The organism is Methanobrevibacter sp., from assembly GCF_045539575.1.
GTDB lineage: Archaea > Methanobacteriota > Methanobacteria > Methanobacteriales > Methanobacteriaceae > Methanocatella.
In genome coordinates, this window is the sequence record NZ_JAZQFM010000055.1 from 1 (window position 1) to 57671 (window position 57671).

General features: G+C 36.5%; 61 protein-coding genes and 1 pseudogene (1 of these 62 running past the window's edge). 15 read left to right on the top strand and 47 right to left on the bottom strand.

Going from position 1 to position 57671, the window contains the following annotated elements; all coding sequences use genetic code 11:
• The coding region (locus ACKI30_RS06830; RefSeq protein ID WP_407411039.1) for a hypothetical protein at positions 1 to 1437 on the top strand (1437 nt) is incomplete at its 5' end.
• A gap of 64 nt (positions 1438 to 1501) precedes the next feature.
• Here the strand turns inward: ACKI30_RS06830 and ACKI30_RS06835 are convergent.
• From ACKI30_RS06835 to ACKI30_RS06845, 3 genes and pseudogenes are all read right to left on the bottom strand, one after another.
• Positions 1502 to 2101: a hypothetical protein gene (locus ACKI30_RS06835; RefSeq protein ID WP_407411193.1), complete on the bottom strand. Its 600-nt coding sequence runs from the start codon at positions 2099 to 2101 to the stop codon at positions 1502 to 1504.
• 6 nt (positions 2102 to 2107) lie between these two features.
• Positions 2108 to 2176: pseudogene (locus ACKI30_RS06840) on the bottom strand (zinc-ribbon domain-containing protein); the annotation flags it as partial.
• Between the two features lie 40 nt (positions 2177 to 2216).
• On the bottom strand, positions 2217 to 2618 hold the full coding sequence (locus ACKI30_RS06845) for a hypothetical protein (RefSeq protein ID WP_407411041.1): 402 nt from the start codon (positions 2616 to 2618) through the stop codon (positions 2217 to 2219).
• A gap of 459 nt (positions 2619 to 3077) precedes the next feature.
• On the opposite strand from ACKI30_RS06845, the gene ACKI30_RS06850 reads away from it, so the two are divergent.
• Complete coding sequence (locus tag ACKI30_RS06850) at positions 3078 to 3530, top strand: hypothetical protein (protein WP_407411043.1); 453 nt, start codon at positions 3078 to 3080, stop codon at positions 3528 to 3530.
• A 383-nt stretch (positions 3531 to 3913) separates the two neighbouring features.
• On the opposite strand, the gene ACKI30_RS06855 is transcribed toward ACKI30_RS06850, so the two are convergent.
• The gene (locus ACKI30_RS06855; RefSeq protein ID WP_407411045.1) at positions 3914 to 4621 is read right to left on the bottom strand and encodes an ion channel; all 708 of its coding nucleotides are present in this window, start codon (positions 4619 to 4621) and stop codon (positions 3914 to 3916) included.
• Positions 4622 to 4879: 258 nt separating this feature from the next.
• Here ACKI30_RS06855 and ACKI30_RS06860 point away from each other — a divergent pair, with 258 nt between their 5' ends.
• From ACKI30_RS06860 to ACKI30_RS06870, 3 genes are read left to right on the top strand one after another with little or no spacing between them, the layout of a single operon-like run.
• Positions 4880 to 5314 (top strand): hypothetical protein, encoded by a 435-nt coding sequence (locus tag ACKI30_RS06860; RefSeq protein ID WP_407411047.1) that lies wholly within the window; start codon positions 4880 to 4882, stop codon positions 5312 to 5314.
• A 36-nt stretch (positions 5315 to 5350) separates the two neighbouring features.
• The gene (locus ACKI30_RS06865; RefSeq protein WP_407411049.1) at positions 5351 to 5779 is read left to right on the top strand and encodes a hypothetical protein; all 429 of its coding nucleotides are present in this window, start codon (positions 5351 to 5353) and stop codon (positions 5777 to 5779) included.
• Positions 5780 to 5782: 3 nt separating this feature from the next.
• The gene (locus tag ACKI30_RS06870) at positions 5783 to 6079 is read left to right on the top strand and encodes a zinc-ribbon domain-containing protein (RefSeq protein WP_407411052.1); all 297 of its coding nucleotides are present in this window, start codon (positions 5783 to 5785) and stop codon (positions 6077 to 6079) included.
• A gap of 478 nt (positions 6080 to 6557) precedes the next feature.
• Here ACKI30_RS06870 and ACKI30_RS06875 read toward each other — a convergent pair whose 3' ends face one another.
• Positions 6558 to 7991, bottom strand: coding sequence for a gamma-glutamylcyclotransferase (locus ACKI30_RS06875; RefSeq protein WP_407411054.1), 1434 nt, complete (start codon positions 7989 to 7991; stop codon positions 6558 to 6560).
• Positions 7992 to 8364: 373 nt separating this feature from the next.
• Here ACKI30_RS06875 and ACKI30_RS06880 point away from each other — a divergent pair, with 373 nt between their 5' ends.
• The 4 genes from ACKI30_RS06880 to ACKI30_RS06895 all read left to right on the top strand — a co-directional run bounded on the left by ACKI30_RS06880 (position 8365) and on the right by ACKI30_RS06895 (position 11743).
• Positions 8365 to 8880 (top strand): MarR family winged helix-turn-helix transcriptional regulator, encoded by a 516-nt coding sequence (locus ACKI30_RS06880; RefSeq protein ID WP_407411056.1) that lies wholly within the window; start codon positions 8365 to 8367, stop codon positions 8878 to 8880.
• Between the two features lie 610 nt (positions 8881 to 9490).
• Entirely contained in the window at positions 9491 to 10237 is a 747-nt protein-coding gene (locus ACKI30_RS06885; RefSeq protein ID WP_407411057.1) for an SDR family NAD(P)-dependent oxidoreductase, read from the top strand.
• A 64-nt stretch (positions 10238 to 10301) separates the two neighbouring features.
• Positions 10302 to 10988, top strand: a complete 687-nt coding sequence (gene npdG, locus ACKI30_RS06890; RefSeq protein WP_407411058.1) for an NADPH-dependent F420 reductase — start codon at positions 10302 to 10304, stop codon at positions 10986 to 10988.
• Positions 10989 to 11458: 470 nt separating this feature from the next.
• The gene (locus ACKI30_RS06895) at positions 11459 to 11743 is read left to right on the top strand and encodes a hypothetical protein (RefSeq protein ID WP_407411060.1); all 285 of its coding nucleotides are present in this window, start codon (positions 11459 to 11461) and stop codon (positions 11741 to 11743) included.
• Between the two features lie 2 nt (positions 11744 to 11745).
• Here ACKI30_RS06895 and ACKI30_RS06900 read toward each other — a convergent pair whose 3' ends face one another.
• From ACKI30_RS06900 to ACKI30_RS06935, 8 genes are all read right to left on the bottom strand, one after another.
• Entirely contained in the window at positions 11746 to 12408 is a 663-nt protein-coding gene (locus tag ACKI30_RS06900) for a hypothetical protein (RefSeq protein ID WP_407411062.1), read from the bottom strand.
• Between the two features lie 209 nt (positions 12409 to 12617).
• The gene (locus ACKI30_RS06905; RefSeq protein WP_407411064.1) at positions 12618 to 13040 is read right to left on the bottom strand and encodes a hypothetical protein; all 423 of its coding nucleotides are present in this window, start codon (positions 13038 to 13040) and stop codon (positions 12618 to 12620) included.
• A gap of 824 nt (positions 13041 to 13864) precedes the next feature.
• Entirely contained in the window at positions 13865 to 14824 is a 960-nt protein-coding gene (locus ACKI30_RS06910; protein ID WP_407411066.1) for a hypothetical protein, read from the bottom strand.
• A gap of 2 nt (positions 14825 to 14826) precedes the next feature.
• Positions 14827 to 15288 carry a dCMP deaminase family protein gene (locus ACKI30_RS06915; protein WP_292742079.1) on the bottom strand — a complete coding sequence of 154 codons (462 nt, stop codon included), beginning with the start codon at positions 15286 to 15288 and terminating at the stop codon, positions 14827 to 14829.
• A 398-nt stretch (positions 15289 to 15686) separates the two neighbouring features.
• Positions 15687 to 17183 carry a DUF2779 domain-containing protein gene (locus ACKI30_RS06920; protein ID WP_407411068.1) on the bottom strand — a complete coding sequence of 499 codons (1497 nt, stop codon included), beginning with the start codon at positions 17181 to 17183 and terminating at the stop codon, positions 15687 to 15689.
• Between the two features lie 2 nt (positions 17184 to 17185).
• Positions 17186 to 17935 (bottom strand): SseB family protein, encoded by a 750-nt coding sequence (locus ACKI30_RS06925; RefSeq protein ID WP_407411070.1) that lies wholly within the window; start codon positions 17933 to 17935, stop codon positions 17186 to 17188.
• A gap of 460 nt (positions 17936 to 18395) precedes the next feature.
• Positions 18396 to 19166, bottom strand: coding sequence for an SseB family protein (locus ACKI30_RS06930; protein WP_407411072.1), 771 nt, complete (start codon positions 19164 to 19166; stop codon positions 18396 to 18398).
• A gap of 271 nt (positions 19167 to 19437) precedes the next feature.
• Entirely contained in the window at positions 19438 to 20082 is a 645-nt protein-coding gene (locus tag ACKI30_RS06935; protein WP_407411074.1) for a zinc-ribbon domain-containing protein, read from the bottom strand.
• 253 nt (positions 20083 to 20335) lie between these two features.
• Between ACKI30_RS06935 and ACKI30_RS06940 the strand changes: the two genes are divergently transcribed.
• Positions 20336 to 20749, top strand: coding sequence for a hypothetical protein (locus tag ACKI30_RS06940; protein WP_407411076.1), 414 nt, complete (start codon positions 20336 to 20338; stop codon positions 20747 to 20749).
• Positions 20750 to 21017: 268 nt separating this feature from the next.
• On the opposite strand, the gene ACKI30_RS06945 is transcribed toward ACKI30_RS06940, so the two are convergent.
• From ACKI30_RS06945 to ACKI30_RS06955, 3 genes are all read right to left on the bottom strand, one after another.
• Positions 21018 to 21440, bottom strand: coding sequence for an acyl-CoA thioesterase (locus ACKI30_RS06945; protein ID WP_407411078.1), 423 nt, complete (start codon positions 21438 to 21440; stop codon positions 21018 to 21020).
• A 581-nt stretch (positions 21441 to 22021) separates the two neighbouring features.
• The gene (locus ACKI30_RS06950; RefSeq protein ID WP_407411080.1) at positions 22022 to 22300 is read right to left on the bottom strand and encodes a transcriptional regulator; all 279 of its coding nucleotides are present in this window, start codon (positions 22298 to 22300) and stop codon (positions 22022 to 22024) included.
• A gap of 138 nt (positions 22301 to 22438) precedes the next feature.
• Positions 22439 to 23038: a hypothetical protein gene (locus ACKI30_RS06955; RefSeq protein ID WP_330008995.1), complete on the bottom strand. Its 600-nt coding sequence runs from the start codon at positions 23036 to 23038 to the stop codon at positions 22439 to 22441.
• A 128-nt stretch (positions 23039 to 23166) separates the two neighbouring features.
• On the opposite strand from ACKI30_RS06955, the gene ACKI30_RS06960 reads away from it, so the two are divergent.
• Complete coding sequence (locus tag ACKI30_RS06960) at positions 23167 to 23718, top strand: macro domain-containing protein (RefSeq protein WP_407411082.1); 552 nt, start codon at positions 23167 to 23169, stop codon at positions 23716 to 23718.
• Positions 23719 to 23754: 36 nt separating this feature from the next.
• Here the strand turns inward: ACKI30_RS06960 and ACKI30_RS06965 are convergent, their stop codons facing one another.
• Genes ACKI30_RS06965 through ACKI30_RS06975 form a run of 3 tightly spaced genes read right to left on the bottom strand, consistent with a single transcriptional unit; the run spans position 23755 to position 25856 of the window.
• Positions 23755 to 24681 carry an AIM24 family protein gene (locus ACKI30_RS06965; protein ID WP_407411084.1) on the bottom strand — a complete coding sequence of 309 codons (927 nt, stop codon included), beginning with the start codon at positions 24679 to 24681 and terminating at the stop codon, positions 23755 to 23757.
• A gap of 2 nt (positions 24682 to 24683) precedes the next feature.
• Positions 24684 to 25520: an SseB family protein gene (locus ACKI30_RS06970; RefSeq protein WP_407411086.1), complete on the bottom strand. Its 837-nt coding sequence runs from the start codon at positions 25518 to 25520 to the stop codon at positions 24684 to 24686.
• Entirely contained in the window at positions 25521 to 25856 is a 336-nt protein-coding gene (locus ACKI30_RS06975; RefSeq protein WP_407411088.1) for a hypothetical protein, read from the bottom strand. It lies immediately after the preceding gene.
• 202 nt (positions 25857 to 26058) lie between these two features.
• On the opposite strand from ACKI30_RS06975, the gene ACKI30_RS06980 reads away from it, so the two are divergent.
• Entirely contained in the window at positions 26059 to 26982 is a 924-nt protein-coding gene (locus ACKI30_RS06980) for a hypothetical protein (RefSeq protein ID WP_407411090.1), read from the top strand.
• Between the two features lie 106 nt (positions 26983 to 27088).
• Here ACKI30_RS06980 and ACKI30_RS06985 read toward each other — a convergent pair whose 3' ends face one another.
• The 23 genes from ACKI30_RS06985 to ACKI30_RS07095 all read right to left on the bottom strand — a co-directional run bounded on the left by ACKI30_RS06985 (position 27089) and on the right by ACKI30_RS07095 (position 51256).
• Complete coding sequence (locus ACKI30_RS06985; protein WP_407411092.1) at positions 27089 to 27490, bottom strand: hypothetical protein; 402 nt, start codon at positions 27488 to 27490, stop codon at positions 27089 to 27091.
• Positions 27491 to 27815: 325 nt separating this feature from the next.
• Positions 27816 to 28100: a nucleotide pyrophosphohydrolase gene (locus ACKI30_RS06990; RefSeq protein WP_407411094.1), complete on the bottom strand. Its 285-nt coding sequence runs from the start codon at positions 28098 to 28100 to the stop codon at positions 27816 to 27818.
• A 4-nt stretch (positions 28101 to 28104) separates the two neighbouring features.
• Positions 28105 to 28479 carry a hypothetical protein gene (locus ACKI30_RS06995; RefSeq protein ID WP_407411096.1) on the bottom strand — a complete coding sequence of 125 codons (375 nt, stop codon included), beginning with the start codon at positions 28477 to 28479 and terminating at the stop codon, positions 28105 to 28107.
• 219 nt (positions 28480 to 28698) lie between these two features.
• Entirely contained in the window at positions 28699 to 29679 is a 981-nt protein-coding gene (locus ACKI30_RS07000) for a tetratricopeptide repeat protein (protein ID WP_407411098.1), read from the bottom strand.
• Positions 29680 to 29920: 241 nt separating this feature from the next.
• The gene (locus ACKI30_RS07005; protein WP_407411100.1) at positions 29921 to 30556 is read right to left on the bottom strand and encodes a hypothetical protein; all 636 of its coding nucleotides are present in this window, start codon (positions 30554 to 30556) and stop codon (positions 29921 to 29923) included.
• An 11-nt stretch (positions 30557 to 30567) separates the two neighbouring features.
• Complete coding sequence (locus tag ACKI30_RS07010) at positions 30568 to 30888, bottom strand: zinc ribbon domain-containing protein (protein WP_407411102.1); 321 nt, start codon at positions 30886 to 30888, stop codon at positions 30568 to 30570.
• Between the two features lie 101 nt (positions 30889 to 30989).
• Positions 30990 to 31325, bottom strand: coding sequence for a hypothetical protein (locus ACKI30_RS07015; protein WP_407411104.1), 336 nt, complete (start codon positions 31323 to 31325; stop codon positions 30990 to 30992).
• A gap of 94 nt (positions 31326 to 31419) precedes the next feature.
• A complete protein-coding gene (locus tag ACKI30_RS07020) occupies positions 31420 to 31947 on the bottom strand; it encodes a hypothetical protein (protein WP_407411106.1) in 528 nt (175 codons plus the stop codon).
• Between the two features lie 466 nt (positions 31948 to 32413).
• A complete protein-coding gene (locus tag ACKI30_RS07025; RefSeq protein WP_407411108.1) occupies positions 32414 to 32806 on the bottom strand; it encodes a hypothetical protein in 393 nt (130 codons plus the stop codon).
• Positions 32799 to 33158: a hypothetical protein gene (locus ACKI30_RS07030; protein WP_407411109.1), complete on the bottom strand. Its 360-nt coding sequence runs from the start codon at positions 33156 to 33158 to the stop codon at positions 32799 to 32801. Before ACKI30_RS07030 ends, ACKI30_RS07025 begins: the two co-directional genes overlap by 8 nt.
• Positions 33159 to 33411: 253 nt before the next feature.
• Positions 33412 to 33807: a hypothetical protein gene (locus tag ACKI30_RS07035; RefSeq protein ID WP_407411111.1), complete on the bottom strand. Its 396-nt coding sequence runs from the start codon at positions 33805 to 33807 to the stop codon at positions 33412 to 33414.
• Positions 33800 to 34159: a hypothetical protein gene (locus ACKI30_RS07040; protein WP_407411113.1), complete on the bottom strand. Its 360-nt coding sequence runs from the start codon at positions 34157 to 34159 to the stop codon at positions 33800 to 33802. The genes ACKI30_RS07035 and ACKI30_RS07040 overlap by 8 nt, the downstream gene beginning before the upstream one ends.
• A 236-nt stretch (positions 34160 to 34395) precedes the next feature.
• On the bottom strand, positions 34396 to 36060 hold the full coding sequence (locus tag ACKI30_RS07045) for an AMP-binding protein (protein ID WP_407411115.1): 1665 nt from the start codon (positions 36058 to 36060) through the stop codon (positions 34396 to 34398).
• Positions 36061 to 36216: 156 nt separating this feature from the next.
• Positions 36217 to 36789: a helix-turn-helix domain-containing protein gene (locus ACKI30_RS07050; protein WP_407411117.1), complete on the bottom strand. Its 573-nt coding sequence runs from the start codon at positions 36787 to 36789 to the stop codon at positions 36217 to 36219.
• 607 nt (positions 36790 to 37396) lie between these two features.
• Positions 37397 to 38188 carry a tetratricopeptide repeat protein gene (locus ACKI30_RS07055; protein WP_407411119.1) on the bottom strand — a complete coding sequence of 264 codons (792 nt, stop codon included), beginning with the start codon at positions 38186 to 38188 and terminating at the stop codon, positions 37397 to 37399.
• A gap of 384 nt (positions 38189 to 38572) precedes the next feature.
• The gene (locus ACKI30_RS07060; protein WP_407411121.1) at positions 38573 to 41113 is read right to left on the bottom strand and encodes a DUF3344 domain-containing protein; all 2541 of its coding nucleotides are present in this window, start codon (positions 41111 to 41113) and stop codon (positions 38573 to 38575) included.
• A gap of 277 nt (positions 41114 to 41390) precedes the next feature.
• Positions 41391 to 41726 (bottom strand): DUF2149 domain-containing protein, encoded by a 336-nt coding sequence (locus tag ACKI30_RS07065; protein WP_407411123.1) that lies wholly within the window; start codon positions 41724 to 41726, stop codon positions 41391 to 41393.
• Positions 41727 to 41741: 15 nt separating this feature from the next.
• Positions 41742 to 42383: a MotA/TolQ/ExbB proton channel family protein gene (locus tag ACKI30_RS07070; protein WP_407411191.1), complete on the bottom strand. Its 642-nt coding sequence runs from the start codon at positions 42381 to 42383 to the stop codon at positions 41742 to 41744.
• A 15-nt stretch (positions 42384 to 42398) separates the two neighbouring features.
• Entirely contained in the window at positions 42399 to 43106 is a 708-nt protein-coding gene (locus tag ACKI30_RS07075; RefSeq protein WP_407411125.1) for a DUF2162 domain-containing protein, read from the bottom strand.
• A gap of 37 nt (positions 43107 to 43143) precedes the next feature.
• On the bottom strand, positions 43144 to 48195 hold the full coding sequence (locus ACKI30_RS07080; protein WP_407411127.1) for a cobaltochelatase subunit CobN: 5052 nt from the start codon (positions 48193 to 48195) through the stop codon (positions 43144 to 43146).
• A 240-nt stretch (positions 48196 to 48435) separates the two neighbouring features.
• Positions 48436 to 49800, bottom strand: coding sequence for an MATE family efflux transporter (locus ACKI30_RS07085; RefSeq protein ID WP_407411129.1), 1365 nt, complete (start codon positions 49798 to 49800; stop codon positions 48436 to 48438).
• 38 nt (positions 49801 to 49838) lie between these two features.
• Positions 49839 to 50831, bottom strand: coding sequence for a tRNA-dihydrouridine synthase (locus ACKI30_RS07090; protein WP_407411131.1), 993 nt, complete (start codon positions 50829 to 50831; stop codon positions 49839 to 49841).
• 50 nt (positions 50832 to 50881) lie between these two features.
• A complete protein-coding gene (locus ACKI30_RS07095) occupies positions 50882 to 51256 on the bottom strand; it encodes a winged helix-turn-helix transcriptional regulator (protein WP_407411133.1) in 375 nt (124 codons plus the stop codon).
• Positions 51257 to 51333: 77 nt separating this feature from the next.
• Here ACKI30_RS07095 and ACKI30_RS07100 point away from each other — a divergent pair, with 77 nt between their 5' ends.
• Genes ACKI30_RS07100 through ACKI30_RS07110 form a run of 3 tightly spaced genes read left to right on the top strand, consistent with a single transcriptional unit; the run spans position 51334 to position 53162 of the window.
• On the top strand, positions 51334 to 52020 hold the full coding sequence (locus tag ACKI30_RS07100) for a DsbA family oxidoreductase (protein WP_407411135.1): 687 nt from the start codon (positions 51334 to 51336) through the stop codon (positions 52018 to 52020).
• Complete coding sequence (locus ACKI30_RS07105; RefSeq protein ID WP_407411137.1) at positions 52017 to 52706, top strand: metal-dependent hydrolase; 690 nt, start codon at positions 52017 to 52019, stop codon at positions 52704 to 52706. Before ACKI30_RS07100 ends, ACKI30_RS07105 begins: the two co-directional genes overlap by 4 nt.
• A 48-nt stretch (positions 52707 to 52754) precedes the next feature.
• Positions 52755 to 53162 (top strand): flavodoxin family protein, encoded by a 408-nt coding sequence (locus ACKI30_RS07110; protein WP_407411139.1) that lies wholly within the window; start codon positions 52755 to 52757, stop codon positions 53160 to 53162.
• Here ACKI30_RS07110 and ACKI30_RS07115 read toward each other — a convergent pair.
• From ACKI30_RS07115 to ACKI30_RS07135, 5 genes are all read right to left on the bottom strand, one after another.
• Entirely contained in the window at positions 53159 to 53959 is an 801-nt protein-coding gene (locus ACKI30_RS07115; protein WP_407411141.1) for a hypothetical protein, read from the bottom strand. The genes ACKI30_RS07110 and ACKI30_RS07115 overlap by 4 nt on opposite strands.
• A complete protein-coding gene (locus tag ACKI30_RS07120; protein WP_407411144.1) occupies positions 53956 to 54741 on the bottom strand; it encodes a hypothetical protein in 786 nt (261 codons plus the stop codon). Before ACKI30_RS07120 ends, ACKI30_RS07115 begins: the two co-directional genes overlap by 4 nt.
• Before the next feature lie 13 nt (positions 54742 to 54754).
• Positions 54755 to 55330 carry a TMEM175 family protein gene (locus ACKI30_RS07125; RefSeq protein WP_407411146.1) on the bottom strand — a complete coding sequence of 192 codons (576 nt, stop codon included), beginning with the start codon at positions 55328 to 55330 and terminating at the stop codon, positions 54755 to 54757.
• 91 nt (positions 55331 to 55421) lie between these two features.
• Positions 55422 to 56222, bottom strand: a complete 801-nt coding sequence (locus ACKI30_RS07130; protein ID WP_407411148.1) for an SIS domain-containing protein — start codon at positions 56220 to 56222, stop codon at positions 55422 to 55424.
• Between the two features lie 147 nt (positions 56223 to 56369).
• On the bottom strand, positions 56370 to 57671 hold the 3' portion of the coding sequence (locus ACKI30_RS07135) for a BspA family leucine-rich repeat surface protein (RefSeq protein WP_407411150.1). Its footprint extends 1143 nt past the window's final position; only the last 1302 of its 2445 coding nucleotides appear in the window; its start codon lies off the right edge, out of view — the gene reads right to left on this strand; its stop codon occupies positions 56370 to 56372.

The window sequence follows — 57671 nt, forward strand, 5'->3', positions numbered from 1 at the left end:
AAACAAATTTTTTCGGAAATTAAAAAATTTAACCATAATGACTTAAAGATATTTTTAATACCTGTTGTAATATTTTCAATTTATCTAACAGTTTTTTACCCAGGAATAGCTACGATCGATTCATTTAACCAGTTGCATCAAATTGCATCTGGTCAATTTACCAATTGGCATCCATTTTTCCACACATTTATTGAAATGTTATGTCTGAAAGTATACCCAAATACTATTTCAATAGGAATTTTTCAGATTTTAGTATTTTCCTCAATGTGGACGATAATTTGTAAATATAATCGTGACGACACTGTAGAAAATAACAAAACATTTAAGATGCAGGCTATTTTTTCTGCAATAATATGCATAATTCCTATTAATGGAATGTATTCCGTGACATTGTGGAAGGATGTACTTTTCAGTTACTTTCTGATGTTTTTATGCTTTTTGGCTATGGTTATGATAAACAAAAAGGGCAATGTGGACTGGAGATTCATCGTGGCCATTTCATTGGTAATGGCAATCATATCCCAACTAAGAGGAAACGGAATGTACGTTGCCCTGATTACAATGGCAATATATGCAATCTATCTTTTCATTAAAAAAAACAGGAAAATGTGTCTAGGCATAGTAATTTTGACCATGGCATTCATTTTGCTTATTTCATCACTGGACGTTGCCTATGATGTTGAGGACAATGCAAAAGATGCAGTCATGGCAAAGGTCATCCACATGCTTGCAGACTATGATCTTAATCTGGAAATGGAAGACACAGACAGGGCGAAGATTAATGAACTCCTTGAATCTGATAAGGTCAAGGACTACTATATGCCTACGGGAACGGATCCGATACTTGTCATAGCCGATTTGCACCATTATCAAGACAATAAAGAAACATATATCGGACTGGCAATAAAATACTCCCTTAAAAACCCTCTGCACTGTCTTGAATACCTCTTCGGCTCATCCCCAATGGTGTGGAATATCGTAAGAGACCACTGGATCGGACGTCCTTATTATATGGACGGAAATCATGATAGACTACAATCAGATTTCAATTCATATTACAACAAACACAACTATACTCCTACAACACCATATGAAAATCTTTCATATGCAAATTGGGGAACTCCATGGTTTGACTGCCTTAATCTTGCGGCATTGGGTATTGAAGGCAGCATACTGGATACAGTGTTCAACAGCCCCGCATTGTATATGTATCTGTCAATCATCTTACTGATAATGATACATGCAATAACAAGGACTCGGGAAATCTATCTGATGTATATTCCGAACATGCTGAACATCATAATGATTTTTGTTTCGACACCAATTCAGGATTATAGATATTTATATGCAAATCTATTAGTTTGTTATCTGTTAATAATAATTTTAATAGGATTGAGGCAACGTTACAACGATAAATCTCAAGACTTATCAAATTAACCTAATACCTATTAAAATTTTTAATTTTTTAAATTTTTTATATATTATTTTTAAAATACAGTAGTTATTCAATGATTATACTTTCCAATTGTTGTTCATCAGCTCCAGTAATGACAACCAATTTATCGCCAGTAACATATGAAAATATGCCTGAGGACTTCATTACTCCATCATGACCATTGATGGTTTTTTCAACATCATCATACTCACGATTCTGACTCAAATCCCAATAAAAACTACCTTGAGTTGTAGAAATAGATATCTCTATTATATTTCCATCAGGACCCAAATAAGACCGATCATATGTTACCATAGTTCCCTTATTTTTATTATCAGTGCCACTAAATGTTTCATAACCTTCAGGAATCTGAAAATTTATGCCGTAAATAGTGTCTGTGAAAGACGGGGAAAGAGTTTCTGAAGAAGAATCGCTAATGCCAGCATCATCTGCAGAATTCATCATTGAAAATCCAATAGCTACAATCCCTATTACAAACAATATTATGCAAGCTGTTGCAACTCCCAAAAATATCTTTGTAGTGGTAGAAAACTTGGTTGTGCCGGATTTTTTAGACTTATCCTCAGTTTTAACCAAATCCCCACTTTGGACTGAATTATTTTCTGTTGTTTCTTCAATATCCGAATCAATAGAGTCTTCATTCATAGATGTGCCACAATTAGAACAAAAATTCATTGAATCATCTAACTCTGTACCGCAGTTTGGGCAATACACCTTCATGAGTCACCTCCTAATTTTTAACTATTTAAATTACATGAATTTATCTTTCTACAGGAATAGGTTCCAAATTATTCAGTTCATTGAATTCCAGTAAATTTTCATATAAACTATCTGGAATATCAGAACCAACAGAACTTGTCCTAAGAAATGAAACAATCAAATATGTTTTACCATCATGTTCTACAAGTTCTTCATATCCACAAAAACCTGCATCAGTATAAGCATAAATATTATTGTCATAATGCCAGCAGCTATGAGAATCATAGTTTCCAAACCAGATATTTGTTAACCCATCCCAATCATAAATATCTAAATTCTGATTGTCCGCATTTCTGAATTCATAACCATTATATGAAGCTGTTCCAATTTTTTCATATCCATCAGGACATTTAAAATCATCAGGATTTACTGCTGAGGCAACACCAACAGCCAGTATCAACAAAATTAAACCAAATGCTATTTTTTTTAAATTATTCATAAAAAATCCCTCAAATACAATTATTTGACTATCCACAGTATGTATAATCAAATTTATTAATATATATGAAAAGTATCTTATATGAATATTGTTATAATAATGTAAACAAAACTAACTAAGTCATATTAAATTAATAGCATATTCACACAGAAAAAAGAAAATAACATTGCCCAATGCTAAAATTGCCGTACTTATCAAGTGCAAAAAATAAGTGAAAATTAAATAGTTCTTTTAATTCATGAAAAACCATTCATATACTTTTTGTCCTGATTTAAATAAAAATTTACAATCTGCAACATGAATTGGCAATTAAATGTTACATAATTAATGTAAAATTTGATTATAATCATAATATAATCCATATCAATATATATGAAAAAGCGCCCATAAATAAAAGTATCGAAACATAAGGAGATATGAAAAATGAAAAAATATGTATTGATTTTAGGATTGATTCTTGCAATCATGACCCTTTCTGCCGTCAGTGCGGAAACCGTTCATGTGTCCAGTGATGATTTGGTCACATATTTCGGACCGGAAACTCCTGCAGGGGAATCAGGATACACATTTGCAATTGAAGTTGACAGTGGGGTATACTATGTGGACTACTATGATGAAACTGATTTTGCAGATATCAGCGATAACGTCAAAACCGTCTTGGACTGGGACTTGAAAACCAATTACGGAAACGGCAATGACATTAACATAAGAGACACATTAGGTATGAAAATTGGATCTCTCGACATTCAGGATGAAGGCAACGGCACAACAATGTTTTCATTCCCTGTAGGTGAAGATTTCTCATTTACATATACTGATGGTCATACTGTCGGATTCAACAAGAATGCAAAGGTCATTGATGAATTCAAAAATTAATTTTTTGGGATTATTTTATAATCCCTCATTTATAAACAATGATTAAACTTTTTATCAAATTAATAAAGTTTATAATTTTAAATTAATATCCTCAAATTTTTTTACGAAAGCTATTATTTCTTCACCACATTAATTTGTTCATTTAAAAACCCTATGAAGCACAACAAATAATTTTATCCTGAACGTATAATTTTATTCATTAAATCATCAACTCTATATTAAAAATAGAAAATAATTATTTTAATTTTCAATAAATTATTTATTCTTAATTAATTCCTTTAATTCTTCAATTTCCTCTTGTAATCTCATATTTTCCTCATGCAGTTTTTCATTTTCCTCATGAACAGCATTCATTTCATTCATAATCATTTCAGACTGTTCATCTATACGCTTATGAACATCTTCCATGAGAGATCATCTTCATCATTATCAAGTATGCGGTCGGTTAAAAATGAGGACATTGCCGCCGTAATTGCAGAAAATACAAATATTCCTATCAGAATTAAAATTATGACCAGTACCTTTTCATTATATGTTTTAGGAGTTACATCCCCATATCCTACAGTTGCCAGAGTAACTATGACAAAATAAAAATCATCAAACCATCCGTAACTCGGACTGAAGAGGAAAAATAACAGCCAGAAAATAAATATTGTGGCAGCTATTCCAAGTAAAATCTTATCCAATCCTGTCTTTCTGAATAAATCCTTAATGACATCAAATTTCGCCAAATTAAATACTCTGACTAATTTGAAAATCCTGAGATACCTTAAAAAGAAAACCGGTATTGCAATAGGTGAAACCAAAAGCAAAATAAAATCAAAAGGTATTGAAGCAATCAGTCCTATGATATTCTGTTTGTCAAATATGTAATCTCTCTTTGGAGATGAAAGGTACAAACCCAAAAAGTATTCCGCCAAAAGAATTAAACACACGACCAAATCAAATCCATAGATAAAACTCTTTACATTTAATGGCAGTTCAAAAATCAGTACGATACTGATTAAAAAAAGATCCGCAATAATCAATGCCGGCAAACCTTTTGTATACAAAAAGAATCTTAAATTAAATTCCTTACCAAAAATTTCCATTACTTAATAACTCCCTCAAACTCGTAAATAAATATCATTAATTAATTTTATTAATAATATTATATTAAAGTTGTTAATAAATCAATTATACTAAATTCAGACTGAAATTGAAAATATAAAAAAAAATTTTTGAAAATACATTATAACTTATTTTAACAAATTGGGATATTAAATAAAAAACAAAAATTCAATAGTTAAATCTATTAAATTCAAAATATACACATAATATTATCATGAAAAATATAGGTGGATAAAAGTATGAAAAAATTAGTTATATTATTGATTTTACTTGGAGTTTTCCTAACTGCAAACGTAGTATGTGCTGTTGATTATACTTCTTTGAAGAACCCTGCCAATTTCAAAGCATTTGATAATACAGGATTATCCACAAAAGAAACAGATGGCAGGGTTGAATTAACTGTTGTTCCAGTTAATGAAAATTCAATCAAGTACATAACCGGAAATGGCGAAAAAATAGAAGATAATATCTATAAATACACAGATTTTGGTTATAGCGAAAAACATGCTAAATTTGGTTACGAAGGATACACTGAAATTGTTGACATTAATGGGGAACAATATGTTGTTAGTGTATTGTTTGATTCAAAAATGTCTCCATCCGAAGAAAAAGAGTTTCTTAATGTGATCACTGAGTTTAATAAGTTAAATAATCTTAAACCCATATCAGTTTAACTAAAATAATTTCAAAAAACTATTGGAGGGAAAATTATGAAGAATATTACAAAAATTATAATTGGAATAGGAATAATATTCCTATGCATTAGTGTTGTAAGCGCAGCACAGTTAAATCAAATGTTTAAAGCACCTTCCGGATTGGAAGCTGTTGGAAATAATGATTTTGTTGACAAACAAGGACATAATCTCATGATTAGTGAGTATAACGATGAGAATAAACAGACTTGGTTTGAGAATGATACTGAAACAATGTATATGGTACAACCTTATGAAAACAACCCAAATATTTATATCGGAATAACAGATGAAGATAATTATTTCTTGGAAGTCATTGAAAAAGATGGAACAAAATATATTGTTGGTTCCTGGACTCCTAATGACTCACAAGAAGATTTTAGCATGATTGCAGAAAATTTATTAGAATTTAATAAATTGAATAAAGTTACTCCTGTTGAGGTGTAGAAAGTGGTTGTATTGAGATGTCCTTACTGTGGTGAAAAGATACGGCAAGGTGAAACATACTGCCCACATTGCGGTAAAAAGATTGATAAACCTCATATCGATGATGTTGACTCTGCATTCCAAGATATTGGCAGTATCATGGCCACTATCATTGGTTTTATCATATTGTGGTTTATTTTAGGTTTGATTGTGGGTTTCATTACTCACAGTTTGAATTTATTGCCCCCTTATTCTCCATGGTTGCTTATAATAACTACTATTTTAGCAATAATCATTATGGGCATATATAAATTGAAATAAATGAAGTGTTACTTAATGTAACACTTAATCTTTTTTTATGAATGATAATATCGCTCAAAAAATAAAACTAATCTTAATTAAAAAAATTAACCATATTCAATCAAAACAGAAGATCAACAATAAATACCGCAATAATTCACTGCAATCGTATCAAATCACCCACATCTCAAGAATGAAAAGTCGGAATTTAGGCAAAGAATAAAAATATTTCATAAAAATCTTAAAAGTATTTAAACACAGAAAAACAAAGTATATTTATCTATTTTTACATAGGTGTGTGTCAGAGCGGTCAAATGAGATAGGTTCAGGGCCTATTGCTTAGTGCTTCGTGGGTTCGAATCCCATCACACCTACTTAACATCAAGCTTTTTTTAATTAAACCATAAAAAAATAAGATTGATTGGAAAAACTAATTTTCCAACCTAAATTTAATTGTCAAAACTGTATAATTATTCATAAATTTCCCAAAAGATAAAATCTATCTTATGCAGCTTTCAAGATAATCCCTGATTTCATCCTCAGACATTTCAGGCCAGTTCTGAGCAATTCCGTCAGACAGAGTATCAAGATAATCTGGTGAAGGCTCATTGTAGTCGCGCAATTGCCTGTTGGTGATTGTTTTGACCTTAAAGCCGTCCATCTCACCCAAATCTATGATGTCCTCATACCAGCCGTATCCAGGCTCAGGCTCGCGCCCGTCGTTTTCCCTGCGGCAGACATGCTCAAACTGTTTTTCAGTTATGAGATATGCCACCCCAAGGGCTTTTCCGGGTTCTGTGACATCCAGAAATGACACGCCGCTTCCGTGCCATGATCCGGAAAAGTTTCCGAAATACATTGAGTAAGGCAAATCTACAGCTTTCACTGCCACCGGAGAGGTCGTATCCTCACACGGAGGGTGATATCTGCTGCCGTGATATGATCCTCCCTTGATGTAGCACATGAAGCGTTCATAGAGCATGTTGCTTCCGTATGATACATACCAGAGGTATTCCTCGCCCCATGCCGGAATCCTTTCAAGGCCTGAGACATCTCCAAGGTAAACGTAGACTGACGCAAGGCTTTTGCTTCCGTCAAACCCAGTTACAATTTCACACCTCTTGGCGTATAGGCTTCCCTCACCTTCAAGCATGTCGATGGAGGCAATGTCTTCAAGGGGAACTGAGTAAAGCTCGCCGACAATCAGGCTGTCTCCGGGTACGATTGCAGGATACCATCCCACATCATACATGTCATAGCCCTCTACCGTTGCCTTTCCGAGACATGTGCTGTTTTCAAGGAATCTGTGATTGGACTCGCCCTCCATGAGCGTTCCGTAGACGAAAACATTTCTGTGGGAGAAGTAGTCGTTGACCTCCTCAATCTCGCTTTCATAGCTTTCGCCCCACATGCCCTTGAATCTCCTGTCGCTTTTTCTTTCGCTGAATGTGGAGATAATGCCTTCAATCATTTTTGTAAACTCAGGACACAATTCAGAGTATTGATCAAGAAACTCATTGAGTCCCGCTTTCATGAAAAGCTTCAGCGCCTCAATCTGGCCCTTGAATGCTTCATAGCCGTGTCCCCTGAGGTTCTTGACACAGGACATCTTAAGTCCGGCAGTAAGTGCGGATTTTGCCTTCTCAGTGAATGCATCAGGATTTAACAAAAATGCCTTCATGAGTGCAGCTGTACAGATGTATGTCGGAACGTAGCAGAAATCCACCCTTGCATCGCTTGGAATGTCATATGTCTCAAAAAGCTTGAAGCTTCCGTCATCATCCTGAAAATCTATGATCACGTCAAGGTTATCTCTCCACGCCTTATCTGCAAAGTCAGGTACAGCATCAAGGAAATCCTCCAAACCGGAAGTCATTCTTGAAAGTTCGCCAAAGTCAGGTCTGCTCTGTTTATTTAATTTTAACATATTCATGGTAATGGCTCCTATAATTTGATTTAAAAAAATATTTCACTAAAAACAATTGGTGTTTTGTTCTTAGTTATACATAATTATGTAGACCATCATATATAAATCTTTTGATTTATTGGAAAATTTCCCATAAAAGAAAATAATTTTAAAAAAATGTTCAATAAATAAAAATTATTTTTTTCATATTTGCCCGAATTTCCATAAAATATCATATTATATTCACATCACCCATATTTTAAAGGAAATTTTTGAACAAAATTATTTTAAATCAATAAATATCATAAAAGGATTGCCTTAAAATAAGCGAGTTCATCCAGGCCATCTCGCAAAAATCATATTTATAAAAAAATTCATAAATATCATCAAGGTGAAAATCATGACAGGCCTACATCTGGAAGAAGAAAGAATTAACTTTACCCCAATCATCCTCTACATTTATCATATACACATCCTTCAAAACGAATACATGAGGAAAAAGTATGACAACCTCACTCCGAGAGACATCACTTACCTGATTTACATTTTCTACAATCAGAACTGCTCCCAAAGGGATTTATCTGAACTGATGTTCGTTTCCGAATCAGGAGTGGCTCAGACCATTCAGAAGCTTGAAAAGAATGGTTATATTGAAAGAACCGTTGATGAAACTAAAAAGACCCGTAAAATCATCAACCTGACAAATGAAGGCAAACTCATCATATTTTCCCTCATCAAATCCATTTATGAAATGGAATCCCGCCTCTTTGCAGACATTGATGATGATGAGGTTCGCGATTTCAAGAGGATGCTATACCGATATGCCCAGGAAACCGTCAGCATGACAGAAAAGCTTGACGGGGCCGATGACAAAAACATTGGAGTGCCTGAAAACATGAACCCCGAGAATTTTTAAAACAACCGCCAACGCCATCACCCACGAACATTCCATCACCAGAACACACATTGAACTACCTCAACTTGTAGAAGTTGAGGATTCTTACTTCACGGGCTTTATACTCTAATGAGTATAGGATTACCGTGCTATCCCCCTCGTCCCGAAGGTTCAGGCAATTTTATACAGATTGAAGTTTTCTTTTTTTTAACTTGGTCATCGTTGAAAAAAAAATTTTTACAAACTTTTGTCATTGCCATTTATTCTTTTTATATTGAGACTATTTAAAATTCATCAGAGAGCATTTGAAAACTAATCACGATTTGTACAATTCATCCATGACTTATAGAAGTCAAGGTATTCTTGCTTGATTTAGGTAAAATAATCAGTCAATGATATTTTTTTAAAAAAAAAAATTTTACTTAAGAAACTTACTTAAGAAACTTAAGTATATTAATGAGTTTATATAAATTATGAATTAGGTTACCACAAAAACTTAGAAAATGCATTTTTGTTTTCGTAACCTCACTCGAAGAGACTGTTTAAATCCTCTGATTTATCCAATCACATAATTGACACCCCAAAACTGTTATTGAATAAATTCAGGGGATGAAGTGAAAAAGGTGAAAATATGGATCGTTTAAAAGGAAAAACCGCAATCGTAATAGGTGCAACTTCCGGTATGGGACGTGCAATGGCTAAGCTCTTTGCTGCAGAAGGCGCAGAAGTTGTATTCACAGGAAGACGTGAAGAAAAAGGAAAAGCAATTGAAAAAGAAATAGCTGACGAAGGAGGATGTGGCCTCTTTGTACAAGCGGATTCCACTATATCAGAAGACCTTCACAAAATCTTTGACGTCACCATGGAAAAATTCGGAAAAATCGACGTGCTCGTCAACAACGCAGGAAGATCCGTCACAGCACCTGTGGAAGACACAGCGCTTGATGATTTTGACAAAATCATGGACCTCAACATACGCAGTTACTATGAGGCATGCCAAATTGTCATTCCAATCATGAAAGAACAGGGATTCGGAAATATCATCAACACAGCTTCAATCGGTGGTCTTCACGGTATCGCCAACACATCAGCTTACTGTGCATCTAAAGGTGCAGTAAGACTCTTTACCAAATCTCTTGCAGCAGAACTCGCTCCACTAGGCATTCGTGCCAATTCAATCTGTCCTGGAGGTATCATGACCGAAATGTTGGCAAACGTATCCGAAGAATGGTTTGAAGCAAACAAAAACACAGTGCCTATGAAAAAAATCGGAACAGACATGGACATCGCATACGGTGCAGTATATCTTGCATCCGATGAGGCAAATTATGTCACCGGTCTTGACCTGACCATTGACGGCGGTGTTGCAACCATTTAAACATGATTAATGAAAAAGGAGTAGAAATACTTCTTTTTTTATTAATTTAAACAAGGGTGATAAGATGATAGTAAGTGTAATCGGCGGAACCGGTCCGCAGGGACTTGGAATTTCACTCAGACTGGCAATTGAAGGCGTGGAAGTTATTGTAGGTTCACGTAAAGAGGAAAAGGCAGTAAGCGTAGTTGAGGAAGCAAAGGAAAAATATTCAGACTATGGCCTTTCAAACATGTGCGGAATGGCCAACGAGGATGCGGCAAAAGAGGGAGACATTCTAATACTTACCGTACCGCTTGCAGCGCAAAAGCCGACTCTTGAAGGCATTAAAGAATTTTGTACTGATAAGATAGTTCTCGATGCAACAGTTCCTCTTGAAACAGCAATCGGCGGAAAACCTTTCAGATTTATAGATTTAATGGAAGGATCAGCAGCTGAGAGAACCGCTTCAATTCTTGAGGGAACCGGTGCAAAGGTAATCTGTGCATTCTGTAATATTTCAAACTCCCACCTGTCAAATATCCCTGAAGAAATCGACTGCGACTGTCTGATAGCAGGTGACGACAATGATGCCAAGGCAACTGCCGCTGAACTCATCAATAAGATTCCGGGCATCCGCACCATCGATACAGGAATTTTGGAAAAATCTAGGATTATCGAAAAGATAACTCCATTGCTTATAGGATTGAACATCAAATACAAATCCCATTATGGAGGCCTTAGAATAACCGGAATTCCAAAACTGGATGAATAAGGAACTCTCTTTTAAATATGTCACATTAACTTTTTTATTTTTTTATCTTTACTTTTTTTTAAATTAGAAATTTCACATCAAAGAAAAATAGCACACTTATTATATCAGCATTAACCTCATGAAATGTTTTAAAAATAGTTTTAAAATTTAATGCCTAATATTGCGAGTTAAAAACTCACAACACCACCTTTAGACATTAAACCCATATTGATTTATTAGAGATTGTCAAAAAAGACAACACTCTTGGTTGAATATATTATGCAATGCAATATTTAATACTTGTTGAAGTCATTTGGTAAAATTGCAGTCAAAAAAACATCATATATAAAGTTTTTGTCAGTGAATTTGAAAATCAAGCATTTTAATCAATAATATTATAAAAATATTCCCACTCATATCCATTGAAAGGTAAATTGTAATGCGGGAAAAAATCTTGAATGCTTGAAAAATAACCACATAGTATTAATAACATGAGCATAATATTATTCAATATGGCAACAGGAATTATAGGAGGAATAGCTACACTTGTGTTTTTCATTATCGTCATAGCCGCCTGCTGCGGAAGCGACAGCGGAAACTCAAGCACTCCAAAAAGAAATACAACAACAAGACCGCAACAGCAAAGACAAGTTTACCGTGAGCGCAGCCCATCATACTGCGAGTGCCCTTCCTGCGGCGCACCCTACTATGACGGCTACTGCGAGGAATGCGGATACCCCGACATCAACCAGGGATGGCTCGGAGAGAATTACTAAATTCAGCAGAAGAACTCGTAATATTCAATGAATGAATACTCCTTGTATTCTTCAAGCCTTCTTTTTTCAAAGTCTATCCTGTAGGCGTAATGGTCATCATACCTATCCTTTTCAAACATCACCATGGTTTCAAATGAGTCGTTAATGACGACCCTGCCGCCACGTGATGTAAAGTCATGGCCATTGAAGCAGAACTCATAGCTGAATCCTTTCTCGTTTTCCATTTTTTGCACAAGATTTTTAAACCACTGCATTGACTCCAGCCTGTCGTGATATGTTGTGCCCCCGCAATAATCAAAAGAGGACTCTCCGAAGTCATAGTGAACCCTGATTTCAGTTGTGACATATTCGTTTTCAGCCCTGAATGACATCCTGAGGTCATCCCGAACATGATTAATCGAAAAAGTGCAGTTTCGAGCTTTAATGTCAACCAGACGGAGGATAGTGTCCTTATGGTTTTCGGAGATGTTGAGGCGCCTTACATATGTAGGAAACTCCCAGAAAGGAACGTTATTGATATGCAGGTCATTTCTCATATTTCTTCCAGGTGTTCTGTAGTCATCATAGGAATAATCGTCCTCATAATTACTGTAATTCCTGTCACGTCTTTCATATACCAGATATGGCAGCTCGTTTTCATCTTCCCTGAAAGGCCCTTCCCTCATCTTATCACCAACATGAAGCAACTTTTAAAAAAATTGATAATTACATGTGTCTAAACACATATTAGTTTGAGATTATATTTAAACTCATCGTTAAAATTAAAGAAATGTTAGTTTATTCAATAGCTTATCTGATTTAAACCTAAAATAAACCGAGCTGAAAACAATAATTGTGACAGTCACCATATGGACTGTCCATTCAAAAAAAATATTTATCCAATCAGACTGTCAATCTTATCAAAAAGATCACGGCATTCATCAAAGAGTGCTCTGAACTGCTCATCGCTTCTTGTCATGACATCCATCTTGATTTGCACATCATCCATTGTGATTTTAACCATGTCTGATTCGGGAACGTCAAGAACAAGAGCCCTGATTTCGTTGTATGCATCTTCTGTTAAATTGTGTCTTCTTACATGGTTCAATACATCCATCGCATGAAAGAGTCCCATCTCCTCCATGTCAATGCATGATGAGAGCATGATTTTGCATATCATGTAATATGGAGCCTCGATCTTGTCACGGCGAAGCACGATTGAACATTTTGACATGACATGGTCATCGCCTGAGTTTTCATTGATGAATTTGATCAGCTGAAACTGTTTGATGTTTGCATCATTGTTTGTGAAAGTCATGGTAATATATTATTAACTAATGAATATTAAATTTTGGTTCTGTGAGGTTTTGCTGAAAGTGTAAAAATAGTGACATGTGAGGTTAGGTTAGTTTTTCATCCATCTTCACTGATGAATCTGAAATTGAATTAATTTTAAACAATAGAAAAAAAATAGTTTTAAAATGTTAATGTCTAATATCGCAAGTTAAAAACTCACGACACCACCAATAGACATTAAACCTGTTTTAATTCATTGAGGTTGACTCAAAGAGACAACACTCTTAATTGATTATTTATGCAATGTCATATATAAATATAATTATTTTTAGTTAAGACAATTAGAAAGTGTTCTTCTCCAGCGAAAAAGCCCCTGTGAAAACTTGGTGGAGTTTTCTAACATTCCTTCACAGAAATTGTTTTTTCCAATTGCCTCACAGGAGGTAAAGTAAGATTATGCATCTATTGTGCAATAATCATTAAAGTCATAAATATTTTTAGCATATCAAAGAAATATGTTATTGCTAAAAACATAATTATTTCCAAGACATCACCTCCAAATGAATTAAAACAGTAGGAGCAATTAAGAACATTGTAAAACAAAATGATGATGCTTAATGAATAAGTATTGAAATAATTATATTTCATACTTATCACCCCCTTAAATTCTTAGAGGCTTTTTAACATTAATAATATTAATTAAAAGAATATTTAAAGCTTGTTGAAGCCATTTAAAAAAATTGCAGTCATTAAAACATGATATATAAAGTTTATGTATGAAAATAGAGCAATATACTTATATCAAGTAACTTTTAAATTAAATTTAAAAAAAATAGGGTATAAATCTCAATAGATTCTGCACTCCTCGCTCAGTTTCATGTTGTCGAGGTCAATGTCATAGAATGCATCCCTGCCGTAGGGAGTTTTGAATCTGGCTGACACGCTTATCTTGTCTGTGAAGATGAAATTGTAGTGGTCCTCATCAAAGTCATCACCGTAGCCACCCACGCATTCATCGAACTTATATCCGGTTTTTTCTTCAATGTCTCCAATCTGTTTTTGAAAGTCAGGTTCATCCAAAAGCCTTTCGTGATTGTGATGGCTTGTGAAATCCTCAAAAACCCTTCCTCCCCACTGATTTGGAATGTACTCGCAGACATAGGTTGTAGTGAAATACGTATGCCTCTTTTTGAATATGAAATTGAAATCCGAAAACATTCCCTTCCTGATTTCAACCAGCAGGGATCTGTTTGAATTGATAAGGCGAAGAGTTCTTTCAATCACCCTTTCGATTTCAAAATCATCCACCCTTCCTAAAAGTGCTTTTCGAACCGTCGATGACACCCCTTCAGGTGAGGACTCAAAGGGGTATAAAAGAGGCTTTCCGCACCTGATGCAATGGCTGTCGCTTACAGGATATATGCAGTCACAGTCCATGCAGAGCTTGATGTGCTGGATGTTTTCCTTGATTAAATCCATGGCAGCCCGGTAGAACTTTCCTTTATCGTTCACCATACGGCAGCAGAGATCGATTATCCATTCCCTGTTGAAGGGCTCACTGGTGAGATGTGACCTTTCCAATTCAGAGAGCTTTTGATAAATGCTGAAGGCTGAATTGAGTGAAAGAAATGCGCTGTAATAATCACCTCTTCTGTATAAATCAAATGAGGAGTTCCATTCGTTTCTAAACTCCTCTTCAAGGCCGTTATTTCTCTCGCCATCTTTCAGATAACCCATATAGGAAACGTCCGGAACGCCGATGTCATTGCCGTCCCCCACAGGGTCTCCAACCTGCCAGTCCCTCATGATTATAATTCCAATATGCCTTTCTGGCTGACAATCCTGTCGATTCCTGAGTTTTTAATCATCCTGAAGCATATCGGGCAAGGTTCTGCATCATCTATCTCAACCCATGCGCCGTCATCGAACTTTTCGCCTGCAAGATAAAGTGTTGATCCGAGCATCTCATTTCTCTTTGCGCTTATAATTGCATTCTGTTCTGCGTGAACTGAAAAGCAGTCGTTGTAGTTTCCTGAATTTGACGGAAGGTTCATCCTCTGACAGTCCCCCCTGTCGCAGCAGTTCTCATCGCCTCTAGGATTTCCGTTGTATCCGGTACTCACTATCTCGTCGTTGTTTACAATGACTGCCCCGTATCTTCTCTTGAGGCATGTGCTTCTTTTTGACACGACCAGAGCGATTGCAAGATAATATTCGTTTTTGCTCATTCGGTTTGCATTGTTTTCACTTACTGATTTTTCATCTGCCATATGTAATTAACTCCTTTAACATAAACCTATAATTCTTTTTGGATGAAATCAATCTTAAAGATTGCGAAAAAAAATCATTTTAATAAAATGGTGAAAGTGTATGGTATTCCTAACAATATTTAAATAACAGCCAAAACAAATAATAAATCAGAAAAACTTTATTTAAGTTTTTCGAATATCCAACTTAAACGACACCCGTGTCGTTTGAAATAGTTTTTGAACTTGCAAGTTTTTTTACTTTAAAAACAGGCACGAATTAAAGAGGATTGTTGTCTGGTTCGGGCATTTTCATGCACTGGGCTGGATGATATTAGTTCAGCTCCTGATAAGAAAAACACTTAACAAATTGGAAATATGGGGTTTTGCTGTTATCCCATATTTTCCAAGCGTTTGCCGCATCACCTAATACCTGTCACTTGCCTGAACTTTTCCCATAGCTTTACCATTGCCAGGGTATCCAGCTTGCAATATTCAAGCAAACCACTTCTTATTTTAATTTGCTCTTCAGGAGTCTTGTTTTTCAGGCTTAAAAATGCTTCTGAGGCCTCGCCCCCGTTATGGACAACAGGGAGATTGTGATAGTCAAGTTCAGGATCATCCGGATAGAGTGCTGGAAGAACATATTTGATGGAATATGAGCCCTGCATCTCCTTTGTATAGTAGTCCCTGCTTTTGAACGGCACCATCAAATCAACGATATTTGAGTTGATTCTCTCCATCTCACCTGCCAGGTCAGGATACATTTCCCCGATTTCCCTGTTTCTGCTTGACTCAAATCCCCTGTTGTAGACGATTACGCTTCCGTCTTCTGGCATGTCACGAATCATGCTTTCGGCAAATATCCTTATGATGTTTTCATCATCTGTTTCGGCGAGAAACTCCCTGTGCTCGATAGGGGCTCCTTCCTCAGGGATGATATGCAGGGAGTACTGGAACGGTATCTGCTGGTACGGTTTTGTGCCTACAATTTCAGGAATTGCATATTGGCAGGTTTCATAGTCAATGAAATACAGCGGGTAAGTTAAGGAGTCCAATATCTCAGCGATGGCATTCCTGTTTATCTTTGGCTCACGGTCATTGAGCTCAAAGTCAATCTGTTCAAGGTATTTCTCATTGAGCTTTTCATTCTGCAGGTCCTCAAAGGAAACCTTGCCCTCATGATACTTTTCAAGCTTTTTGGATTTCCACATGCCCCTCACGTCAAAGACATTCGGCTTCGGCAGGTCCCTTATGCAGTAATCCCAGAAGTCACACTGATACGGGTCAAAGCAGTGCATTCCGATTTCAGTTTCAGGTTCGCTTTCAGGACCGTGACTTTCCATGAATTCATTAATCATGTCAATGTTGGATTTAATTTCATCCTGCTTTTCACGTGCGATGTCCGTTACATCCTCAATGTTGAATAGCTTTTCAAGCTCAAGCTCCTCTCCCCTTACATATTCATTGTTGATGTAGACAATGGCTGCCTTTTTAACATTTAAACCGCAGCTTGCGAGTACAAAGTACTGGTATGAAACATCATCGAGATATATGTCCTTGACTTCGGTTGAGCTTTTGACCTCATAGATTTCAACGCCGTCGGAATCATTTTTCAATATGTCAACGCTGCAGAAGTTGTTGTCATGGCTGAATGATGCCTCTGCAATGACGTTTGGTGCCTCATTAAGCAGTTTGCGTGTTTTTTCAATCCTTGAGGCTATGGTCTCGTCAACCGGAACATCAGTGTAGTCTCCGAAAAGTCCCTTTGCGGCTTCACCGACCTGCTTTCCCTTCTCGAGTATGCCTTCGTTTTTCTCGGATTGCGACAACTCTTTTTTATACTTGTTCAGCCATAAGATCTTTTCACACTGAATGCCAATGCAGTACCTTGATTTTGAAAGGAATGTCTGATTCATAATTATCTCTCCTGTAACATGTCTTTTCTGTTTAGAAATACTGATTCTGATGCCGGATTTATCACCATATCATCCTTTGTAAGTTCCGCTGACCTTGAAAATGTGTAGGCCTGAGGATATACATTTTTATCATTTCCGAACACCTTTTCAAATTCATCCAAATCGGTGAACAGAGGAAAATACTCATTGTCGTTTTTATCATAAGTAAATTCATGAGCCGGACCTGACTCCTCATCAACCCACGGGCTTATAAGCGGCAGGTCTTTAATTTCACTGTAGAGTTCGTCTTCGCTGAATTCATTTTGAAGAATCTGTCTTAGCTTTCCGTTTTCAATGTCTTTAATTTTGTGGTTTGCAACAATTCCAAAAATAGCTAAAAACTCATCGAGAGGCAAATCCAGATAATGTTTTGTGAAAATGTTTATTGTAACTGAGGAGTATTTGTCGCTCTGTTTCATCAGTTCGGCCAGATCACCCATATCTATTTCAATTGCTGTGCATTTGAGAGGATTTGACTCCGCAATAGCTTTATTTGTAAATAATGGCACAGTCTTTTCGCCATCACCGTCGGGAACGTCAAGCACATCAAAGCCGAATTGTCCTGCAAGGTCATCCGGATTTCTGCATTTTCTAAATTTGACAGGCAAAAGCAATCTGGAATCATAGAGCACATCCAAAATTTCACGTTTTACTTCCGGATTGTTTTTATCTTTTATCATTTCTTCCAAACGGGAATTATCAATTATTTTCATTCAAATCACCGACATCAATATTATTTTTTTGTCGTATTCATCATAGGTTAAGGAGTATTTTTTTGTCATAATTGTGATTCTCCTTTTTATTCTTTCCATCTTCTATTTTAACATATTCTTCAAAAGATAATCTATCTTTTTCACTTACATCATCACAATATAATTTATATTTATACTCTAAATACAATTTATGGCAATGTGATCTAATAATTCATTCTTTCTTTTGATAGCATTATAAAATTCAAGGTAAACGGCAAAACCTACAGCGCTAAAACTAACAAGTACGGTATTGCCAAAGTTACCATCAAAAAGGCAGCTATCAACAAGCTCAAGGCCGGTAAAAAATACACCGTTAAAGTAAGCTACTTCAGCGACACTGTAAAATCAACACTAAAAGTTAGACGTTAGAGATTAAATCTCTAACCCCTTATTTTTTTAAAAAAAAATCTTTAAAACCAATCTATTTTTTAAACATTTCCGGATCAATCACCAGGGAGTGTGATGCGGGATTTATAACAAGACTCTCACTTGCTACCTTTAAAAGATCTGTGAAATGATACGCCTGGGCAAAAACATCTTCCCTATACTCATCGAACATCCTCTTGAACTCGTCAATGTCGGTAAATAGCGGCAGATGAGGATTGTTGTCGCCGTCCCAAATAAGGACAAAGTTTGTACCGTCTTCGGCCCTGACACATGGGACAATCATCACTGATGAGAGCAATCCGTCAGCAAGTTTTTCTCCAACATCATTTTCATCGAGAATACTTTTCAAATCATCGTTTCTTATATCCTCAATTGTAAGTTCAACCTGAAACTGTGAAAGCAATGCTTCAACAGGCATGTTGAGGCCATATTCCGTGAACGGGTTTATGGCAATGACAGAATACTTGTCAGTCTGCTTGAGCATATCGGCAAGGTCACTCATGTATATTGCCATCACTGATTTGGGAGCGCCTGCACGCTCAAGCATCTCTTCGCTTGTAAAGAGAGGAACCGCCCTGTTTCCACTGTTGTCTGAAAGATATAGAATGTTGAAACCCTTCGCGCCTTCAACCACATCACCTGGCTTTGCATTTTCAATTCCTTCAAAAGCGCCCGGTCCAAAATCAACCGGCATGAACAGCTGGGACTCCTTTAAAATCTCTAAAACTTCTCTCTGCATCTGAGGTGTGATTTCCCTGCCCATCATCTCTTCAAGTCTGGAATTGTCTACAGTATTTTCATCCATTTTTTCACAACCATAATTTAACTATCTGAAAAATTCATTAACACCATTTAATAACATATGTATTATAACATGTTAATAACAATTTCTATTATCTTGAAAATCAGCTGATGAAATTGCGAATTTTTTCGTGTAATGTGGTACACTAGAAGACACACAAAAGAAAAACTTGCGAATTGATGCTATTTAAAAAAGCACATATAGATGTAACGGTCAATATAATCAATTCTTGAAAATATGTTAATATGTTAATGAAAAAAATAGTTAATGAAGACTATTCATAGCCTTCAGATTCAAGATAGTCATCAATGTCCTGATTGTCACCATATTCATAATGGTCATAGTACCAGTCAGGATCGTTTTTTGCAATTGTGCTTGGTGAATCATCCACTCCTCCGTAATGCTGTGAAGATGAATGTGATGAACTTCCTGACCCGCCACCGTTTGAATAGTAGTGACTGCTTCCTGAGGCATCTGATGAATGGCTGTAGTCAGATGTCAGGATATTTACAGATCCGCCAATCACGATTATTACAATTATTGCTGCAATTAGGATTGTTATAATCTGTCTGTTCTGGTCCCATCCCCTGAAATCCTCCAAGAGGTTTGGATTCGGATGGCCGTTTGCAATCTCAACGTCCCGATATGCCTCATGAAATGCAAAGGCCCACACCAGAAATGAAAATATGAAAAACACACCTACAAACAGTCCCAGAATTGCCAGAAACATTCGGGCTATGAAAAGTATCAGTCCCTTCTTGACATTGCCGGCATAAACCGAACCGAGTCCGGTCAGGATGAATGTCAAAATGAGAGCTATGTAAATGTTTTTGTTGGCTTTGGCCTTGACCTGGTTTCCGCAGTTGGAGCAGAACGTTGCACCGTCGACAAGTTCGGCTCCGCATTTTTCACAGTACATAATGAATTATTTGTTTGCAGGCAGTATATAATAGGTTTGAAAATAGTTTCATTTTGTGAAAAGTCAAGTGCCATAATAATTGCACAAAGATTAATTTATTCAATAGGTTTTATCTAAAAGTATTATAATAAATAGTCATTTCTTTAATTAAAACAACATGTTTATATATAACCTCAACATAATATATTATTAGACACATGTAACACACGATTTTTAAAAAAAGTGTCTCAACCATCAAAAAGAGGAAAAAATAATGAACCAAGAAAACAGTTTAAAAGCAAATCCTGAAGCGGAAAAATTGCCTTTCGCAAAAAATGAAGTAACCAGACTGATGAGAAAACATCTTGACTCAGACAAGATGATAAGAGACCAGGTAAAGGTTGAAATGAACAAGTTCCTATACTCAATTCTCATCAGCGTATGCAAACAGCTCAACGACTATCCCTACACAACCATAGAACACGAGATGCTCAAGGAATGCATCTACCCATACACCAACATCGAAAGAATCAACGAGGAAAAGCAAAGGATTCTCATGCACCTCGATGCAATCAAGGCGGACTGCGACGCACTGGCAATGGATGTTGAAAAAAGCCTGAGGCTCAAAGACACAGCAGACAATGACTCCATCGCAGACTTTAAAGCCAGAAGCAATGAAGATGAATAGTCAGTTGCTTTAAGAAAAGTTACCTTTTCAACACCATCATCTTGTTCATCTTGTCATGGCTGCGGTTCCATTCTGCACGCCGTCGGCAGATCTGTTCGGTGAAAACATGCCTCAGGAATCTGTTGGACTGGTCTGGCCATAACCCATGGAGAGACCACTCCCCTTGCGGCTCCATAAGTTGGGTGTTGACTCTCAGTGGATGCAGTTTAGACAAACCCTGTCATACCCGACATCACCTATGTTGATGCCGTCAATTTCACGCATATAATCACAAATCATTACCAATATCTGCCTCATCAATATAGAGCATGTTCAGCTTTTCTCTAATGTCATCGGGAATCCTGATGGACTTTTCTGCAAGGTAATCATAGTGGACGATGACGGACTGTCCCTTGGCCTTGATTTCACCGTCCTGCCAGACCTCATTTCCGACCGTGAACGATGAGTTTCCGATTTTTAGGATGTAGGTCCTTATTTCAACATCCTGTCCGTAGCGAATCTGGCCTAAAAAATCAGTTTCATTTCTAACGAGAATCAGTTTCCACTTTTTTAAATCCAAATCAAGGTCAGGCATGAAATATCTGTAGATTTCCTCCCTTGCAAGCTCAAACCACTCGCCGATGTGGTTGTTGTTTACATGTTTCATCCCGTCTATTTCACCAAACCTTGGAGTCAGCATCATCCTTAACATATTATACCTTTTTTATTTTTCTAGTAGAAAAATGTTTCAACGTTTAAAATATAATTTATTTTTTTAAGGATTTATCATTTTTGATAATGCTGTCAGGCCTTGAATTAGAAGCAATGAATTTTCACCCTTTTCAGTATCGTCAACACATAGCTATTACTGTAGATTTAACTCACGTCATAGACATGACCTGCTATGTATAATCCTATAGGAAAATTAATTTCTCTATTTATCACCAGCAAATAGGTTAAAAACCATTTTATTCTTAGGTTTCTTTCGAAATTTAACACATTTCGCTGTTCTCCCCTTGTTTAAAGCACACTACACCTAATTGAAATCTTAATAATTAATAATTAACCAAGAGGTTTAACCTCCACAATTAGCTGATAATCTAATTGCCAATGATAAGTTGGGTCAAATCAATATCATGTGTTAAATTGCAGGACTTATTCTGCAATTGATATTGATTATCAAACTATTTTTTAACAACTAATTAATTTAACAATTAAAAATTACTTTTCATGTTTTAATATAGATTTAGCATATCATCTGAGGCTTCAAAAAAATAATTTCAATTAGAAATCTCATTCCTCAAGATTCTGGGAAATCTCCTCACCCAAATCGGTAAGCCTGTAGAGCCTTCCCTTGTGGGCCTCCTCGTTGATGCATTCCGCAGCACCGATCTCTTTTAGCTCACTCAATACCTTTGAAATGTGATTGCTTCTTATTCCAGCCTCCTTAGCTATGTTTGTAGGTATCTTGACATGTCCGTCCTGCAGGGATTTCATAGCCTTTACCCTGTAGCTGCTGACAGTTACATATGCAAGTTTCTTTAGTGTTTCATCGTCCAAATTGTTGTTCATGAATATAAATATGTAATTATACCATATAAAATTATCATCATTCTATCCTCTTTTAAACACTCCATGAACATTTTTATAATAATTGAAATTAAAAAAAAAGAAAGGTTGTAGATGACATTCATCTACATTAAAGGTTGTCTAGTACCACAAAGGATGTCCCGCATCGTCGTAACCAGGCTCATCCATATCGATATATCCGTTACTTCCTACGTGGTAATTAACCATACCGTACTTGTTTGCCATGTACTGGTCAACTTCAGCCTGGCTGTACATTGGAGTACCGTCTGACTTGTATGCGTATGCGGAAGGTGTGCTTGAGGATGATGAGCTGGAGGACTGCTGTGCCTCTTCAACCTTTTCCTTGATGGTGATCTTCTTGGTTGCATTGCATCCCTTGAAGTCATTGTTTCCATCATATTTAACGGTCACTGTGTATTTTCCGGTATCCTTTTCAAGTTTCAATGTTCCGACACCCTCATCGTTGGTTTCAACGGTATAATAGGAGTTTGCCTTGTTCTTGTCGGTGATTGTTACGTTAACTGTCTGGCCGACAATAGGATTTCCGCTGTCGTCAGTCAGCTTTACCTTAAGGGATCCGCCTTCAGTGATGGTGGAATTACCTTTAAAATTCAAATTTGATTCTTTTTTAGTCAGGTTCGGCATCATTGCAACCATTCCAACCAAAAGGGCTGCAATAATTACAATCAATGCAATTATAATAATTTTATTCTGTTCCATAATTTATCTACTCTCCATAATAATATTGTGTCAACATCATATATAATAATGAACAAATGCATGAAATAATATGGTTTCACACCAATAATAATGTGTTAAAGATATTATTTAACTGTTATCATGAGATAATGTTTATAGAAAAACAGACATATAATACAGCAGTGATTGAAATGAATGATTCCATTAAAATTAAACAGACAGACATTACAGAACTAGACGTTGATGCAGTCGTCAATGCGGCAAACAGGGGACTTCATGAAGGAAGCGGAGTGTGCGGTGCAATATTTGATGCTGCAGGTTCAGCCGAGCTTGGAGAGGCATGCTCAAAAATAGGCGGATGTCCGACAGGAAGTGCAGTGATAACTCCGGGATTCAACCTCAAGGCAAAATACATCATCCATGCCGTCGGACCAATCTGGAACGGTGGGGACGAAGGCGAAGAGGAACTTCTATACGGCGCATATGCACAATCCCTGAAATTGGCTGTGGAAAATGGCTGTGAGTCAATAGCTTTTCCTCTCATATCATCAGGCATCTACGGATATCCTAAAGAGGAAGCGTGGAAAATAGCTGTCAGGGCGTGCAGAGATTTCATAAAAGAAGAGCCGATTGAAATTACCTTTGCCGTTTTAAGCGACAGAAGTAAGATTATGGGCGAAGAGATCATATCTTCATTATAGTGATGATTGGATGGTTAAATGATGAAAAGTTATTCATCATTTATCTCCGACAGGCCTGTCCCTTAACTTAAGCTTGCCTGTTAATGGAGCCATCAGAATCTTGCCTGTTCCCCTGTAAACGTTTACGAAACCTTCACCTGAAACCGCTGAGCCTATAAATGATTTTGCTGATCTCTCAACAGTCAGCTCAAGGTCACTTGTCCAAGCGATTGCCATCGGCCCATCTATTGAAACAGTGTCGTTTTCAAGCTCGATTATAATAAGTTCCTTGTAAGGGATTCTTGATTCAAGACATACATACCCGTTTCCATGCAATACTGTGTTGAAAAGCCCTTCGGCTGAAGCCACTGCACTTGAGAGGTTTGTTCTTTTTTTAACTGAAAGGTTAACTGATTTTTCAGCCGCCAAAAACAGTCCGTCATCAATCATCAGATTATGATTCCAATCTGCCAAATCCATTAAAATCAAGTGCCTGTATGTCTGTTCTGTTACAAGATATCCGTTACCGCTGTATTCAGGCTTTACGGTTGTCTCACCGGTCACCTTTGATTTGATGAATTTCTTTCCAAAATCCCCAACACCCTTGATACCTGAAGACAGCTTGTTTGAGCCGCTCATCCACTGCATTGCACCTGCCTGAAGATATATTCCTGAAGTCTTGCTCAGGTCAACCACCAGCTGACGTGGACGTATGTTCATCTTGCTTGAAAAGTATTTATAGACCGCTTCAGACGGATAGACGCTCAGGTCCTTTTCATATTCTATTACCTTGAACGGTCCCTTTTCATCCAAAACGCTGATATTGTCGTTTTCACCTACGAAGTTTCTTATCCTTATTCTACCGGAACCGCCACTAGAACGATTAACTGGTTTCAGTTTCCCATTCTGGCTGTTTCCGCATTCGGTGCAGAACTCGGCATCGTCCTCAAGTTCAGCTCCGCAGTTTACACAAAATTTAGTCATAATCAATCATCTCCATAAAACGGCTGTTCACCGCACATCCACAGTGATGTGAACTCATCAAGCCTGTCTTCAAGGTTGAATTCAGTTCCAGGTGCAATAACGATATCCATTCCGTTTTCAACAGGTCCTATCGGCAGGATCTTTTTGGATTTCGGCATGAGAAGAATGTGAGTGTACTTTAAGTCCTCACGATATTTAGGATTGCTTGATGCATAGAAAGGTATCGGAGGTGTGAAAACGCCATCAACCGCATTGTCAACCATCAGATTCTCGTCAAGCCTTATAAACAGTGTTGAATTCTCCTCCAGCTCAACGGAATGTTCCTTTAGAGCATGCAACAGCTCATTTATGGAGTCAAGAAATTCCTTTTCCTCGTCAGACACTTCCCTGAAAAGATTTAAAAATCCCTCAATTGGAATGTTGAGCTCTGAAGGAGTGAAGGGATTTACCACAACTGTTGAATACTCATCTGACTGCTTTAGCATTTCGGCAAGGTCGCTCATGTATAACACAAACACGGAGCTTTTAACGCCAGCCTCCTGCATTACCTTGTCTGAAGTAAAGAGAGGCACTGCCTTTTCACCGTCACTGTTTTTGAGGTAATTGATATCAAAGCCAGTCTGTTTTGGAGTTTCAAGAACATCTCCCGGCTTTGCACTTTCAAGGCCCTTGAACATGTCGGCGCTGAATGAAACCGGCATGAACAGCTGTGAGTCTTTAAAAACTTCAAAGAATTCCTTCTGCATTTCAGGAGTTATGTCCTTTTTTATAATCTCCTCAAGCTGCGAATTGTCTATTATCGCTTCCTTTTTTAGATCCTGCAAATGTTTATCGTCCATCTAATCACCTAAATGTAAATCATTAATCACCATAGTATTTCCAATCTCGTATGCAAATGCCTCCTGAAAGAGAACATCATTATGCTTCCTGAACCACTCCTCAAATATCTCACCCGGCAATTCATCATTGGAGAATATTGTTATGAGCATCTCATCGAACTGCCTTTTTTTATAGTATGAATTTATTTTGGTAATGTAAAGGCTCTCAAATCCGTTTTCATTGAATTGTGATATGAGCTCATCGAGAATATCCTCAATATCAATCTGAATGAGATTTCCCGAAACGTGTTTGTAGAGAGGTATGTGAAATACATACTTGCGATTTAATGCAATCATGTTAATAATGTATAATTAAGATATTTTAAAAAATTTTTGGAGAGATACTGATTTTGTAAAAACAACTGAAAATTGCTTTAACTATTTATAATTGCATTTAAAGAGATAAATTGCTTTTAAATAAACTATAAACTATATATGTATTGTAAAATATAATATAGAATGAAATTAATAATTAAAATTAAAAAGGAGGAATGATACAATGGTTATTGAAAATCAGAAAAACAGAGATCTTTTTCTGAAGCTGTGTTTCATGCACTTTCTAAACCATATCCTTAAGGCGCTGGGAATTGATGAGGAAATAGAAGACACATTGAATACAGAGTACATTTCCGTTGAGAAAAAAGACCAGATTAAAATTTTTGACAGCATGCTTGATTTTGCAGCGATAACCACATCAGGAAAAATCATCATTTTCGAGTTCAAAAAGAATACATTGAGAAAAAAAGATTTGAAACAGGTATATGACTATTACAGAAGAGTATACTGTAAGGAAAAGACAGATGTAATTTCAATAATAATTGTTATTTCAAAATACGGAAATATTAAGGATTTCACAGAGCTTGACATAACATATCACCCCCAAATAATCAAAACTAAACAAATCAACAAACAAAAAGATTTAAAAATAATTAGAAATAAATTTAACGACAACAACGTATTGACATCAATGGAATGCTCGCTGTTAACGGCATTGCCACTTTTTGAATTGGAAGAAAGTGAAGATGAAATCGTTGAAGAAACATGCAAACTCATTGAAAGCAAAAAAGATTGCATACCACAGTGCAAGCTCGAAGAAATCGTTCTTGGAATGTATTTCAATATTCTTGAATACATCCCTATAGAAAAACAAGACGAATTAATGGAGATGATCGGAATGAATGATTTAAAATCCAGAGGAGATTTTGCAAAAATGAGAGCAGAAATTAAGAGAAAAGCAACTCAGGAAGGAATGCAAGAAGGAATACAAAAAGGAATACAAAAAGGAATACCAATAGGAATTCAAAAAGGAATAGAAAAAACAATCCCAAGACTTCTTGAAATAATGACACCTGAAGCCATTTCAAAAGAATTTGACATCAGTCTGGAAAAAGTTCTGGAAATTAAAAACAGTTATGGAAAATAACCATTTTCCAAATTTTTTTCATTTTGATGTTTAACCGCACCACTTAAACCGTCTGAAGCGCGATATTATAATTAGAAGTAAAAAAAAAGAAAAAAGGGTAATTGGCTTATTTACCAATTACATCTCCGATTAATTTTTCGTTAGGTGCGTTAATTTCAACTAATGTTGCACCGTCTAAGTAGATAAATACACATCTTCCGGTATCTTTTTGTTCAAAGAGACCTTGTTTGGATGAAATGTTTTTCATTACCGAGTTTCCTTGAGGAGCTAAATCAATAGATTTTGATGGAACAATGTTGGTTACGGTAATGTTGTCAGTTCCGTTTTCCATAACTACAACTGCATATTCACTTTCTACTCCAAAGAAACTGCCTGTTTGGTTTGATTTAGCTAAACTGTCATTAACTGTGAATCCTTCAGGATTGTTAATGGAAGCTGCACAAACCATACCTATTGTACAAAGTGCAATGAATACTACACTTATTGCTAATATTTTTTTCATATCCATAATATCATCCTATTTTATAACAATAATTATATATTGTCATTATACAATTTGTCTTCATATATAAAATCTTTTGAACATCTTGCAAATTTGAGAAACCTGAAAAGCCTTGGCAATGAATCACTTTGATTTACACTTATGGCATTTCAGTGATACATTTGACCGGAATAAATATAAATTCGGATAAATTTATGAAAATTGAAAAAAGAAGAAATTAAAAAGAAAATCAAAATAAATAATATAATAAAAAGTAAAATAAATTTTACCTAAAATTCTTTTTGTTTTTTTAAACAGAAGTTCATCTTATTTTATAAGAATTAAAAATGATTCACTTTATTTTTGCAGGATATTTGATTGCATTTTTCTCCATCTTATTATATATTATCTCCTTAATGTCAAAATCCATTGCATCTGCCATGTAGATACAGTATATCAATACGTCTGCAAGCTCATCTGCAACCTCACCATCATCATATTCCTTTCCCCACTGAAAATGCTCCAGAAGTTCTGCAGCTTCAATGGATATTGATTTTGCAAGGTTTTCGGGAGTGTGGAATTTCTTCCAGTCACGCTCTGACTGAAAATCTATCAAATCATCAATTAACTTTTCCATTATATCACTTTTTGAATTTTCTCGAATCAAGTTTCAGGTTCCTGCAGGCCAAATCAGAATCTGTTTCTCTCCACTCAAGATTTTGCTTCAGGACCTTTTTTCTAAGCACTTCCAATGAGTGGGATTTCAAATCGGATCCCCTGTAATGCCACATGTCATCCTTTCTATAGACATTCAAAAATCCTGTGACATTGTTTTTGTCCGCTTCAAGAGACTTTTTGGCAAGGGATTCATCGAGAACCCTCCACTTAAGACCATATAGATTTACCAGAAGCTCCAAGTCCTTAAGTGTGGGGGCTTTTAGAGTCTTTTCGCCGAACTGATACTCCCAGCTCATGTCATCAAGCTGGTATACGTTCATGAACCCTGAGAATTTCATGAGTATAGTATGGACTTGAAAAAATATAAGCTTTTCACATTAACATTTCATGGCCAAAATCAACTGCCAATATAATCAAAGAAACGATTGATTAAAAGTGTATACAATATATTTTCTTCAAATTTAATCAAAGATTATTTTAAAATTCTGAAAATAAGTATAAAAAAAAGATGAATTGAAATATGTTAATCTACATAGAGCAAACATTTCTTGTGAAATTCACAATTTCTCGACGAGCGATTCTATTTCAGATGTATCCCTGCCTAACTTTTCCAATACGTCAAGTTTCAAATCCAAAGCCTGTCTGTAATCATCATCCACCTTAAAGTGATTGGCTAAAAACTCATCAAGGCAATCCAGAGCAATGTCATTTTCGCCTGCCTCATGCATTTTAGAGGCCTTCATGAGCAGCTGCCTTTTTGAGATATCCAATGCCTTTTTAAGGTATTGTGTATCGGAATATATTCCAAGATAGAAATACGCATAGTCATTCGGCTTGACGGATACTGACTGGCCAAACACTTCAACGGCTTTTTCAGTCATTTCAAGCTTAACCAAGGCTGTGGCCTTCTTGTTTAGAAGCTTTGAGAGTATCTTTGTCTTGAATTTTGTAGGGTTTTCCAATGCCCTGTCATAGCTTTCAAGAGCTTTTTTGAAATCTCCCTTTGCAAAATACTCATCGCCTGCATAGATGTTTCTCTTGATTTTCGGAAAGCCGTCCCTCTCCTCGGATGATTTTTTCAAAAGAAGCTTGTGATATTCCACATCCTTCAAACTGCCATCACAGCGCACTGCCCTCTTATAATGCCTTAATGACTTAACGAAATGTCCCTGATTAAAAATAGCTTTTGACTTATAAAACAGCGCTTCGCCGTATTCAGGATCATAGTAGAGAACATCATCCAAAAGGGAGATGGCCTTGCCGTACTTATCATTGCCCAACAAATCCTTTGCATCATCCAAAGTGTTTTTAATCTCAATTTCCTTTAAAAGATGCGCCTGCAATGAATACGGATTCAAGTTTGAAAAATTAATTCTTTTAATGAAATTGTCATCAGGAGCAATCCATGATGTGGAAATGTCATCAACTGCAAATTTAAACTGATTTTCATCTATAAAAACTGTCAGGTTAAAATCATATGAAATCCTGCCGTCCTCTTTTGAGGATATGCGGCTTTCTGGAATGTCAAGTAACGTCATTGTTAATATATTAAAAAAAGATAAAATAAAAAGATTATGTTTCATCATCCTTGTGTGAACATAGCTTTTGAAGTTCAATTAAGGCCTTGATGAATTCATCACGGTCCTCAAATATCCAAATTCCTTCCTTTTTCATGGTATCAATAAATTATTACCATTTAACCGCAAGAAAAAAATTAAGTGAAAATAGGAGTTGAAAAAATGAACAAAAAAACTCACGGTTAAATGGCTGTCAGCATGATTATACGAACATCTTCTCAATCATTGATGTAGGTCGTGCATTTCTTCTCAAAACCTTGTCCTGCATTTCCCTTTTCTTTTTGATTTCATCACGGACAGACAATCCCTTGAATCTTGAGTCCTTCTCAGGTTTCTTATAAGTCCTGACCACTTTTGAAACTATGCGTCCAGGTTTTTGAGCGGCGTCATCCCTTAAGGTTTTTTCAGCCATTTCCTCATCAAATATATACCATATGTGACCGCTCTGGCGGACCTTGGCTTCAAGCTCTTCAAGAGACCTTGCATATATCACATTGGAGTAATTGTACCTGTTTTCTATCAGGTTCAAATAGCTCCAGTTATATCCGCCCTTGCGGTTTTTGATCACTCCGAAATATCCTGTGGTGTTATTCAATTTAACCCACCGCAGCTGGCGTTTCATTACTTCAACCAGACTTCTAATGATGCTTATCTCCTCATCATTTCTGTTTTTTAAGACATTTTCCATGTCAAAAGTGTCATTGTCAATCCTGCTTAGGATTTCAGCATTTAAAACGCTTTCGATAGCTTGCCTGTATTCGGAATGAAGAAAAGGAGATTGGAAGTATCTCCTTATTTCATCATAGCTTTCGTTTGAAAACATATTGGTAAAATTCATGCTATCACCTGTTATTCCCACACATCCACAAATTCATCTTCCTGAATTTCACCTGCGTTTTGAGACCCGCCACTGCTTTGTCTGTCAGCAAACTGCCACGGATATTTCTTATCGGCTGCCATGACGGCAAGTTCCTCGAGAGTGTCGGCTTTAAGGATTACCTGATTTCCGTTCTCGCTGAAAAGGTAGATATACTCGTCGCCACGCCTGAATACATTCAGCATGTCTGTTGAGTAATCCCCAGGTTCTCCGCCGTCCAGTCCAGTTCCGCAGATTCTGCAGTATGTAAAGTTGTCCCTCATTTCTTTTCCACAGTTAACGCATTCAATCAAACTATCACTCCCTTAAATTAACATGTTTCCAAACGCTACGCATAGCATCAAATATCCTATAAGACCTACAAATTTTACTGTTTCCTTTAAGTTAAACACATTTACCTCCTTAGCGAATACTCATCAAACACATACCAGATTCTGTTTTGACTTAGGACAATTTTTTTAAGTTTTTTAAGGCTTCCTGCCTTGATTTGAACACCATATTCATCATAACACCACACACCATTGCAGTAACTGACCCTGAATATGCCAGTGCTGTTGTTTTTGTAATTGTCCATCAGCTCGACAGTCAATATACGTTCAAAATGCATCAAAACGCATCTTAATTCCATATCCTTAACATGTCCCAAATCAAGGACACCCCAATCGATTGCTTCCAATGTATCTCTTGTAAGAAATTCCAATATCTCATCCGAATATTTAATAAAACTCATTTAAACCTCACAATATCAATAAAATTTAACAGCGATAAAAATCAGCATTCAAAAATGAATTTTACCACCTCCCTGTGAATGCAAATGAGCATGATTAAATTGAATCAAGAAACTCTCCTATTAATGTGATTATGAACCTGTTCAGCGGATTTTCAAGTGACATAAATGTCTCGTTGCAGTTTGTGGATCCGAACTCTGCAAAATACGGAGTCTGTCCGCAGCCTCCATCGATTGTGGCTCCAAGGATTAACTTGCCAGGAATTATCTTTACTCCATAATCGGCCATCTCGACCACCTGGACGCTGTCAAGTTCATTTGTAGTGAATGAAAATGTACTGCCTGCCATTTCTATTTCAAAATTGGCCCGGGATGGAGTCTGCTCACCGGTCAGGTAGCATATCCTCAAATACACTCCGTTTTCATGGATTTTCCTTTCGATAAATTCGAAAAATCCGTCATCCATTTCATCATATGTGTATTTCTCGTCAGCCTCCCCTGCATAAGTCGGCATGTAATTGTTGGCTGAAAGCTCATCCACAAAGAAATGAAACTCTGGATGATTGTTTATGGCCTTTTCAACAGTTCTTCTCACATTGATATCGTTTTTTCTTATTATTTCCATATTTTTTCCTCAAATGATGATGATTTAATATTTTAGTGCCTGGTTTGGCAAAATAGCCGGCACATAAAGTTTAGATAAATTCAATGATAATGATAGAAAGTAGCTGTTTTTTTGGGATAGGCGTTTAATAAGATTAGTATATTTAAACAAAACAGCTACTTATGAGAATATCAATAGTTGCTTAGAGGTGAAAATGATTTTAAGTTTGAGATTCCAAGCAACTATATGAGCTTAAATTATTACTACACTCCATGCAGTAGTTATTTTCACTTGTGGCATTATTATCAACTCCTTTAATAAAAGTTCGTATAGAGTCAGATTACTTCGATATAATGGTGTGGTTAACTTATACCTATAATTTTAGTTGCAGTTTTATATTAGTATTCAGGTAGTATTTAAAGGTTTTGGTTTTTTAGGTCAATATTGCAATGAAAATCTAAAATATTTCTGATTTAAAAAAAAATATCTATAGTTCCAATGGAGGTGAATTTCTAAGTGCATTCAAATAATCAAAACCTAACTCAATGTTTGATTTGACATCTTTTAAAGATTCCTCAAAATATGATGAATTTAAATTCCAATTATAATCTGCATCATTTCTCAATTGTCTTAATTCATCCAAAATTAAACCCAAGGCTTTTTCAGTATCATCATTTGATTGCATTAATCTGTTGCAAATTCTTTTATGAAAATCAGCACCCCTAATGAAATCAAATTCATTTAACACAAATATCAAATAACTTCTTACAGGATTGAAAAGAGCATAATAATATCTGCTAATTGCGGATCTCTGATAGCATTCCATCTCAATTTGAGCAAGCAAATCTCCAACTAACTTATATTCCTCATAATCAAACATCAAAAAACCCCAACATAATCAGACATTCACGATGAACATTTAGTTCACGTCTTAACGGAAATAACTGTTTTTGAATCCTGTTTAAATCACTTCGAGCACCATTGTGAAAATGATTTAAAGGTACCTTAACCCTTAGAATTATATACTCATCATCCATTTCAGGTTCAAAATTCATCTCTAGACAAAAATGCGCATCATGAAATGAATTAACTAAAACAGACTTAACCTCTTCAAGAAATTTAAAAATATTTTCATTCTTTTTAATTTGATTCTTAATCTTACTTGGAGATTTCATCTCATAATACTCACCCAGAGCATCAAACTTTTCATCAAAAGTCAAACTTTCATCCATTTAAACCTCCTGTCAAGTCTTAGATAAACTCAACAAAACAGTATTTATCATCATTAATATAAATAACTTTCCAAATAACTCCAAACAATATTTCAAGCCCAAAACAATATTTATTCAGAAATGTGAAAATGCACAATAATGATTATGTAAAAAATAGTATAAAAAATAGTCAGTTTCAAATGAAAGCAACTTTACAGAATGAAATCAATTTCAACAAAAATTAGTAAATTTCTAAAGATTTAAAAAAAAATATCTATAGCTCCAATGGAGGTGAATTTCTAAGTGCTTCAATTTGTTCAAGCCCAATTCTTGCTTCCGAAGATGCCAAATCTAATTTTTCAGTGAAAAATGATGAATCTTTTTCATACCAATCATAATCTGCAAGATTTCTTAAATATCTCAAGTCTTCCAGCAGATATCCAATTGAAGACTCAGTCAAATCTTTTGATTTGATTAATCTATCACTGACTTTCCTGTGAATATTTTCACGACCTCTGAAAATGTCTTCACCCATCACCAATATCAAATATAATCTAGCACAACAGAAAATTGAATAATAATACCTGCTAATAGCAGATCTTGTGAATTCCTCACCGCTCAGTGAAGCCAAACAATCGGCAACATCACATACTTTTTTAAAATCAAACATTTAATATCTCCGGCATTATTGCTAATTCTCGAAAGACATTAAGTTCATGTCTCAAATCTTGAATATCAATCCTCAAATTCATCATATCATCCACAATACCATTATTGAAACGTTCTTGAGGAACATTAACAAATAATATTATGAACTTATCATCCATTTCAGGTTCAAAATTCATTTGAAGAGAATATTTTGCATCCTTAAATGATTTTTCAAGATAAGGCTTAATCGCTTCCAGGAGAACTAAAATATTTTCATTCTTTTTAATTTGCTGGCGAATCTCATCGGGAGTTTCAATCTCATAATACTCACCCAGAGCATCAAACTTATCATCAAAAGTCAAAGTTTCATCCATTTAAACCTCCTGTCAAGTCTCATTTAAACTCAACTAAACAGTATTTATCACTATTAATATAAATAACTTTCCAAATAACTCAAAACAATATTTCAAGCCCAAAACAATATTTATTCAGAAATGTGAAAATGCACAATAATGATTATGTAAAAAATAGTATAAAAAATAGTCAGTTTCAAATGAGAACAATTTTACAGAATGAAAGCAATTTAAAAAAAAAATAGTATTAAGGGAGTTTACAACTCTCCCCTTTCGCGTCTTTCGTCCAATAGCTTGAGACCTAAGTCCCCTAACTTGTATTTCTGGATTTTTCCACTGGTAGTGAGAGGGAATTCATCCACAAAGAACACGTATTTAGGAACCTTATAACGTGCAATGGAACCAATGCAGAAGTCACGAATGTCAGCTTCTGTAATCTCATCGAATCCGTCTTCCTTGATGATGAAAGCTCCAACGATTTCACCGTATTTTTCATCAGGAATTCCGGCAACCTGAACGTCCTGTACACATTCATGGGTAAATAGGAACTCTTCGATTTCACGAGGATAGATGTTTTCCCCACCCCTGATGATCATGTCCTTGATACGGCCGACAATGGAGTAGTATCCGTCTTCATCCACTGTTGCAAGGTCTCCGGAGTGAAGCCATCCGTCAGGCTCGATGGTCTCAGCTGTCTTTTCAGGCATGTTATAGTAACCTTTCATTACATTGAAACCTCGGCACATGATTTCTCCGGTTTCGCCGACGCCCACTTCCTCACCGGTTTCAGGGTCAACGATTTTAACTTCAATGTTCGGGAACTTACGTCCTACGGTGTTGATTTTTTTCTCAAATGAGTCTGCAGCATTGGTTTGGGTAAATCCCGGTGCAGCCTCTGTGAGACCGTATACGCTGGTAATCTCCTTCATGTTCATCTTTTCGATTGCATCCTTCATTGTCTCGACAGGGCATGTTGAACCTGCCATGATACCTGTCCTTAGGGAGGACATGTCGAACATGTCAAACATAGGGTGGTTCATCATACCGATAAACATTGTAGGAACACCGTAGATTGATGTGCACTTTTCCTTCTGGATTGAGGATATTGCAAGAAGTGGGTCGTATTCCTCAAGCACAACCATGGTGGATCCGTGGGTGATGACTGCCATTACGCCTAAAACGGTACCGAAACAATGGAAAAGAGGCACCTGGAGAAGAAGCCTGTCCTTGTTTGTGTAGTTCATGTTTTCCCCAATGTAGTAACCGTCGTTTACAATGTTACGGCTTGTAAGCATCACTCCTTTAGGGAAACCTTCGGTTCCTGAAGTGTACTGCATGTTGATAACGTCATGCTGAGTAACGGCATCCTTAACTTTCTGGTATTCGTCATCGTCATAGTTCATTCCTAACAAAAGGAGCTCGTTGGTATTGTACATTCCCCTGTGCTTTTCCTGGCCTACGTGGAATATGAATTTTAAGTGAGGGAATTTCTCAGCCACCAGATGGCCTCTGGCACAGGTTTTGAGTTCAGGCACAAGCTCGTTGATAATGTCGAAATAGCTTGTATCCCTGAATGCGTCTGTCATTGCAAGCGCCTTCATGTCTGACTGCTTGAGTACGTATTCAAGCTCATGTGACTGGTATGCTGTGTTTACTGTAACGATAGTCGCACCTATCTTTGCGGTTGCAAACATGTAGGTGAGCCATTCGGGAACGTTTTTAGCCCATATTCCTACATGGTCTCCCTTTTCAATTCCGATAGCAAGCATTCCTTTTGCAAGGTTGTCTACTCTTTCGTCAAATTCTTTATATGTAAATCTTAAGTTTCTGTCCGGATAAACGATAAATTCATGATCTGGCTGTTTTTCAACCATTGTCTCGAAAAATTTTCCAAGCGGTAATTCTGTAAATAGTTCACTCATACTTTCACCTCATTAACTAATTCTATAAAATAACTAATACCAAATGCAAATCATAAATGCAATCTCAATTGCAATGTTTCAAAGTTAAAATCCAAACTAGCTGTGTGATACCTGTCGATATTTGGTTTGAAAGTTATTTTATTCATTCTATCCACCTCAGTATGGAGTGTATAATACAGCTAATATCTTAGCGGAGTTTTCGCCTGTTGCGTGTAAGTGGTGAGGAACTGCTGAGTCATAAAATATGGTGTCGCCTTCGCCTATTACAAAGGAATCCTTACCGTAGATGACTTCAATTTCACCTTCAAGCACATAGATGAACTCTTCCCCTTCGTGTGAGGAAAGCTCCTTTTCTCCAGGTTCATATTCAATGTCAATGAGGAAAGGATCTATGTTTCTGTCTATTTTACCTGCACCTAATGAGTGGAACTCAAGGTTGGTAGCGTTTGTAACGTCTTCACGACCGGAGAAATAAAGTGAGTTTTCTGTTTTTCCTCCACGGGTCACTACAGGTCCAAGCTCAGGTGTGTCGTCCAGAAATGTTCCGAGTCTTACCCCTAATGCCCTTGCCATTTTTGTTAATGGAGTGAGTGACGGAATAACTTCTCCAGCTTCCATAGCTTCAAGCACTTCCTGTTTTACGCCACTTCTTTCGGCGAGGTCTTCTATAGACATGTCCTGTCTAGCTCTAATGTCTTTTATCTTTTTTGCAAAATTTTCGTTTGTCATATTTTTCACACAATTTTTTGAATTTTATACTTAAAACAATTTAAGTATTTATAACTATATTTAATAAGATATTTAAAATTAACTTAAAAAATGTGCATTTTTGTTTAGTTTAGAGCTTTAAAAAAATATATGATAGTACAGAAGTGTTCAATTCAACTTATTCATAGGCAAGAAGTAATATATTCCTTACCTATGAATTTTAACGCACCACAGTCAAACTCAAAAAAACAGTTTTTGAATTTAGGGCAATTGCCCCATTAAAACAATTGTCCGTTAAAATATTTAAATCAGTCAGTTTTAAATGACTGCAATTTTACATGTCCGTACAATTTTTTCTTTAAATTGCAAATAAACTATAATATAATGTTAAAAAAAGATTTAAATCAAAAATCAGTATTCATAATGAAATTTTATTGAATCCAATAAATTGATTTTAAATGGTAAAAATGACCTTAAATCAAAGAAAAAATACATATATGAGCTTAAATAATCTAGTAATGTAAAGAATAACCATCTTTACAAAATCATCAGAAAAAACTACATTAGTTTCCGTATAGAAGTAAAATTATGTATGGGGTTGGATTTTCCAGTCCCATACCAAAAATAGTTACATCTTTTCCTTGCACATGTCCCATATGTCCATGGTGTTTCCATCCAAGTCCATAAGGGCATCTGCCTTAATGAAAAATTCATCGGCTTTCTGATAGTCTTCCATGCCACAATAGGTCAGTGCCTTTCCAAGCAATGCTTCTGCTGATGCTTCATCAACTTTCAGGACAGAGTCATAGACATCTATTGCATCATCAAATTCACCGGATAACCTGTTGGCCTCAGCAATTCCAAGTCTAGCATCAATATCATCCTCATGAATGGCCAGTACTGAGATGAACTCCTCGATAGCGTCATCATATCTTTTGAGATTGATGAGTGCACGGGCTTTCAGGTAGTGTGCTTCAGGATTAGGACTGTAGACGTCAATCGCCTTGTCACACAGCTCAACGACCCTTCTATTTGACCTGTAGGAATCTTCTTTTTCAAGTTTCCTTCTTGCCTTTCTGATATATACCTCATCACGGTTCAGGTATGCCTTGGTGTTTTTAGAGAATTCCTTAATCTCTTCCGGAAGGTCATCCTTGTTAATTACCTGATCTTTAAACTGTGATATCTCATCGAATACATCGTCAATCTGATTGATTGCCTGTTCGCTGAATTCCTCCAAATCAATTTCATCAATTTTCTGTTTAAATTCTGTTGAATCCAAATCCCTTAATATTACTGATGCCTCATCCTTTAAAAAATCAATACTGTCTGAAATATTCTGCAACAAACTGGATTCAAAGTAAACCCTATCTGTTTTTCTTTGGTTAACATCAACGTCTTCCCAGTCATTATCTTTCACAATATCAACTCCCAATATGAGTTAATTATTGATTATAGAAAGAAGTATTTAAATGTTATCATAGTCAAATATTGACGAAAACATTTAAAACAAGATAAATCAGCCATATTTAATTAAAATAATGAATTAAAACTTTTTAGAAAATTTTATTTAACTTCTAATATCTGAGTTGAGCATCCATTGTTGTCATCTATTCTGCTGAAAATATATAAATTTGTGAAAGTGAATTTTTTTATGTACTGTAAACAAAATAACTTATATTGTTTTTCCAACAATTCAAAATTATGAAAAGAAAGTATCGTTAAAATTAGTTTCGAAACAAAAACCATCAAAATAAATTATCAAACTTTTAAAATAAAAAAAGAAAAAATAGAGGGTGAAACTCTATTTTTTAATTGTTATTGTACTTTTAGCACTGACAGTGTATTTGGCATTACCTGAAGAAATTACAACTTTATGATTACCAACCTTTAAGGATTTTGTATTTAACTGAGCAACACCCTTTTTATTGGTTTTGATGGTGTAAGTCTTGTATTTTTTACCAGTGTAGACTTTTACCTTAATCTTAAGGCCTTTAACTACTTTTTTGGATGCCTTATTTTTGACTGTTACTTTAAAGTATTTGGTCTTTTTAACCTTTGCAGTTACTTTTGGTGCTTTAACTGTTGTTTTAGCTTTAGCCACTTTAATTGAGGAAGTTGTCTTTTTAACATCATAGGCAGTGTTGGAGGAGGTGATTTCAACTTTATGTGTGCCTATAGCTAATGCTGATGCAGCTTTAAAGGTTGCAACACCTTTGGAATTGGTTGTTACATAATAGTTTTTAGAGGCTTTGCCGGTGTATACTTTTAAAGTAAGTTTCAATCCAGTAACAGGTTTCTTATCAGAATCCAAAACTGTAATTGTAAATGCCTTTTCAGAGTTGTAAGTAGTGGACAATGCCTTGGCGGTTACAGTTGTTTTGACAGGAGCCTTTTGAGCGGTCACAATCATCTGTTGTAATGCCAATATTGTAGATCCGGTAGCGACAAATGAGATATCATTTGAATCTTTAAGGACATCAGTTATGTTTGCAACATATAAATCAGTGGTTTTACTGGTTCCGTTCCAAACGTTTTCTGCCAATTTGCCGTTGACGATTATGTTACCTTCACCGCTTTGAGCACCTGATGCGAATACATAAAGTGTAGCATCGGTGACATCCTTGGATACGACATCGATTTTAGAGTTTGCAGCGGCAACTCTTCCGGCATTGTTGTTGGAGTTGGCAAGTAAATCCGCACCGTTAACAATATATGCATGGTATATGAATTCACTGTCGGCAGCATCATATGCATAAATTAATGTACTTGGATAAATTGTAGGGGTCGGATTGATTTTGGACAATTCGAAAGTGTTGTTTCCGTTTAAAATCAATTCGCTTACATCATATACCAGAACACCATAACCGTATTTGCCGTAGCTTCCCAAGTTGGACTGATCCCTGTAGAATGCAAAAGGTGTGAGAGTTACATTGTTAAAGTTTACATTGAACATTGTTTCATTTTCAATGTAGGTTTTTCCATTAAACCAGTTATAAGGAACATATATAAATCCTTTAACGATATTGGAATTGTTATCCAGGTTTACAGTCCAAATTTCAGTAGTACCGGTAGCTCCGCTTTTATATGAGCTTTCGGATTTTGTATCAACTACAATACCGCCAGTAAATTCAATGTCAATTACTTCACCAAATCCGCCGGCATCATAAGCCAGGTCCTTGCCCAAATTACCGTTGTACAATACAGGAACTGTCTTGTTTGCACTTGCAACATCAATGCCGTTTAATTTAACATTAACTGCATAAACCACATTGGTATTGTCAGCACCATTGACAGTTGTCTCATCAATTGGCCTGATGGTAGGGTCGGTTAACAAGAGGGTAGCTGTATTTTCACCGTCAAGGTCTATTTCACTACTGTTTACCACTTTGCCGTCAGCCAATAGTTCAATTAAATATTTGCCTGCCTTACTGGATGTTGCAGTAACGGTTATTGTATTGTTTGTACCTGCATAACAGGTATTTGAATACTCTGTAGCAAGAGATACGTCAGCCATTATTTGAGAGTTTACTTTTAAAACGGACAATACATTTTTTAATGATGCATATGAACTGGTTCCAACATTCATTGAGACAAATTCTGTATCCTGGCCCGCTTTAATCTTGTCAGTTACATCCCAGCAGTTGTATTGATAGTAATTGCCTGCACTGTGGTTTTTAGCATCGCCTATCAATTCATCATTTATTTTGAAGCTTCCGTCAGCACTTGAAAGAGCGACATTGATTAAATCAGCGGCATAGATTTTGCTCAGATCTTTTGTAGCGAAAGCAGTTGTGATATTGGTTTTTGTCCATTTTTGAGTAGAATCCACCCAATAATTTATCACGTCACTGTCTCCGTCATCATAAGCTAAAATCAATGCAATCAATTTTATTCTGCCGTCAAAGGTTTTATTTTCCATTTTGAAAGTATCAACCTTAAGAACTATTGAAGAACCATTCAAACCCTTTATTGAATCTGTGATGTCATAATGCATTTGATAGTCTGAGTAACATTTGTCAGTGTGATTATTTACAGTATAAATAGTTCCGTCTGTTGTTCCGTCTTCTATCCACAATTCTTCACTAGCTATTTGATTTTCACCATTTTCGGTTTTTAAACTAACGTTTGCGTTAGCTCCGTGAGTGTTTTTAGCACTTCCTCCATAGACATTTACATAAACATCGGCACTTTTGATGTCCTTGGCATCGGCAGGTATGTCATATGTAAGTTCGCCACTTGTAGCCCATGGGTTTACAGTCACCACATCAACATCTCCGGAAACCTGTCCGGAATCAGTTGTCTGTAGGTCATCTGCACAAACAGCGCTAAGGGAGAAAACCATCATGAAAATCAAAACAAATAAAAAAATAAATGATTTACTTTTCATAATATCCCATGAATTAATTTTAAAGGGATTATACCAATATAATATAATATCCCCATTTTAAATGAAGTAGTAATACTAATATAAAGATTTTCTTATTACTATTTTTAAAATAAAGCTATGAAAAGTATTACTTTCGCCAAAACGTAATACAAAACAATGAAAAAATTAAAAAAAAGTAATAAAAATTAGAAGTAATGAAAAATAAAAAGTAATACTTTATAAAAGATATATATTATCCTTCAACCATTATCAGCTTGCCCGTCGACGGATCCTTATACACTTTACCCATTTCCATGTAGCCCTGACCTGAGCTTTGAGAGGATTCTGGAGTTTCATTCAATACCTGGCCTTCAGTAACTTCAGTTATGTTGGCAGGTGACTGCTGAACTGCCTGTGACTGTTCATGAGATGTATCCTGAAAAACAACACTTTGCATATTCCAGCTGATTACAACAAATATCAAAAAGCCGACCGCTATAACAAGCATTGCATCGACAAGATTTGAAGTCCCAGCCATAGGGTCCTCTTCACCCTCTGAAAATCTTTTCTTGCACTTTCTCCTGACCATAATCAAAACTCCACATCAGTGTTTTAACTTGTCAAGCAGCGCATCACAAAGAGCATCAAGATTTGACAGGTCCTCTTCATACCATCTGCGTCTGATTTTTGAGACAAAATAACCGACAGCACCCGCACCAATACCGACAACTGTTGTATCGAATGCAACGATGATTGCGTTTGCCAACGTATTCACGTCTCCTGCACCCAATGCCGCAAGACCCGGACCCATCGGTATCAATGTACCCATCAAACCCAGTGTAGGTCCGATACGGGTTACGATATCTGTTCTCTCAATAGTTTTTCCAAGCTTTGTCTCTTCAAATTCCACCAGTTTTCTGGCCAAAGTTTCACGTGTATCTGATGTTAGGGAATCAGCACGCAATATTTTTACCAGAATGACCTTCTGATTTTCATAAAGCCTTGCATTTTTAATCACGTCCATCAATGCTTCAGATGATGTTGCATTTGAAATGGAATAGATTAATTTCTCCAGGGCATCCGGAGTTATCTTTTTTCTTGACGTATACTCAGCCACCAGACTGCCCAGTGTTACAATTGCAAAGAATGCAAAGATTACAAGAAATATGATTACAGGAATCTGCAGGCTCTGTGCAATCATGTTCAATCCGGAGGTTAAGATTTCACTTCCAGGAACTGTTGTCACCATATATAATCACCACTAATCCAGATAACTGTTGTTCTTGAAGTAAAATCCGCCTAAAAACATTATCATCAGCATCAAACCCAATACCGCCAGAATATATTCAGGAGATTGGATAGATATTGCATCCATCGGGTTTTGGATCAGTGCAGTTATATTCGGCAGGAACAATGCGGACAAAAGGAAATATACTCCCAAAAAGAACATGAAGTTTCCTAAAACTATCGGATATGGCTTTTTAATGAATTGAACCAGATAGTTTGAAGCAAAGTAAGTTAGAATGATTGTCAAAACCAATGCGGCTGCTACAATAACGCTTAAATTCATAAGACCCAGACCTACAGTAGGCGCAACCAGCATTATGCTCACAATGATTGAACCGAAACAGCACGGACATGGAGCAACAACCGCCATACATGTAGCTGCAGTAGTGTTTTTCTCAAAGACCTTATATTCGCGAATTGTAAATATTCCGGCAAGAATCATTATGACTGCCATTATCAAAAAGAATTCAAAATTATATGTATATATCAAATCGGTAATCTGGGCTGTGTAGAATGAAGAAATCTCTGTCAATATCAATACTCCGCCACCATAACCTATCGAAACCATTGCCAAATATCTTTTGGACATGTTGGCAAGGCCTGTGGCAAGGCCCAATTTTATTCCAAATATTAAAACAGCGGACAATATTCCCAGCTGCCATAACAAATTTATTACTTCCATTTTCATTCCCTCTTTTAAAAATAAAATAAAAAATGAACTATAATTTTTGATTGAATAGTTCATCTAAATTGCTTGATTTTTTATCTTCGTCTTTATCTCTAAAGTATCCGACTCCAATTATCAGAATTAAACAGATTACTCCCAATACGGCCAATAAACTCATACCAACTTCACTTGCGGATTGCTGGGTAACAGGATTTATCTCAATGGATTTTTTAACATCTGCACCCTGTGAGGAAGCTCCTCCTACTTCACCTTGTGATGCACTTTCACCGGCAGCTGAAACGGATTGACCATTTGAAGCTGAAGAAGAGTGTGAAAACTGATTGCTGTTGGTAGTTGAGTTGGATGAAATTGTGTTTGAAGATGTTGAACCTTCAGTCGGATTAGGAGTGGAAGGATCGACATTTGAAGGGTCAGTATTTTCTGGAGGAACGCTGTTGGTATTGTTTAAAAATACCGGATTTTGAGTTGCGTCATAAAGTTTCGGCAACAATTGGGCAAGTATGTCCGGATTAACATATTGCACTGCCCATTCCATCATTGCAATATTACCGCAACTGCAGTCACAACATGCAACACCGTTTTTGACTGTTGCCTGAGCCCAGGTATTTGCAATATCACTTACTGTCGCCTTGTCAGCATTCCAGTAACCTTCATGGATGGAAGTCAGCATTGTACCGCTCATGGAGATTAATGAATATGCATTGTTTCCGCTCATCAGCCAGTCTTTAACTCCAAGACCATATTTGTCCTTGTAATATGTATTGTAAACACGGTTCCACAGGTCATCAGAAACTGAAGACGGCCTTGTTACTTGCCATCCATATAAATTGCTGACAAATTTGTTTGACATGTAACGGGCTCCGCTGTACCCTTCCTTCATCATTCCGGAAATCCAGTTCGGATTGTCATATCTTGCAGCTATCTCACGATACATAACTTCTTCAAGAGATGAGATATATGCATTGTCCTTGTCCGAATACATCAACACGTTCATTTTTGGTGTTTTGCCTGAAACATTTTCTACAGCCATTGACAAGCCTCCCCAATAATCAAAGAAGTCATCATTATCTAATACTCCATATTGATTAGTGTTACGGCTTGTAACAATTGTATCTGAGTTTGAAAGTGCTCTTATGAAGACCAAAGGATTTGTATCTCCCCAATAGTTTTTGGAGTACATGTTACCCATTCTGCCCAGGTAGAACTGTGCCAACTCATCAGTGTCGTTCCATGTCCATGACATTGACACCAATTTTGATATTCCTGCACCGTAATCTCCATTTGGAGGAGCAAAGATACGTGTTATTGCACATTCCCCGGCATAACTTGCATTATATCCTATACCCATATAATATTGGCAGTCTTCAATCCAGTGCTGTGCAACATAATTTGAATCCAAAGGTTCATTTGAAACACCATAATAATTGATTGTCTGCATGACACCTTCCAAAGCCTGTTTCAAATCATCATCCAATGATTTGTCATTGATTAATGTGAAATAAGATCTTGCAAGGGCAACCCTATACGCATTGTCCATCAATATTGACTGAGATGAGTATAAATCCCTGAACAGTCCACTGGTAATTACAGTTACATCTATTCTTTTTTTATCCCATCCTTCAGGACGTGTTAAATCATCAAGTTTTATGACTTCGGGCATAGCCCCAACCTTTTTACCTGTAGGGTTTCCCTCATCATCATAGCCCGCACTTGAGGAATCTGTCCATACCGGTTTCATTCCAAGCAGATATAATACACTGGAAACCAATGCTCCATCATCCCTTGCTGTTTCGACACACCAGATTCCCATGATGACTTTTTCAGTAGTGTCATTAAGGCCGGATAATGTTAAAAGTGCAAGAGTCTTACCGTATTCCCATGCTTCCTGAGTTGGAAGTTCTGAAGATTGGTCCTGGAACATGTTTCCACCGGTTGGAAGAATAGCTGGCTTTACAACTATTTCCCCACCTTCACCAACAGGAATATAACGTCCATTCAATCCGTCAAGCATTGAATTTAACTCGGATGAAATGCTCTGATTGATAAGTCCAATGTATTCCTTAGCCAATTTAAGGCATGCAACGACATTTGAACTGTTGAGTTTGGCATTTTCAGAGCTAATTATTTGCGCTACATCATTGACATCCCAATAAATTAAAGCACGAACTATATCATATGATTTATTCAGGATAAATTCCCTTTCAAATGCTGTCAGTTCAGCATAATCTTTTGAGAAATATGCATCAGATAGCTCATCAAATAAATTAATTATTCCCTGATTGTTTTCTAAAACATAATCTTTTGAAAGCATTGCTGAAACAGTACTTGCCAGGTCCTGCTCAGTCCAAGGGTCACCCAATGCATGCAAACCTAATGGGTACAATGTATCCTGTGTTGAGACTAAAAATGCATTTACTTTATCTATAAGTGAATCGATTGAAATGCTTCTTATATCACTTTTATTCAATCCCAGATTTGTTGAATAGTCATTTGAAGTTATCAGGTCCCTTAATTGTGATTCTATTTTAGATTTTTCAGAACTGCTTTTGGCATTTTGATAGTCATTTATCATATTGGCCATAGCTGTAAGATTTCCATACAGATGAGTGTAGGACATTGGAGAGGTAAGATGAGAAATTATCACGGCAAAACCTCTTCTTTTTGCTTGTATTGCTTCAGCCAAACCGTCAGCAATATAGAAATACAACTGAGGAACATCTCCAACTACAACTGAACCGTAATCAGTTGCAGACAGGAGTATCTCCTTTCCAGGCAACCATTCGTGAGTTGCATGTCTTCCCACAAAGACCATTGCATTTGGATGTGTTGTCTGCATATAGTAATAAGCCGCCAGGTACTGGTGAGTTGGAGCGACAGCTGTACAGTGGTATAGGTTTTCAATATCAGATTCCCATCCCCTTTGAGGTTCAGGAGCTATGAAAACATTTCCAAAGGTCAAACCCGGAATGACAAAGTAGTCAGTTCCATTTTTATTGATCACCATCACGTTTCCGGGAGCTTCACCCCAACCGTTCAATCCGGAAATGTTTAAATTCTTAAATTCATCATAGTACTTTAAATATAAATTGTAATAATCTATAGACTGTGTTTTTGCATAATTTTTCAAGCTCAAAACAATATTTTCCAGAACTTTCTTTGCCTCGGACGCCTTATCGTCAGGCAATAGTGAAACAACCTGATTATACCAGTCATCAATGGTATCGGATATGGTTTTGGTATAGTTCAGCTCAACAGCCCTTTTTGTCAACTCTCCGATATATGCCACAGTCCCGTTGGTTACCTGTATTTTTACAATATCATCCAGTGAGTTGAACCATGAAGTATATTCCTTTACCGGAAGCAAGGTCACTTCAGAACGGTTAGCCAGCTTTGCAAGCTCACCGGGAGCCCAGTTAGCTACATTTATACCGCATGAGATAATCAGATTTTCAAGCTCTGATACGTTTTCAGGCAGTTGGCCAACATCATATCCTGCATCCTTTAAGGTGTAAAGCATATTATAGATACTTTTTATAGTATCAAGATAACTTGAGCCGATATTCTGTTTTCCAGGAGGATAATTGTAATAAATTATGGAAATCAATTTATCTTCGTTTAGTGTGTATTTTAAATCTACCCATGAATCGATTCTATCGGCTAGAAGTTCAATGTTTCCCTTGTGGGCAATATAAGTTGTTATTTCTGCTCCAGTTAAATTTGAAATATAGCTTGAAGCGCCACCAATGAATGTGGCATCGATTATTCCCTGAGTCTCTGCGATGGTTATGTGCCACCACTTGTCGCTTCTCTCAGTTGTCAAACCTGTTGAACCCAGTTCCCACTGCTCGTTTGAAACATAATCAGAGTGCACCGCCCTGAAAACGGGAACTCCGGCTTGCTCAAAAAAGTCTGTGGCTTTTGTGAAGTTTTCACCACCAACACCATAAGCAACCATAGAAACAATAGCATCAATGTAAATGTCATATGCAGATGAATTTGCCAAAAATCCTGAAATGTCTGAACCCGCACTTGTCCATGATTCAACCATTACTTTAAGCTGGTCGGAAGAACCTCCAGCGGCAAAAACAGGTATGACATTATATCCTCTGGATTCCAAAGACTCTATTATTGAATAACAGGTGTGCAATTGCTGTGATTCAATATACATTGTACTTTCCAACACCCCAACAGTTCTGTTAAAGTTGGGATTGAAAAAAGTGGCGATATACTCATCAAGGGAGTACCATCTGTCCCTGTAGATTCCGTAGGTCTTTGAACCGGTGAATGTAGGATTTTCAAACTCGACATCAAAGCCTAAATAATTTAAAATGCACAAAATCTGATTTTTTAAATTATCCTTGTCATTTAAATCCTTATAAAGAACTAATTTATTGAAAAAGGAGTTGAAATCTTTTGCATCACCTGTCAAAAAATTGTAAACATTGGAATAAGAGAGTCCCCTTTTTGTGTTTTTGAAATATTTGATTAATTCTTCATTTGGGATTGCAGTAAATAACTTATTGTAATTCAAGGTATTGTTTCTAATCAGTTTTATTGAACTTGAATCTGAATTTAAGTTACCTGAAGGAGGTTCCAAAATTAAAAACAGTTTTTTGTTGGACAAGTCAGGATTCTTTGAAAGAATGCTTGTTAAAACTGAATCAACATCATTGCTGACCCATTCACCAACAAAAGCATCACAGCTAGAAAGCAAATATGTCAGTTCACTTTCATCCATTGTTTTAATTTGATTACCGTTTCTTATAACCAAATTCACATTTTGAAGCTTTTTTTCTGCATCAAGTTCCAAGCTGGCCTTGTCAAGAATATTCGTTCCAGGATTATCACTGATTATAAATAAAGTAGTATTTTGAGAATTTGATAAATCCTCATATGAATTATCAATTGAAATCTTATTAGAGTCTACAGACTCCTCGATTTGAATTTCAACAATATCTCTGTCACTTTCACCTGTCGCCACAGTGTCATTTGATTCGGCAAACACTGTCTGCGTTACAAAACAAAAGGATAGCAATATTAGAATTATAAAAAGAATTGTCTGTTTATTTCTAGAAAATTTCATTTAAATCACTTCGTAGTATAATATTTAATAAAATTATTACTACAATTAATAAATTTGTAATAATTAATAATATAAAATTTTCTAAAAAAAGTAATACTAAATCGCTTTAAATTACCTAAATAGTAATAACAATTGTTCAAACTTATTAATAGTAATAATCCATATTTAAATATAATAATAAAAAGTAATACTATCTTAAAGTAATACAAAAAGCCCTAAATTAATAAAAAAAGTAATACTTTAGGTGAGACATTCATGTTTAAATCTTAGATTGAAAATCCAAATGAAAACAAAACCAACAATAGATCCTATGTTCATCCCGATGATTGCTCCGAGATAAACTCCAAAGACTCCCATATTCAGGACAATTCCCATAACATATGCAAATGCCATACTTAGCACAAGTTCCCTCAGGACTGTCAATGCCAGTGACTTGAAGCCTGAACCCACACCCTGATATGTATAGGCTGCAGTTGCACCAAAAGAAATCAGACAGTTATAGAACACCAGCAGCTGCAATATTTCAGCAGACCTCACAACCAGCGCCATGTTTCCGGCCTGAAAATTGAAAATTTCACATAAGGGATAGGCAAATACAAAGAATACTGCACAAATCAGAAGAGTGATTGCAAGACCCAACAGTGCCGAATATTTTATGGTCTCATCGAAGTTCGGCCAGTTACGGGCACCATATGCAACGCCTGAAACAGTTATTGTGGCTATTCCTATTGCCATGCACGGCAAAAAGGCAATGCAAATGAATCTCCAGGCAATTGTAAATGAAGCGACCTCACTCACGCCCGCAGTGCTTATAATCAGGTAGTTTAAAATGATTGCAACCAGTGCAAATATAATCTCTTCGGTTCCAGCCGGAAGTGAAACGACCAGAATTTCTTTGTATATTTCCATTTTGCGTTTGTAATAGCTGAACTTGAACTTGAAAAATGTATCCCTTTTAACGTAAATCCAGTAGAGCATCCATATCCATCCTATAAATGATGCTACCACCGTTGCAAGGCCCGCTCCAAATATTCCCAAGTCCAGGCCATAAATCAGTATAGGATCAATAATCATGTTTAAAACGGCAGTAAGAATTAGTGGATTGGTTGCACGGGCAACATCACCTTCCGCCCTGAAGACGCTTGCAGTAACGTTGGGTGCCAAAAACACAATATTCAATAAGAATATAACAGTTCCATAGCTTAGGCAATATGACTTGACAGACCCGGCACCCAAAAGAATTACCAAGTCATCCAAAAAGAAAATCCCTACAATTAAAACAATAACTGATACGATAACCATCAGGATAAATGAGTGTACAACAGCATTATTTGCATCCTCGAATCTTGAGGCTCCGACATACCTTGATATCAGCGAGTTTGAACCTGCGCTGATTCCATTTCCAAGACCAATGATGACCAGATACAAGGGTGAAATGAATCCCAGAGCGGCAAGGGCATCGGCGTTAATGCCTGCAACCCAGAAACTGTCAATCAAGTTGTTCAAAAACATCAGAAGCATTGAAAGGATAGTTGGAAAGGCCAGCCTGTTGATGGCCTTTCTGGGATTGCCCATGATTGATTCTATATTGTCATTGGTCTGCATAAGTATTATATTTCAAAAAGGCAGTATTTACTACTATCCTAAAAATGATAGCATGTGCTCTTTTTGGTCCTGTAGCAGTTGTTGCACATAAGACATCTTGACTCGTCACAGCTTCCATTTTTCCAATTTTTCAGAAAGTCATTTTCACAGACAAACGGTCTGTACATTGACATGTACTCGATGTTGGTGCTGTTTAAAAGCTCATTCATATGGTTCATATTGTTGAATCCGCCTCCGACAATTACCGGAACGTCAACAGAATCTATCAGCTCAGTAGTGTAGTCAATGAGCTCGCCTTCTGCGGACAGTTTTTTTGTGAAGTACAGTGGTGAGAGCGGTCTTGTTACCTGAATTGAATCAACGCCCACCTTTTCAAGAAGCTTGCATGCCTCAAGGCTTTCTTGTGAATCGAAACCGTCCTTTCTCTCATCAAATGAATTGACCTTTACTGAAACGTGCAGGTCAAGATTGTCCTTCATCACCTTGATGAGTTCCAGCAGCATTCTCATTCGGTTGAAGACATTGCCTCCGTAATCGTCTTCACGCTGATTATAATAGGGATTGATGAATTTTGACAAAAAGAAATTGTTTCCAACAGACAGCTGAATGCCGTCAAAGCCAGCATACTCAAGCTTCTGGGCGGCTTCAATGACGTCTGACTGTATCCTTCTTATGTCATCCACTGTCAGGTCATTTACCGGAATGTCAAGATCAATTCCTCGATTGTATTTAATGAATTCGACCTGTCCAAGAATGGGAACGCCGTAGCTGTGTGTGATTTCAGCAAGTTTTCTTGCCATTGTCATGAAATTCAAGCTGTCCATTCTGAATGAATGCTCTATGAACTTGTCTTTCGAATAGATTGAATAAAGCTCTGAAGTGATAAGGCCAACTCCGCTTGATGCTATCCTTTCATATCTGTTATATATTGCATCAAGATCTGTCTGCTGTGATTCCCAAAGGCCGGTTCTGATTATCCGGCTGTTGAGTTCCAAATCCCCTAATTTACATTTATCAAATATTGTTTTCATGAAAAGTAATTAGTCAAAAATAGTATAAAAAGAAATAAGTAATTCTGAACTTACTTGATGCCATACACTTCGCGATACTCTTTTAAAAGACTTTCCTTTTCCTCTTCTGTTCGTGTATCATCCAACTCATTGAAAAAATAGGAGGTTATCTCATAGAGTATCTTATTAGTTTTCAAACCCTTTTCAGTTAGGGAATATTCGGTTTTATTGTGAACTTCATCAGTTACAGTCTTTATTACCATGCCCTGTTCCTCCATATACTTCAGGGTTTGGGCAAGGACATGATTGCTTATTGTAGGATTCATCTGTTTGAACTCATTGAAGTGTGTCTTTCCATTGTAGATATTGGACATTATGCAAAAAATCCATTTCCTGTTAAATACATCCAGAGTGTTTCCGATTGGGCAAATGTTATTTTCAACCATATTATCAAGCAAGTAATTTTGTAATTACTTTATTATTTATTAATCAAATCTTTTAAATATTTCTTTGAGGTATTTAAATGAAAATTACATATTGGAGCGACTTTGCATGCCCATATTGTTATATAGGCAACACCCGTTTGAAAAGAGCTATAAAAGATTTGGATTTGGATGTGGAATTTGATATCCGCGCATTTGAACTTGACCAGAATGCACCTGAAGACGTTCAGTCAACCACCGTTGAGAGATTTGCCCTCAAATATGGCTTATCCATGGAGGATGCTGAAAAACAGGTTGCACAGATTTCAAGCCTGGGAATTGAAGAGGGAATTGATTTCAAGTATGAAACAACATTATACACCAACACCCGTGACGCACACAGGCTGATGAAACTGGCACAGAATAAATATCCTGAAAGCGTTGAAACACTCTCTACACTGCTTTTTGACGGATATTTTGTTGAAAATGAGAAACTGGCTGACCATGATGTGCTTTTAAAAATTGCACTTGAAGCGGGATTGGGCAAAGATGACATTGCAGAAGTCCTAAACGGCGATTTATATAATGATGATGTTGAAAAAGATGAGGGCATTGCACTTTCAGGAGGAATTCATGCAGTTCCGTTTTACTTGTTTGACGGAAAATACTCAGTTCCGGGCGCATTATCATACAATGATTTTAAAAGCGTATTGGCACAAATCATTGCAGAAAGTGAAGTGGAAGACAAGGAAGCCGACAACTGCGCTGACGGAGTATGTAAGATATGAAACTCAGATGGCTGGGCCATTCCGCTTTTGAAATGATATCAGACAGTGGCTTGAACATTTTAGTTGACCCATTCATACAGGCAAATCCCGCATGCCCCCTTAATGTCAGTGAAGTTCACCCTGATGTTGTCTGCATCACCCACGGCCACGCGGATCATTTCGGGGACGTCATTGAAATTGCCAGAATGAACCCCAATCTGGTTGTAATCACAAATTACGAAATATCCATTTACCTGCAAAGAAAAGGTGTCAATGCTATAGGAATAAACTATGGAGCATTTGTCAAAGTTGGAGATGTTGAAATTAGAATGCTTAAAGCTGAGCACACATCCACATTTGACTTTGAAATTGACACAAAATATGCCGGAAATCCAGGAAGCTTTCTTTTAACATTCGATGATGACATTAAAGTATTCCATGCAGGCGACACCGGGCTTTTCAGTGACATGAAATTCGTTATCGGAGACATATACAAGCCTGACATTGCCATTCTTCCTATCGGAAACATATTTACCATGGACATCAGGGAAGCGGCAGTGGCCAGTGAGTGGATTAATCCGGAATATGTGATTCCAATGCACTACAATTCCTTTCCGTCAATTGCACAAGATCCTGAAGAATTGAATAAACTGGTAAAAAACTGTAAAATATTGATTCCAGAAGTCCTTGAAAGCCTTGAATTTTAAAAAATATTTATATAAAATAAAATAATATTTAATAAAAGGTGTTATAAAATGAAAATTGCAATTAGATACTACACAAAAACTGGAAATACAAAAAAACTTGCAGAAGCGATATCCAGTGCAATTGACGTTGAAGCAAAAACAGTAGATGAACCATTGACCGAAGACGTTGATATCTTATTTTTAGGAAGCGCTGTATATGCGGCTGGAATTGATAAAAAAATCAAGGATTTCATCAAAAACATCAACGTTAATGTCGGCGAGGTCGTCAATTTCTCATCAGCGGCACTGATTGAGTCAACCTACAAACAGGTTAAAAATGAAGTTGAAGCAAAAGGATTGAAAATGAGTGAAGATGAATTCCACTGCAGAGGAGCATTCAAGTTCGTCCACAGAGGAAAACCTGACGACAATGATTTGAAAAATGTCCAGGAATTTGCAAAAAGAATAATTAATTAATTTTTCTTATTCTTTTTAATCTTATCTTCCAAATCATCAAATTTACTGTTCAGGTGCCTTTTGATGATAGCGACCGTCAGGGTTGCAGTACCGACACCGGACAATATGAAACCCGCCCAAACCAGAACTATAGCATTGAGCTTACCAACAGTTGATTCACCTAAAATAGCATAACCATTACTTGTAAAAGCATTTGAAACCATTTCCAATGAGTTTAAAGGACTGACATTTTCAACAGGCATAGTTATTAAAAAGCTGATGAAAATTATAGAGAACAAAAGCATTATAGTTATCCCCAAACTGTTTGTTTGGGTGTATTTCAGGAATTTTTCAAAGTAAACCTTAATGAAGTATATAAAGACTGCCTGGTGGAATATTTCAACAAGACCCAAGGCTATGCTTGAAAAAAGCAAATAGTTAAGTGAACCAACAGGAACTAAAAGCAGCAGCAGCCACTTATTTTTACGGCCTTCCCAGGCAATATCCATTGCAACAATTATGGAAATGAAAATGTCAAAGAATGCAAGATTATCCACACTGCTTCCCCAATTGAAGAGAGAATATAAAATATTCACAATAAAACACACTATCATTGCAAGGTAAAATACCTGATTTAAAGTGGTAATTTCCTCCTCCGGAAGATATTCCTTAGGATTTAAAAGCTTGTGAGACATTATGCGAGGATTTGAAGTTATCTTATTGTATGCGAATTTAACAACCTTCATTATCACGGCAAATATGCCTATGATTGCCAGAAGCTCTACGATAAAAATCACTATTTCAAAAGCGAGATTCATTGTTCCACCTCCCCGTCATCAATCAGTTCTTCAAGTCTTTTAATACGTTTGTTAAAGTATCTAAGCAATATAGCTGTAGTCAATGTTGCAGTACCTGCACCTGATATGACATAACCTCCCCAAACTAAGAGGAGACTGTTGAGTTTTCCAACAACACTATTTCCCAGAACCGCATAACCGTTACTGGTAAATGCATTGGAAACCATTACCAGTGAATTCAAAGGGTCCTGATTTTCAACGCCCATGGTCAATATGAAACTGGCGAATATTATTACAAACAAAAGAATGATTGTAAAGCCCAAACCGTTGCTTTCTGTATACTCCCTGAATTTCCTGAAGTATACGATGATAACATAAAGCAAAACTGGAATATGAATTAAATCAAATAGGAACAGGAATGAACTGCCGAACAATAAATAGCTTAATGATCCGAACGGCAACAGGAAAAAGACAATTAATTTATCTTTCCAGGATTCCTTATCCAATAAAATTACAGCAAACAAACATAGTGCAACGTCAAATACAGTAAGATAAAATATCTCCGCATCCAACACTATGAACGAATATACGAAATCAACGAAAAACAGCGCCATCATTATCAGATAGAAAACCTGTTTCAATGTTTGAATTTCCTCTTCAGGAAGATATTCCTGAGGGTTTAAAGCTTTATGAGAGCTATTTTGAACTGTCTTTACGATATAAATTCCAATAGCTATCACAACTAAAAATATTACCATTTCAATTGAAAAGTGAATTAACAATTCTGAAGTTATTCCCAGCATTTTATCATCTAAATTATCTTAATGAATATAATATTGACCTCACGATTGTAATCAGGACACATACGCTTATTAAAATTGGATGGCCTAAGAATGCGCCAACCAAACCCACAACAAATAATGCTGTAGGAATTATAATGGAATTTTTTACATCAAGTGCCTCTTTGAGGAACTCTTGGTCAGGATTCATTTTAATCAGTGACTGCGCCATTACGTATAGAATGACATTGATTAAAAGAAAGTCAACACCATAGAGAACCTGTGTAAGGAATGAAAACGGATTGTTTGCAACAAATATGGTCAGATAAGGCACTACTGATACAATCAGCATCAGTAATATATTCAACCATATGATCTTTGCATTGATTTTATCCACATGCTGATAAATCAGATGGTGATACTGCCATAGATTTGTACAAACTAAAAAACTAATAAGATAAGCAAAATAGGACGTTTTAATTGCCCATATTGAAGCCAGGGATGCAGATGCAGGTTGGGGAAGTTCCAAAACAAGAACTGTCACTATAATTGCAATGATTGCATCATAAAATGCTTCAAGCCTACCGGTTTCCATGTAATTAATTTTACCCATATTTTAATATTTATAAAAACAAGTATTAAAAACTATATACTCAAATAGATTTTTCAAAAAAAATTATGAAAATGAATAGAATACTATTCATTTAAATTGCACTGCTTAAAACATCATGATACGCTTTCAAGTCTTTTTCACGTAAGTTTAACTTGTCCATCAGCTCAACTATCAATGCGTCAAGCAATACCAATGCTGAGATTTCAAAAGCTGTTCCCATCAAAATCAATTCCAATGGACGGTAGATATTACTGATTGCATAGATTTCATGAGGCAGACTATACATCTGAGCCATGATTTTCTTATCGGCCATGTCAATATTTTTCCTTGGAAGCTCATCAAGCTGACGTTTAACCTCGTCGGTCTTTTCAAAATTCATGATTGTCTTAGGTAAAAATTCAATGAACCTTTCAATGTCTGAATCCTCAAGGTTTACAAGCATCTGAGGCAGGGAATCTATTACGATTCTTGCATCGGATTTCTGAGCAAGTTCTGATTCGGTATTTCCGCAAACAGCAAGGAATTTAACATTGTCTATATTGGAATCTTCAACAATCTGAGTGATTGAATTGGATTTTCCTGATTTTGAAATGATGATAATGATGTCCCCGTCCTGTACCGGAGGAGCGATTGTTTCATTGAACACATAAACATAAAATCCCAAATGCATAAGCCTCATTGCAAATGATTTTGCAACAAACCCTGATCTGCCCGCACCGGCAAGGAAAATTGTTGTTTTTCTTTCTTTAGATGTGCGTTTATTTGAAGCTGTCAATATTATATCTCTAAACTTGCAGATAGCTTCTTCCTGATTTTCTAAAACTAATTTTGTTCTATTAAGATTTTTTAGGATTTCATCCAATGATAAATCCATATATTTTAACTCAGACATGTCATTCAACCTTTTTTATACTTTAAAATTTTAAACTGATTTTACAATATCAACTACACTAACTGTATATTTCACATGACTTAAAATATTATCTATCGTCTATGTCAGTGCCGTGAAGTTTTTGAAAAAAAAAGTAAATAGGATAGATTACTCTTCAGACTCTTCGCCGGCGTCATCTGAAGCATCTTCCTCGGAATTTTCCTCAACGTCCTCTTGCGGAACGCTTTTACGTCTAAGGGCCACATCATTGAACCATGCGGGTGTTTTTTGCAGTGCTTCACATCCGCCAAAAATCAGTTCGGCGTCTTCAATGTTGTTGATATTCCAACCATTTAAAGGTGAAGCATCAACCAATGCAGGGCAGTCGAAAAACATGTGATCAATTGCTGTGACATTGCTTACTGTCCAGTTGGCCAGAGGAGAAATGTCTGTGAGTTGTCTTGCATGTTCAAACATTCCTGAAAGGTTTGTGACACTGCTCACATCCCATTCGGATAAAGCAGATATGTTTTTTAAAGCTATGCAGCCGAAAAATACGCCGTTCATATTTTCCACTTTGGAAACATTCCAATTTTTCATATAAAATACATTTGCAAGGGATATGCAATTCCAGAACATTGCCCTCATGTATTTCAGACTGGAAACATCCCACCCTGCTAACGGTGAAATGTCATAAAGTGACAGGCATCCCAGAAACATTCCGTTCATGTTTTCCACATTGGACACGTTCCAGTCTGATATCGGTGAAAAGTCAGTCATATACTTGCATCCGTGGAACATGAAGTTCATTTCACGGACATTGCTTACATCCCACAGCTTTAAAAATGAAATGTCAACCAGGGATTCGCATTTTGTAAACATTCCAATCATCTTTTCAGCCTTATCAACGCCGAATGCGAAAATAGCTTTAAGGGACCTCAAATCGCCGTACCTTTCGCTTAAATCTGTTTTGCCGGACAAGTCCTCATTGACATAAATCACGTCATGCCTGTTTTCCACCTTGCTCCAGCTTGTGAGGTTGGTTCCGTCCTTCAATATGATTAAAACGTCATGCTCGCCCAAATCGAAAATGTTGTCTGTGGTTATGTTCAGCCTGTTGAATTCCTTAAGATACGGACTTATTCCGGTAAACACCCCTTCCCTATACCATACAGGATACTTTTCAATGTTTTCACATCCTTCAAATACATCTTCGGCATAGTTAATGTTAAGAGTCCAGAAGTCAAGCTTTCCAGCATCGCTCAGGCCTTTGCAGTCCTTGAACATCCTGTTTATGTTGTCAACATTGACAACGTTCCATTTTTTCAATGGGGATATGTCTTCGAGCTCTTCGCATCCGTCAAACATCTCCTCAAGAGAATCAATTTTGGAGACGTCCCATTCACATAAAGGTGAAATGTCCTTCAGGCTGCTGCAGTCCTTAAACAATCCTGTCAGCCTTGTGATTTT

Excerpts from the sequence above, each read along its gene's own strand:
- ACKI30_RS06905 (WP_407411064.1), bottom strand. The coding sequence starts at position 13,040 with ATGACTTTCACAAACAATGATGCAAACATCAAACAGTTTCAGCTGATC.
- ACKI30_RS07075 (WP_407411125.1), bottom strand. The coding sequence starts at position 43,106 with ATGGAAGTAATAAATTTGTTATGGCAGCTGGGAATATTGTCCGCTGTT.
- ACKI30_RS07105 (WP_407411137.1), top strand. The coding sequence starts at position 52,017 with ATGAAACTCAGATGGCTGGGCCATTCCGCTTTTGAAATGATATCAGAC.
- ACKI30_RS06990 (WP_407411094.1), bottom strand. The coding sequence starts at position 28,100 with ATGGAAAAGTTAATTGATGATTTGATAGATTTTCAGTCAGAGCGTGAC.
- ACKI30_RS07115 (WP_407411141.1), bottom strand. The coding sequence starts at position 53,959 with ATGAATCTCGCTTTTGAAATAGTGATTTTTATCGTAGAGCTTCTGGCA.
- ACKI30_RS06995 (WP_407411096.1), bottom strand. The coding sequence starts at position 28,479 with ATGAAATTCTCAGGGTTCATGAACGTATACCAGCTTGATGACATGAGC.
- ACKI30_RS07130 (WP_407411148.1), bottom strand. The coding sequence starts at position 56,222 with ATGTCTGAGTTAAAATATATGGATTTATCATTGGATGAAATCCTAAAA.
- ACKI30_RS06915 (WP_292742079.1), bottom strand. The coding sequence starts at position 15,288 with ATGGCAGATGAAAAATCAGTAAGTGAAAACAATGCAAACCGAATGAGC.
- ACKI30_RS07040 (WP_407411113.1), bottom strand. The coding sequence starts at position 34,159 with ATGGATGAAACTTTGACTTTTGATGATAAGTTTGATGCTCTGGGTGAG.
- ACKI30_RS06970 (WP_407411086.1), bottom strand. The coding sequence starts at position 25,520 with ATGGACGATAAACATTTGCAGGATCTAAAAAAGGAAGCGATAATAGAC.
- ACKI30_RS07120 (WP_407411144.1), bottom strand. The coding sequence starts at position 54,741 with ATGCTGGGAATAACTTCAGAATTGTTAATTCACTTTTCAATTGAAATG.
- ACKI30_RS07035 (WP_407411111.1), bottom strand. The coding sequence starts at position 33,807 with ATGTTTGATTTTAAAAAAGTATGTGATGTTGCCGATTGTTTGGCTTCA.
- ACKI30_RS06855 (WP_407411045.1), bottom strand. The coding sequence starts at position 4,621 with ATGGAAATTTTTGGTAAGGAATTTAATTTAAGATTCTTTTTGTATACA.
- ACKI30_RS07065 (WP_407411123.1), bottom strand. The coding sequence starts at position 41,726 with ATGGTCAGGAGAAAGTGCAAGAAAAGATTTTCAGAGGGTGAAGAGGAC.
- ACKI30_RS07085 (WP_407411129.1), bottom strand. The coding sequence starts at position 49,800 with ATGCAGACCAATGACAATATAGAATCAATCATGGGCAATCCCAGAAAG.
- ACKI30_RS06875 (WP_407411054.1), bottom strand. The coding sequence starts at position 7,991 with ATGAATATGTTAAAATTAAATAAACAGAGCAGACCTGACTTTGGCGAA.
- ACKI30_RS07005 (WP_407411100.1), bottom strand. The coding sequence starts at position 30,556 with ATGAATTTTACCAATATGTTTTCAAACGAAAGCTATGATGAAATAAGG.
- ACKI30_RS07050 (WP_407411117.1), bottom strand. The coding sequence starts at position 36,789 with ATGACAAACGAAAATTTTGCAAAAAAGATAAAAGACATTAGAGCTAGA.
- ACKI30_RS07125 (WP_407411146.1), bottom strand. The coding sequence starts at position 55,330 with ATGGGTAAAATTAATTACATGGAAACCGGTAGGCTTGAAGCATTTTAT.
- ACKI30_RS06950 (WP_407411080.1), bottom strand. The coding sequence starts at position 22,300 with ATGAACAACAATTTGGACGATGAAACACTAAAGAAACTTGCATATGTA.
- ACKI30_RS06880 (WP_407411056.1), top strand. The coding sequence starts at position 8,365 with ATGACAGGCCTACATCTGGAAGAAGAAAGAATTAACTTTACCCCAATC.
- ACKI30_RS07045 (WP_407411115.1), bottom strand. The coding sequence starts at position 36,060 with ATGAGTGAACTATTTACAGAATTACCGCTTGGAAAATTTTTCGAGACA.
- ACKI30_RS07090 (WP_407411131.1), bottom strand. The coding sequence starts at position 50,831 with ATGAAAACAATATTTGATAAATGTAAATTAGGGGATTTGGAACTCAAC.
- ACKI30_RS07015 (WP_407411104.1), bottom strand. The coding sequence starts at position 31,325 with ATGAGTTTTATTAAATATTCGGATGAGATATTGGAATTTCTTACAAGA.
- ACKI30_RS06975 (WP_407411088.1), bottom strand. The coding sequence starts at position 25,856 with ATGATTGCATTAAATCGCAAGTATGTATTTCACATACCTCTCTACAAA.
- ACKI30_RS07080 (WP_407411127.1), bottom strand. The coding sequence starts at position 48,195 with ATGAAATTTTCTAGAAATAAACAGACAATTCTTTTTATAATTCTAATA.
- ACKI30_RS06960 (WP_407411082.1), top strand. The coding sequence starts at position 23,167 with ATGTTTATAGAAAAACAGACATATAATACAGCAGTGATTGAAATGAAT.
- ACKI30_RS06965 (WP_407411084.1), bottom strand. The coding sequence starts at position 24,681 with ATGACTAAATTTTGTGTAAACTGCGGAGCTGAACTTGAGGACGATGCC.
- ACKI30_RS06865 (WP_407411049.1), top strand. The coding sequence starts at position 5,351 with ATGAAGAATATTACAAAAATTATAATTGGAATAGGAATAATATTCCTA.
- ACKI30_RS06940 (WP_407411076.1), top strand. The coding sequence starts at position 20,336 with ATGAACCAAGAAAACAGTTTAAAAGCAAATCCTGAAGCGGAAAAATTG.
- ACKI30_RS06935 (WP_407411074.1), bottom strand. The coding sequence starts at position 20,082 with ATGTACTGTGAAAAATGCGGAGCCGAACTTGTCGACGGTGCAACGTTC.
- ACKI30_RS06885 (WP_407411057.1), top strand. The coding sequence starts at position 9,491 with ATGGATCGTTTAAAAGGAAAAACCGCAATCGTAATAGGTGCAACTTCC.
- ACKI30_RS06900 (WP_407411062.1), bottom strand. The coding sequence starts at position 12,408 with ATGAGGGAAGGGCCTTTCAGGGAAGATGAAAACGAGCTGCCATATCTG.
- ACKI30_RS06945 (WP_407411078.1), bottom strand. The coding sequence starts at position 21,440 with ATGTTAAGGATGATGCTGACTCCAAGGTTTGGTGAAATAGACGGGATG.
- ACKI30_RS06930 (WP_407411072.1), bottom strand. The coding sequence starts at position 19,166 with ATGGATGAAAATACTGTAGACAATTCCAGACTTGAAGAGATGATGGGC.
- ACKI30_RS07100 (WP_407411135.1), top strand. The coding sequence starts at position 51,334 with ATGAAAATTACATATTGGAGCGACTTTGCATGCCCATATTGTTATATA.
- npdG (WP_407411058.1), top strand. The coding sequence starts at position 10,302 with ATGATAGTAAGTGTAATCGGCGGAACCGGTCCGCAGGGACTTGGAATT.
- ACKI30_RS06925 (WP_407411070.1), bottom strand. The coding sequence starts at position 17,935 with ATGAAAATAATTGATAATTCCCGTTTGGAAGAAATGATAAAAGATAAA.
- ACKI30_RS06910 (WP_407411066.1), bottom strand. The coding sequence starts at position 14,824 with ATGAGGGACTGGCAGGTTGGAGACCCTGTGGGGGACGGCAATGACATC.
- ACKI30_RS06835 (WP_407411193.1), bottom strand. The coding sequence starts at position 2,101 with ATGAATGAAGACTCTATTGATTCGGATATTGAAGAAACAACAGAAAAT.
- ACKI30_RS07020 (WP_407411106.1), bottom strand. The coding sequence starts at position 31,947 with ATGGAAATAATAAGAAAAAACGATATCAATGTGAGAAGAACTGTTGAA.
- ACKI30_RS07025 (WP_407411108.1), bottom strand. The coding sequence starts at position 32,806 with ATGTTTGATTATGAGGAATATAAGTTAGTTGGAGATTTGCTTGCTCAA.
- ACKI30_RS07000 (WP_407411098.1), bottom strand. The coding sequence starts at position 29,679 with ATGACGTTACTTGACATTCCAGAAAGCCGCATATCCTCAAAAGAGGAC.
- ACKI30_RS07095 (WP_407411133.1), bottom strand. The coding sequence starts at position 51,256 with ATGGTTGAAAATAACATTTGCCCAATCGGAAACACTCTGGATGTATTT.
- ACKI30_RS06980 (WP_407411090.1), top strand. The coding sequence starts at position 26,059 with ATGGTTATTGAAAATCAGAAAAACAGAGATCTTTTTCTGAAGCTGTGT.
- ACKI30_RS06860 (WP_407411047.1), top strand. The coding sequence starts at position 4,880 with ATGAAAAAATTAGTTATATTATTGATTTTACTTGGAGTTTTCCTAACT.
- ACKI30_RS06955 (WP_330008995.1), bottom strand. The coding sequence starts at position 23,038 with ATGGAACAGAATAAAATTATTATAATTGCATTGATTGTAATTATTGCA.
- ACKI30_RS06985 (WP_407411092.1), bottom strand. The coding sequence starts at position 27,490 with ATGGATATGAAAAAAATATTAGCAATAAGTGTAGTATTCATTGCACTT.
- ACKI30_RS07030 (WP_407411109.1), bottom strand. The coding sequence starts at position 33,158 with ATGGATGAAAGTTTGACTTTTGATGAAAAGTTTGATGCTCTGGGTGAG.
- ACKI30_RS06850 (WP_407411043.1), top strand. The coding sequence starts at position 3,078 with ATGAAAAAATATGTATTGATTTTAGGATTGATTCTTGCAATCATGACC.
- ACKI30_RS07060 (WP_407411121.1), bottom strand. The coding sequence starts at position 41,113 with ATGGTTTTCTCCCTTAGCGCTGTTTGTGCAGATGACCTACAGACAACT.
- ACKI30_RS06920 (WP_407411068.1), bottom strand. The coding sequence starts at position 17,183 with ATGAATCAGACATTCCTTTCAAAATCAAGGTACTGCATTGGCATTCAG.
- ACKI30_RS07110 (WP_407411139.1), top strand. The coding sequence starts at position 52,755 with ATGAAAATTGCAATTAGATACTACACAAAAACTGGAAATACAAAAAAA.
- ACKI30_RS06895 (WP_407411060.1), top strand. The coding sequence starts at position 11,459 with ATGAGCATAATATTATTCAATATGGCAACAGGAATTATAGGAGGAATA.